Genomic DNA, 57,173 nt, shown 5'->3' with positions numbered 1-57,173 from the left:
CATCTGGGGTATTAAACACATAATGCAAGGCGACGGTTAACTCAGTTACACCTAAAGAGGCACCAAAGTGACCTCCATTCACAGATACGTTGTCAATAATAAATTGACGCAATTCGTCACAAACTTGAGGTAAGTCTGATTTCGGCAACTTGCGCAAATCTTCCGGAGAGGAGATTTTGCTAAGTAATGGACCGGCTTCAAATTGCATAGACTCGTGTGATGATAGTGAAAGATTAACCTTACAAAGGTAAAAATGTTTTTAAGCCTTAGTCATTTTTTTGACTCGCTTTGAATAATCTTTTTTGCTCGAAGTCGGTAAGACTGTCGTATCCGGATTGTGATATTTTGTCCAAAATCGCATTCAGCTCCTCCTCCGGCACAGTTTCGAGTTCTTTTCGGGGTTGTAATTTTTGATTAACAGCTGTGGCAAATTCTTTAATTTTTATTTCAAAAATGGCTTGAGGTCGGGATGCGGCTAAAAAGTTTTTGGCAAAAATGAAACCTAATATTGCCCCACCTAAATGCGCAATATTTCCACCTGCGTTTGACCCAGTTGTTTCAATAAAGGACCATAGAATATAAAATGCAGAGATGTATTTGATTCGAACCGGTCCTAATAAAAGTAAATGTACCTGGTAGTTAGGTCGGATCGTCGCAGCGGCGACCACCACAGCAAAAACACCTGCTGAGGCCCCATTTAAGAAATTTGGTCCTTTGGCAATGAAAAAACTCACGGTGTTCATCGCTAAAAGAAAAGCTACTGCACCCGCTAATCCGCCATAAAAAAAGAGCTGGACGAGCCGTTTATTCCCGATGAAATCCTGGATAATGATACCAAACCAATACAGGAACATCATATTGAAAATGAGGTGGAAGACCTCAATGTGCAAGAAAAAATAGGTAAGTAGACTCCAGGGTCTTTGGATAAGCAAATCGAGTGCAGACGGTAGCGAAACTTGCGTAAAAAACGCATCAAATAATTCCGATTTTCCTGCTATCAATAAGCCGACCCGAGCGATCATCAAAGCCACGAAAATGGCTCCATTGGCTATAATGATCTTCATCAAGCCCTGTCCAGGCTGTTGAATAATGTTTTTTATATCATTGAGAATGCTCCTCATCTTAATAGAAACTGTCGCGTTTTTGGCGCCAAATCAATAATAAAATGACGGCAAAAAGCATTCCGCCTAAATGGGCAAAGTGCGCTACATTATCCCCATCAGCCGCTGATTTCCCAGCATAAAGCTCGTAAAAGGCAAAGCCCATCACGAGGTATTTCGCTTTTACAGGAATGGGGATAGGGAAGACGAACATCTCGGAGTTAGGAAATAAATAGCCATAGGCCATCAAGATACCAAAAACACCTCCAGATGCCCCCACTACAGGGTTTTGGGTGGTATACTCACTATAAAATTCCATTGCAGCTGTGGCATTCATGCCCCCATTCATGGAATTGCTGCCCCCAAATCGATTGAAATAATCTAACATAAAATCGGTATTGGGATTCGCCAGGGCTAATTCCAAGGCCTTTCGGATGCTGGCATAATCATGGAAATACTGAATCGCTTCGTGTAATAATCCCGCTCCTACTCCACAGAATAGATAGAAAAATAGGAAACGCTGACCGCCCCAGATTTTTTCTAGGATAGATCCGAACATATAAAGCCCAAACATATTCATCAGCAAATGCATAAAATTCGCATGCACGAACATGTAGCTGATTATTTGGAAATAATGAAAATTACTAGATTGAAAAAAGTACAATGCGAATAGTTCATCCGGAATGAAAGACGATCCTAGGAACATCGCTACATTGATGAAAATTAAATTCCGTACGGTGGGTGTTAAATTTCTGAGCATATTATTCTTCGTATCCCCAATCAATGGAGTTTTTCATGTCTTTAATCAATAAGCCAGCAGATTTAAAGGCGCCACGGATTTCGTCTACTTTATCGTATTGTCTACTTTCTTTGAAACCCTTGTAGAGCTGAAGAAGTTCATCCGTCAGACCATTCATCTGTTCAGGAACCTCTTCTTTAATCCCTAGGACGTCCTCTAAAATGCTGACATATGAACGTTGTAAATTTGAAAATGTTTCAGAAGGAATGGATTCGAAGGCTAATCCCCCCGTGTAGAGCGAATTGATTTTCTTCAACAAGGTAAACAAGTGCGCAATCGCCACCGCCGTGTTCAAATCGTCGTTCATTCCATCATAGCAGCCTTGAATGGCGTCATTGATCTCCTTTTCTTGAGTGGCATCGGGATTAGGCTTGATGTCTGTTGGATAAGCTAATTTCTTGATGATGCGTAAACCATTTGCGATTTTTTTGTAGCCTTTTTGGGCCGCTTTAAGTGCGTCGTTGGAGAAGTCCAACGTACTGCGGTATTGGGATTGCAGCATAAAGAAACGCACGGTCATCGGGCTGTAAGCCTGCTCTAATAGTGCATGACTACCTGCAAATAATTCGGAGGGCAAGAAGGAGTTTCCGAGGGATTTACTCATTTTTTGGCCATTCACTGTTAACATATTCGTGTGCATCCAGTAGCGTACGGGAGCACGATCATAAGCTGCTTTTGCCTGCGCGATTTCACATTCATGGTGCGGGAATTTCAAATCCATTCCGCCGCCGTGTATATCAAAGGTATCGCCTAAGTACTTGTGGCTCATGCAGGTACACTCTAAGTGCCAGCCAGGAAAACCCTCTCCCCAGGGGGATGGCCAGCGCATGATGTGTTCCGGAGCTGCTTTTTTCCAAAGCGCAAAATCCAACGGACTGCGCTTCTCGCCCACGCCGTCTAAGTCACGTGTTTCAGTTAATAAGTCTTCAATCACGCGGCCAGACAGATGTCCGTAGTTGCCGCCATTTTTATTGTAAGTCTCGATGTCAAAATATACCGAACCATTGGATTCATAGGCTAATCCTTTCTCTATTAAGGATTTCGTGGTCTCGATTTGTTCCACGATATGTCCCGTCGCTGTAGGCTCGATGCTCGGAGGCAAGACATTGAATTTTTCTAATACTTGGTGAAAATCTTGGGTAAAGCGATGTACGATTTCCATCGGCTCTAACTTTTCCAATTTGGCCATCTTCCCAATCTTATCTTCTCCCTCATCGCCATCACCTACCAGGTGACCCACGTCCGTAATATTACGCACATAACGTACTTTGTACCCGATATGCAATAAATAGCGGTTTAGGATGTCAAAAGACGTAAAAGTGCGCAAATTGCCTAAGTGAACATAATTATATACCGTGGGCCCGCAGACATAAAGTCCGACGTGATTTTCGTGTATCGGGGTGAAAAGTTCTTTTTCACGACTCAGGGTATTGTATATTTTTAAGGGCTGCATGTAAAGCGGATCTTTTCTGATCGAAAGGGGATAATAAGGAATTAAAATTAATTGGATTCTTTTAATTCACCAAACCCAAACGCAATTCATTACCTTTGTATGTTTTTTAGCATACAAACGTTATTCGCATGTTTTTACGAGAAGTAGGAGACGACGCTCGCTTAAAGAAGATTTTTCTCACCTTTCCGGTTCAGCTCTATTCCAGCGACCCTAATTGGATTCGTCCTTTAGATAACGATATCTCTTCGGTGTTTGATCCGCGGAAGAATCCCCATTTTAAACAGGGCGAGGCTATTCGGTGGATTTTGTTCAACGATCAAGAGCAGCCCATCGGTCGTGTAGCCGCTTTTTATGAGCGGAACACAAAGGAGGGCGAAGTTCCCGTGGGCGGCATGGGCTTTTTCGAATGTATTGAAGAGGAGAAAGCAGCATTTATGTTGTTTGATGCCTGTAAAAATTGGCTAGCGGAGCGAGGAATGGAGGGGATGGATGGCCCGATTAATTTTGGGGAGCGCGACAGTTTCTGGGGTTTGATGGTCAAAGGTTGGGAGTTTGAGCCTACCTATAAAATGCCCTGGACGAAGCCTTATTACATTCCGTTCTTCGAAAACTATGGTTTTCAAGACTATTTCCAACAATACGTGTTCGTTTCGCCCATCGCCGGCGCTAATGTGACGCAGGGAATCGAAGAAAAAGCCCGGCGCATTTTTGATAATCCAGATTACGTTTTTCAGCACATTGAGAAGAGTAATCTGTCGAAATATGCAGAAGATTTTCGTTTCATTTTCAATGCGGCTTGGGCGAAATTCCCGGGGGTGAAGGAGATGAGTTCGGAATCGGCTCAAAAACTCGTGAAAACCATGAAGCCCATCATCGATGAGCAATTATTGTGGTTTGCCTACACGACGGACGGAACGCCGGTGGCCTTCTTCATTGTGATCCCCGATTTGAACCAAATCGTGAAACACCTGAACGGTAAACTGAACTGGTGGGGCATGATTAAATTCCTTCTATTGAAATTAAAAGGAACCTTGACTCGTACCTGCGGGGTGATTTTTGGGGTGACTCCAGATCACCAAGGCAAAGGAGTTGAATCTGCCATCGCCTTACGATTCCGCGAAGTCGCGCGTACGAATCCTTTCTATCCGTATTCCACCATGGACATGAATTGGGTGGGTGATTTTAATCCTAAAATGCTTCGCTTTGTCTCCCAACTAGGAGCCACAAATGATAAAACTTTTATTACATACCGTAAATTTTTCAATCCAAACCAACCCTTTAGTCGTTGTCCTAAAGTAGGTTAATATATTTATTATGAGCTTATTATCTATTGGAACCGTTGCGTTCGACGCCCTTGAAACTCCCTATGGAAAGACCGATAAAATCATCGGTGGATCTTGTACGTACATTGCCTTATCAGCTGCCTTCTTTTTACCTAAAGTAAATGTAGTAGCTGTGGTAGGTGATGATTTTCCACAAGAATACATGGACACGTTGACGTCTCGTGGCATCAATTTGGACGGATTACAAATCAAACAAGGGGAGAAGTCGTTTTTCTGGGCAGGTAAATACCATAACAACATGAATTCACGTGACACCTTAGTGACGGAATTGAACGTGTTAGCTGATTTCAAGCCGGAGATCCCAGCGTCTTACCAAGATTGTGAATATCTAATGTTAGGAAATCTAACGCCACAAGTACAAATCGAAGCGATTCAGGGCCTAAACAAACGCCCCAAATTAGTCGTAATGGACACCATGAACTTCTGGATGGATGTGGCGATGGACGATTTGAAGCGTGTGTTGACGATGGTGGATGTGCTTTGCATCAATGATGAGGAGGCGCGTCAATTATCCGAGCAATACTCACTTCGCACGGCTGCTAAGATGATTATGGCGATGGGACCTAAGACCTTGATTATTAAGAAAGGGGAGCATGGTGCTTTGTTATTCCAAGGAGATCGCATGTTCTATTGCCCATCACTTCCATTAGAGGACGTTTTCGATCCGACGGGCGCGGGCGATACCTTCGTAGGAGGATTCATTGGTTACCTAGCAAAGACGAACGATATTTCGTTTGAAAACATGCGTCGCGCGATCGTTCACGGATCTGCGATGGCTTCTTTCTGTGTGGAGAAATTCGGTACAGAGCGTTTATTCGAAATCACGGAAGCTGATTTAGCGAGCCGTGTAAATGAATTTAGAGAGTTAGCTTCGTTCTAATTCTTACCCCACGATCACCTCGTGCATCAGATCCAGGTTCAGGTATTTAGCAGCCATGTCTCTAATATCCTGGGCCTGGATATTTTGTATGCTGTCTTGAAACTGATCATAGAAATCAGGAGCTAATCCATCCAATTGAATCACACGCACTTTTTCGGCGATATCGAAAGCTTGAGTTAGTTCACCTGTGAAGCTGCCCATCAGGTAATTTTGGACGATATCTAGTTCCTCCTGAGGTATCAATTCATTTTGAAGGATGCTGATTTCCTTTTTGATTTCTGCCAAAGTTGCATCGACATTCTCCCCATTCACATCTGTCCCCACGACCCAATAACCACCACGCGGATAAGGCGCTAAACTGGACGAGATACCATAGGTAAACCCTTTATCTTCACGTATATTTTTCTGCAATCTAGAGCCAAAGTATCCTCCTAATACCGTATTCATTAAACTAAAGTGAAAGTAATCACGATGATTTCTGGATATAGCCGGCAGGCCATACCGAATCGAACTCTGTACGGATGCTTCTTTTTCTTCTCTTATTTTAATTGGATTCGAAGCTGATGTTAACGACGGGATAAGTAGTTCAGAGTTAGAATAACTGATTTGTCCTAGGGTCTGATCTAAAAAGGAAATCTGTTCATCGGAGATTTTTCCGGATAGAAAGATGACCGGTTTTTGTGAAGCCCAAGTCGTCGAATACTGTTCCACTAGCGCGGCGCGGTCTAGTTTGTCAAAATCTTCTGCCACCGTATAACGGCCATAGGGATCGTTCGGAAATACCTGAGCGCGAAATTTTTGGCTAGCAGAATAGGAGGTTTTTTCCCAATTCAGTTTCGTTTTTTGACGTTCGATTTCGATCTCTTTTTCTACCTCCTCCGCAGGGAAAGTTGCTTCTTGTAGTATTTCACGGACAAGGGGAATCAAAGAATGAAAGTGCTTCGTTAATCCGTAGACCGTGAAAGTGCCGTGGTCTAAACTGGCTTGTATATCCCAGAAGGCCCCGAAAAAATCAAAAGCTTGGTGAATTTTCTGTGCGGAATCAGACGAAGTTCCACGTTTCATGAGTGAAGCCGTCATGCCAGCCAATCCCGCCAAAGGGCTATGTACTGCGCCAGCCTTCGTACTCAATTCAAATTTAAAAACTTCCTGCTCTCCTGCTGAGATCACCCATACTTCGATACCATTGGCTAACGTATATTTGGCTGGTTTTGGGAATAAAACTTTGTCTACCGGATAGGCAGCAGGGGCAATGCGACGGTCTAACATATTATTTCACAGGCTGATTAATGCCCGCTATGAGCGTTAATCGTAAGGTATTTGCTAAAGGACTGCCTTGACCACTTGGAACCAGGTATGCAAAATCTAATCCGTATTTTTGATCCATTTTAAAGCCAAGGCCAAAAGTGAAATACTTCCGATTTCCCTTCATTTCGCTCTCGTGAAAATAGCCTGTTCTCAAGGCAAAAGAATTATTAAATAAATATTCTGCGCCTACAGAGGTGGTCACCTCTTTGATCTCTTCACTTATTCCATCTGGAGCATCAACTAAGGATCCGAATATTCCTCCAATGGCTGAAACGGTAGCAGGGTCTGTTCCCACGATTTTTCCATTTTCAAAGGCTGGTGGCGTAGGAACCATTAACTTGTTAAAGTCTACGGTGAAAGTAAGCTTGTTTAATTCGTCAATATCGTGTGTTGCAGCCATACCCATTCGTAAATTAGTGGGGATAAAGTTCTTCTCTGAACCACCATAAGTTACCTTACCTGAAATGTTTGAAAGCGTTAATGCATAACTGTAATTCCAAGGATTGGAGGTTTTGTTAGCATAAAACACAGAGATATCTGCAGCAACTGTTTCTGCGGGCTTTAACGCACTACTTACGCCGCCAGAACCTTGGTAATTTCCTAATAAATTTGAGTTGATATACTTTAAATTCATTCCTATTGATAGGGCTGCTGATAATTTTCTAGCATGCGAAATTCCCAAAGCAAACTCATTCGAATTGAAATTACCTGCACTCGTCCCGTTATCTAAAGTCGCTTGGAACATGCCTTGATCAAAGTAATCTATGAAAAAACCAAAAACTAAATTTTTCTTGCTTACCGTATATCCAGAGATATTATACAGTGCCATGTCATTTGTTATAGAGCGTAACCAAGGTGTGTATGAGAGCGAAAAACCCATCTTTTTTTCTGTTGTTGCAAGTTTAGCCGTGTTCCAATGTATTGCATTAGCATCTACCGATAAGGCTACCCCGGCATCTCCCATAGCAGCCGAACGAGCATCAGGAGCGACATTTAGGAACATTAAGGTAGGTGTGGGAATACGTCCTGCATTGATTTGGCCGGATACTAGGCTGGTTGATTGCGCATGTGCAAAAATTCCAATGGTAATCAGTAATAGGGTTAGTAGTTGTCTCATGTGCTATTTAATATTTCCTATTCGTCCTGAAAAAAGTGCGAATGGGGCTCCTGTATCGTATTTAATTTCTAATTGGTAGTAGTTAATATAATCTAATTGGTTTTTCTCCGAAGGACTCCAATCTATAGAGAAAGTTTGGTTAGCAGAATCACTTCCTGGAACTATCCCTGTTCTCTCTAAAATTTGTTTCCCTAAGATACTATAAATTTTCAGTTTGTAGACGTAGCTCGTCCATCGTTTATCTTGTAAAAAAGAAAATGTACTTCGCTCGGTCATCGGGTTCGGGTAGATGCTGAGTTCCCCATTCTCTTTCTTAGAGGCAGATACTGTGAATTCAAACGATAAATTTCCCGAGTTTGTATGTACGTCAAAACAATTTACTAAAATTTTATATTTCCCGGGGGCAAGTGACTCAAAAGGAAAGGTAATGGAGCCTTTATTACTTGAATTTAAGGCAGGTACAAAAAGCTGCGATAGGGGAAATAAAAGGGTATCATTGACTGAGAAATAGGCTTTTTCTCCTTTAGGTCCAATAAAACGAAGTGAACTAGCGTCCCGTATGTTTAATTGCAAAATCGGATTAGGAGAGGTCGCTGAAATGTCTGCCTCATTCAGTAAGGTAGCTTCTATAATAGGGGCATTTGATTCTTTGGTTTCCCCACTAGGTTTTAAACCACTTTTCATTCCTCCGCCATAGGTAGTTCCATCACTTGAATTAGCACGCCATTTCAATCGGTAGGCAGGAAGATTAGCGAGACTAAATTTGCCATTTTGCACAGTAGAAACGCTTTTTCCTTCTAGGTTGCCGGCAATGACATAGTTGAATTTGTCTGTTTTAGTTCCCAGCGTCTGCTTTTTTTGATCTTCTCCAAAATAATAGACTTGAATCTCCCCCGTTATATTGGGGGTTGTTTGTCCTTGAATTACCCCGTTTGATAAGGTATCAATACGGATACTAAGCGTTTGTTGGCTCCAAGGAAGGGTTGAGGAGGGATCTCCCAATAGGGTAATATTTCGGTTAATTACGCCAGATTGGCTCTCATTCTTCGCATCTCGATATAAATCTCCTAATCTGTAGTCTTTATTATTTAGATGTTTAGTTAAATTTCTATAAAATGCCTGGCCAAACAGATAATTACTACTCTGAAATACGGGTCTTGTCGTTGAAATAAGTCCGATAGCTCCCCCTTGGTTTGACAAAAGACTGACCTCCGCACCCGAAAGCTGATTGGGATCATCAAATCGCCCAAATTGACACGTAGCGGTCAACAATAAGGGAAGGTTTCGGCTGTTTTTCAACGTTTGTAACTCATTATTGGTGATCACTTTTTCATCCGTCCAGGCAGACTCTGAACCATGGCCTAAGAAATGGATAAAATCTGCTTCATAATTAAATAAGTCGAGACTAGCTTTTTTACCAGCTGCTGAAGTATAAATCCCATTTGCTGTTTCTTGTGGGAATTGATCGATATAAGTTTTTTGTACTTGAAATGCCTCAGGAATATAGGCTGCAAAATCTTCTGCATCTTGAACATGCAGATTTGAATCTCCATCATCTGCTAGCCAAGCGAAACGGTAGGGATGTGTTAAGTTTTGCCTTTCATAGCTGATCATTTTATTTACGAGCATCGTTGCTTCCTCAAAGGACCTCACTGGAATTCGGCCTATTGCTACGGATAAAAGCTCATTTTTTGCCTCATTTCCCTCTAACCATTCCCCCTGATCTACATCCAATAGGCCAAAATAGTCATCTGACACATAAGTCTGTAGCGGCTGCAAAGACTCTCTACTTTCATAACTAGGCACATAATTCAAGCGCTCAGTAGCCGTAGCCACCTTATTGATTCCCTTGTAATCAACGGAAGCATCACCCATTAGTAGTACATAGCGTGGTTTTTTAAGGCGTATAAAATCTCTTATGGCAGTTACGTCCACTTTACCTGCAGAGAATTCGTTATAAATCTCTTGGGTGGAGTAGGCTTTAGCTTTTATTCCTTTTGAACTCCGGTAACGTGCGAAAAGTGTAGCGACAGGTAAAATGGAAGGGCTAGATATAACAAGCAAATCGGCGGACTCATCTGCTCTGCTATTTTGATTTGGAATGAGATCAAGCGTAATCGGATCTACCGCCTTAGCTGGATCAAAAATCAGTAATTCTGCGCCTGGTGCTACTTTAGGGAGAGACAAAGAGATCAGTTTTTGCCAGCTATTGCCTTTCGTTTTTAGCCAGATCTGATGGTTTGTTTGTTTATTTAAAATGCTAATAGTAAAGGAGGAGTCCGTCTTATTAGGTAGATAATAGTGTGGGTTCTCATTCAGAGCATTTAACTTTCTAGGGTATTCTAAATCGATGAAATCGATATATCCAGAGCCCGTGGTGTTAGCATAGGCTAAATTCCAGCTCCAACTTTGGTCCTTAATCACAGGATTTACGGAAGCTGAAAATGTCTTCAAAAAGGCTTTTTGATCATACCGATCGCCGGTAATGGCTGGAAAAATAATAGGGGAAAGCGTATTGCCAGGAATACTAAAAGTGAAGGTTCCTGGTGCAACGGAGGAGGAAGCTAACCTTCCAGAGAGTAAGCTAGGTATTCCCGATTTATAGTCTGATAAAGGATATTGAATGCTTCGATTTACATTACCAAAAAATCCATCACCTAACCATTCTCTACCTGATTGCAATAGATTATAGGTTTCAGGTTCGTAGTGAAATCGACTTAAGGCATAATCTAATGTCGGACCTGATGTCGATGAATTGGTGCCATTGTTTGATTCTGAGATAATCTTTGGCGCTGGATCATCTAAACGAATAAAGTAGAAGGCCGTATCACTATAGTGATGAGTGAATTTTTCCGCCCAAAAAACAACGGCATCACCTTGTTTCAAGAAAGGTATGGGCTGTAAATCTATAGGTCGAGCAGATGCGTTTGCCTGAGGTAATTCACCTATTTCGTGACCATATACTCCTAATTGAGAGGCTTTTAGATTGAATTTAGCAAGCCATGCTGGGGTAATTTGATAGATGCCGGATTGAGTAATACCTACTTTGATCCAACGTCCGCTTGATAAGATGGAGTTTTGAGCATGTCCGATGAAGGCCGCAAGTAGAAGAGGCAGAAGTACTTTAAGAAATTTCAATCGGTAACACGTACGCATTCTTTGCCACTAAGTAGTTTCGACCTGAATTTAATTCTTTGCAAATGTAACGTGTTCGGCGAAGTTTCCCTTTGATGAAGCGAAGGTTTTTTAAGGCGAATGTTGCACCCTCTGCTAATTCGACTAATGGAGTGCCCTCAGGAGGTTGCTCATCAAAACTTTTAAGTATGTCAACAAGGGGTTGGTAGCCATTCGAGGAGGCTGCTGGATTTTTTAAATAGGCTCTGAGGACGTTGACAAGTTCTGATGGCAATAAATCCTCATCCAGAATGGGCTCGAAGAGGTTATAAAATTCCGTCTTCCATTCTTGACCATGTGGAAGCACTTTGTTCTTGTGGGCTAAATAAGTAGTTAAGTGGGCAACTTCGTGGATGTAGGTCACGAGGAATGCGTAGGAATTCAAATTATGGTTAACCGTAACTTGGTGTCCTTTCAATGGGCTGAATCGATAGTCGCCCAGTTTTGAATCACGGGATTTACTGACAATGAAGTCAAAGGAATAATCATGCCAAAGTTGAAAGCAGTATTCTGCTACTTTGGGAGGGAAGTGATCAAAAAAGGAATCAATCTTTTTATTCTTCATCCGGTTATTAGACATAAAAAAAGTCCTTCGCATGCGAAGGACTTTTTTCTGATCGTTGTGCTAAAATTACTTAGCAGCAGCAGTGTCAGCAGCAGCAGTGTCAGCAGCAGCAGAATCAGCTGGAGCAGCAGCAGCAGCAGAATCAACAGCAACAGTGTCAGCAGAAGCTTCTGCTTTCTTCTCACCACAAGATGCTAAAGTTACCATTGCAGCAACGAAAGCTAGAGCGAATACTTTTTTCATTTCTTATTTTGTTTAAGGTTTGAGTCACAAATCTACGGCATTATTTTATAAGTACAAATAAATGCAAATAAAATTTTAAGATTTTTTTAAGGAATGAGTAAAAAAATATAAAAATAGGGCTTAATGGAGCTTAATCGGCTTAGGATTTCTTAAGAATTTGGAACTTAGAAAAGGTCTAAATTAGATAAATCCTATTTTGTCAGCTCCTTAAATCGATCGTAAAACCCGCTTGATTTGAAAGTGAAGGTTTTGTGTAGAATGTAATTGGATAAAAAACTAAACCCCATTCCGTGCAAGGTGGTTAGTATTTGTGTAATGTTTAATTTTTTGATGGAGTAGGGGATAAGAAAATAGAAATCCGGGTAGCGTTCGTGAATAAACTCATAAGGAATGGTACTGAATAACCAGGTGATGATGCCTGAAAAACTAGCTACTAGGAGGTACTTAAGCATCTCGCGTCTTGTTTGATGGCTTTGGCGCGCATTAAAGGCAAACAATTTGGTTAAAAAAAAGCCGACTATTAGGGCAATAAAATACGCAGGAAGGATGGAATCTTCATACGAAACGCGGAACCAATCTTTGATTAATCCTCCAGCGAGTAATTGAACACATGCCCCTAATCCAGCTACTACGAAGTAGGCGAATAAATCTTTCTGATTGAAAAGGGCCTGTTTCTTGTCGCTCAAATGCTCAATTTAAAAGAGGTTTTTAACGATATTTGGATATACGCCTAATAGCAAAGTACCTAGGGTACAAGCCCACATAGCGAATTTGACTAATGCTGGCAATTCAATTCGCTCGATGTCGCCTTCTTTAAAGTAGATAGCAATAATTCCTTTGAAATAGTAATAAACTCCGATAGCTGACATGATGATCGCTAAGATTACTGGATAATATACGTGACGATTAAAGATGTCAGAGAAGACAAAGAATTTCCCCCAAAAACCTGCTGTCATTGGAATACCTGCCAAAGACAATAATGAGATGGTAAAGCAGAATGCTAAACCTGGGTTCTGCTTCGCCAAGCCTTCAAATGAACTGAAGTTTTCTGGTTTTTCTGTACGACCTGTTTGGTATTCTGCTACTAACATAACTACACCAAAAGCTACAATTGTGGCTAAAGTGTAGGATAAGGAATAATACAAGATGGTCGATGATGTACTTGCTTGGTTAGAGCTTAGAGTAATGAGTAGGTATCCGGCGTGCGAAATACTAGAGTAAGCTAGCATTCTTTTAACGGACTGCTGGTACACCGCTGTGATATTCCCCACTAAAAGTGTTAACATACTAATATAGTAGATCGGATATACCCATGTGCCATACAATGATCCAAAGGGACCTGTCAGCATTTGGTATAAGGCTGCAAAGCCAGCTGCCTTCACTACCGTTGACATGAACATCGTAAAGATAGTAGGTGCTCCTTCGTATACATCCGGCGTCCAGAAGTGGAAAGGTGCTGCCGAAATCTTGAATAGGAATCCGACTATAATTAATAAAACGCCAATCGATAAGAATACCGGCGTGGATGCTTGTGGGGTAGTTGCAATTACTTCTGCAATGTTTGTTAAATAGAAAGAACGCGTTGCTCCATACACGAGAGTAATTCCAAATAAAAGAATACCAGTTGCGAAAGAACCCATCAAGAAATATTTCAAGGCTGCCTCGTTCGAGCGTAAATTGCGTTTGTCAGAACCGGTTAACACATACATCGCTACCGATAGGATTTCAAGTCCCACAAAGAACATGATCAAATGATCGAATGAAACCATTAAAATGGCTCCTACTACCGAGAATAATAGAATCGCATAGTATTCTGCTGGATGTGTGTGCTCTTCGTCGATGCCAAAGCCTTTGGAAAAACTAACGACCATAAAGGCCGCTAATTGAATAATTAAGCTGAAGCTAATGGAAGTATTCGTGGTATGGAACATGCGTCCATACCATAACATTTCGTGATTCCAGTCCATAGCCGTTAAAGCCATGCTGCCCGCTAAAAACAAAAGCGTCGCAGCTTGGATGGTTTTTCTAGAAAGCCAAAAGCCCAAGAATAAATTTAAAATACCTAGAAGTGATAATGCAATGATAGCCGTCATAATGCTTTTACTAATATTTTATTTAAACCATTGGATTAATTGCTGAACCGCTGGTTCACTAAAACCTAAAACCGTTGATGGGAAAACACCACCCAAAATAACCAAGACACTTAAAGGAATTAACACTGCTTTCTCCGCAAAAGTCAAGTCCGCGAAATCAGAAGTGATTCGCGACACATTTCCGAACATCGATTTTTGGATCAATCGCAAGGTATATACTGCGCCCAAGATGATGGTGATTCCGGCGATAATACCTAAAGTTAAGTTTTGGTCAAATACACTCTTTAACAATAAGAACTCTCCGATGAAACCGTTCGTTAAAGGAAGTGCCACGGAACCTAAACTCAAGATCACGAAAGTGACAGTCAATGGATACGAGAATTGTGTGATGCCGCCTAATTGAGCGATCTCTCTCGATTTTGTTCTGCGTTCAATGATTTCAATGACGAAGAATAAACCGATGATGTTGATACCGTGAGATAACATTTGGTACAAGGCACCTTGAATACCTTCGATGCTTCCGGATAAAATACCGGCAGACATCAAGCCAACGTGAGCGAATGAGGAATAAGCTAATAAGCGTTTAGTGTCTTTTTGCTGAATGGCGATAATCGAACCATAGATTATACCGATCACAGAAAGGACAGATGCTGTCAATCCCCAAGTAGCAACGCCTAAAGGGAACATCGGAAGCACGAATCGAATCACACCGTAGGTACCCATCTTCAACATAATACCTGATAGCAACATCGTTCCTTGTGCAGGAGCCACGGTATACGTATCGGGCTGCCAGGTATGGAAAGGGAAAACCGGCATCTTGATGGCAAAAGCCAGGAAGAAGGCCGCAAATAAATAACCTTGTTGATCTGCGCTTAGGCCTTTCGCAGTTTGGTATAATACCTCAATATCTGCTGAATGAAATGGACCTGGTGTTAGCAAGTACACATAAACCAAGGCGATTAAGAAGAATAGCGAACCAAACAACGTATAAACAAAGAACTTAAACGTAATCGCATTTTTATTCTCGCCGCCATAAATTGCCGCAAGGAAATAAATAGGTAGCAAAGAAGCTTCAAAGAAGAAGTAAAACAAAAAGGCATCTTTTGCTAAGAACGCTCCCATTAAAGCCGTTTGCATCGCTAACATCAAACCCTGGAATTGGGAATTATTCGCACGATCCGTATTAGCAGTTGTGGCTACGATAAAGGGAACTAATAAAGTACAAAGTCCGATTAATACGCCGCTGATTCCATCTACATACAGCGAAAAGTATAATCCTTCTGATGCCAACCAAGGAGCAGAGAAGGAAACAGGATTTGAGCTAGCTTGTTGTAAAACAAAGGCGGTGGCCGCTAATTCAATGATGGATGCCGCTAGGGAAAGGACAAACGCGTTCTTTGGCTTGAAGATCAACAAAGCTGACCCAATCAAAAGCGGAAATAAAAGTATAAATAGTAGATACATAGCTGTTTGGCGATCGAATTATGGAAGGATCGTACTTTTTAAACTAACAAATAAAATGACAACGATGGCCGCGACCATACAGAATAAGTAGATGCCTACGTTTCCTGTTTGAGCTCGGCGGAACTCGCTCGAAGCATATTTCACAAAACGACCTAAACCTTCGACGAACAAGTCAATTACTAGGAAGTCGATCACTTGGAAGAAGAAGTTCGATAAGAAGGCAATAGGCTTCACAAATAGCATATCGTACAATTCATCGATATAGAATTTGTGGTAGATGATCTTTTGAATACCAGAAATCTCTGCGTCTTCAGATGGCACTGATTTCTGCATACCAAAAACGTAGATCGCTAAGAAAGCCGGCAAGAAGGCTGCTAATAATGGTGCACCACCCTCTAAACTCAAGAAGTTAACCTCACCCGCTGCACCTGCTTCTGGCAATAAGGGTGCTAACCAATGAGCTAAGAATTCATTTCCCCCTGCAAAGTGAGGCAAGTTGATTAAACCTCCACCTACAGAGAATACCGCTAATATAATCAACGGCAAAGTCATCGTGATAGGCGATTCGTGTAAATGATGTGCTTGTTTTTCCGTTCCTCTGAACTCTCCGTAGAAAGTTAAAATGAACACTCGGAACATATAGAAGGAGGTTAAAGCAGATCCTACAATTGCTAAACTCCACATTACTGGATCGTGGTGGTAAAGGCTGGCTAGGATCTCATCTTTCGAGAAGAAACCGGCGAATGGAGGAATACCCGCAATGGCGATAGTTCCTAGCATAAACGTGATGAACGTGATAGGCATCTTCGATTTCAATCCACCCATACGGCGAATATCTTGTTCGTCTGACATCGCGTGAATCACAGAACCCGCTCCTAAGAAAAGAAGGGCCTTGAAGAACGCGTGTGTCATCACGTGGAAGAACGACGCCGTATACGCTGAAGCGCCTAGACCCATAAACATATACCCTAACTGGGATACCGTAGAATAAGCAAGGACTTTCTTGATATCGTTTTGGAAAAGACCAATCGCTGCGCCTAATAAGGCCGTTGCTAAACCGATCCAACCTACAAAATGCAATACTTCAGGACTCAATTCAAACAAGGCATTCGCACGGATCACCATATAAATACCCGCCGTCACCATCGTGGCCGCGTGAATCAAAGCCGAAACAGGTGTAGGACCCGCCATGGCATCTGGAAGCCATGTAAACAACGGAATCTGCGCTGATTTACCCATCGCACCGATGAAAAGACAGAAAGCGATGATGCTTAAATCAGTCGTATAATCGCCACTTTGAATAGCAGTGAAAATCGTTTGGTAATCGGTTGTGCCAAAATCTTGAATCAACAAGAAGATACCCACTAGGAAACCTAGGTCACCGATACGGTTCATGATGAAGGCCTTGCGGGCTGCATCTCCGTAAGAATTCTTTTGATTCCAAAACCCGATCAACAAGTACGAACACAAACCTACGCCTTCCCATCCGATGAATAAGACGGTGAAATTTGCTCCTAAAACGAGGATTAACATAAAGAACACGAACAGGTTCAAGAAGGCAAAAAACTTGCCAAAACCCGCATCGTGGGACATATACCCAATCGAATACACGTGAATCAAGGTGCCCACTCCCGTGATGACGAGGAGCATCAAGATTGATAATTGATCGATTTGGAAGGCAAAAGGGATCTCTAAAGAACCTACCTTAATCCAATCCGCGATGGGAAGAATTTGTGCCTGACCGTCGAAATTCAAGAATAACTTAAGTGATAAGGCGAAGGCAACCAAGGGAGGAATCGTTCCAATGATGCCCGCGATTTGCTTCGGCAACTTCGGGTAGGCTAAACCATTAATAGCAAAGCCTAATAAGGGTAATAGTGGAATGAGGAATAGTAAAGACATATTAATTGGGCGGAATTTGCGCTTAATTAGTTTTTCAATTTGTTAAGAACACCGATATCGATGCTTTGGATATTTCGGTAAATCATCACGATAATCGCTAGACCGACAGCGACTTCTGCTGCGGCTACGGCCATAATGAAGAATACAAAAATTTGACCTGCTGGGTCAGAATAGTAGGAAGAAAAGGCAGCTAACAATAAGTTAACGGCATTTAACATTAATTCGATCGCCATAAAAACGATGATCGCGTTTCTACGTGTTAATACGCCCATAATACCAATGCAAAACAAAGCTGAGCTCAGCATAATGTAATGGGTTAATGGAATCGTACGGATAATTTCTGGTATTGATTGCATAGTCTTAAATAATAACAAAGGCTTCAGGCAAAAGCCCGTCCAAAAAATGCATTTATGCGAGGCAAAAATACGAAAATATCTGATAGCCTCGACATCAAAAATGCCTTAACGCTGAAAACCTTGCAATTTTATTTCGGTCAGTTTGCGCTTGGTGTCCATCGGGAAATCCCCCTTCATCATCCAGTCGTAATAGGATGGATCAGACTTCAACACATCAAGCACAGGTCTACCGATGTGTTTGCCAAAATTAAAGCAAGCCACGCGCTCTTTATTGTACGCCATTCGATTGGCGTAGTCAATTGAATTCGAGGCACTTAGTTCGTGCAGCTTATCCATGTCGTTTTGGATTGGGAAAACCTCCTTGCCATCCGCATCCTTGATGGCCTTGTTCGCGTAGTGTTTCACCTGCGCATTTAATACTTCTAAAGTGGCTAACACATCCGCCTCAGCTCCGTGTGCTCCGATTAATTCTTTGCCACAGTAAAATTGGTAAGCAGCAGTTAAATTACGCGGTTCCATTAAATGGAATATGCGTTGGGCATCCACTAATTTTCTGTTTTTCATATCGAAATCCACCTCAGCTCGAAGCATTTCCTCTACTAACATAGGTACATCGAAACGGTTGGAATTAAATCCGGCAAGATCGCAACCATCTAAAAAGGTGGATAAAGAGCGTGCCACCATTCGAAAGGTAGGTTCATCTTTCACATCTTCATCATAGATGCCATGCACTAAAGAAGCTTCTAAAGGAATCGGTATACCTGGATTCACGCGACGCGTTTTTACCTCCACGGTTCCGTCCAGATTTGCTTTAGCAATCGAAATTTCCACGATCCGATCGCGGTTAATTTGAATACCTGTCGTCTCTAAATCGAAAAATGCGAGGGGTCTCTTTAGTTGTAATTGATGTTCCATAGGATGTTTTAAAATGGGCTAGGGCAAAGGTAAGTTATTATTACCTTTGTTACATGAATTTTAGCCCGAAAGCACTTTTTTTTGACTGGGATCACACGCTGTGGGATCACGACCTGAATGCCAAAGAAGTTTTACTGGATTTAGCTGTCGAATACGAGCTAGCCATCGAGCCCTTAAGTTACTGGGCCAGCTTTGAAAAAATCAATAATGGGTTGTGGGACCAATATGCTGCAGGGGAAATTTCGCAGGCGGAACTACGGGAGACACGCTTCGTTCGCTTTTTTCAGGAGCTGCGCATCGAAGGGCCCTCTTCGGAGTTTGGGGATAAATACCTGGAACGTGCACCGCGCAAGACGAATTTGATGCCGGGGGCTTTTGAAGTCATTCAAGATTTAGCTGCTCATTTTCCTTTGTACATTTTGACGAATGGCTTCGACGATATTCAATACGTGAAGATTGAAGGGGCAGGGATGCGCTCCTTTTTCAAAGAAATTATTACGTCTCAGCAAGTAGGGACGAAGAAACCGAATCCTTTGTTTTTCGAATATGCCTTATCTCGTGCTGGGATTCAAGCACAGGACGCTTTGATGATCGGGGATCACGTAGAGGCTGATGTCCGAGGAGCGTTGAACGTGGGTATTCCCGCGATTCATTACAATCCCTTTTCGGTAGCAACGGATTTGCCGCACGAGATTCAGCATTTGGATGAATTGAGGGGATTACTCAAAAATCGATAATTGATTGTCGCTTGATTTGCGGTCAAAAATCTTCTTGTCCCGGATGAATTTCTTGTTCTCCTCTAAGAATAAAATGAACTTTTCGATCTGGTCGTATTGGAAACTGAAATCGATATTATTGACATCATAGGATTCTACGTAGACCTGTTTGAAATCAGTAATAACATAGTCCAGGCGTTGGATTCCGTATTTTTGCAAGCCTAACAAATACAGGTTCTGGTGGTTGGTTAAAAAGCGATTCGGCTCATAGTAAGCTGTGCTTTTTAGATCAAAAGCCACCGTGTCTCCCACACCATCAATATAGCCGTAAATCTGTGCGTTTTTATAGCGGGATTCTACGTAAAATTGGGTCTTATATTTTACCGGCAATAATTCGCGCGCTCGATCGATGATTCCCTCTGCAAACGCCTCTTCATTTTCGCCTAATGTTACCGCTCTCTCAAAATCTATCCCTTTTTGCTGCGCATTCGTTGTGGGTTTACGCACGCGATTGATCCGATCGATTAGCTCGATTTCATCCACGATGATTTTGCCATTTCCATCACGGGATTGGCTCACATAGAGGTTGAATGAATTTAAAAGCGTGGGATATAAGCGGTAAATCATGTCGCAATTTATTGAATTTGGAGGCGAGTCACAATTTCGTCTTCGATTAAATGCGATTTTGTGATCTCTGCTACATCTTCCACTTGTACATTACCGTAGAAAACGCCTTCTGGATAAACGACCATGGTGGGTCCTTTTCCACAGAAGTCAAGGCAGCCTGATTTTTGGACGCGGATTTTAGCCGTTCCACCTTGGGCTGCATAGCTCGCGCGGAAAGCGTCTACTAATTCCATTCCATGGCCTGAACCGCAACATTTTTTAGGGGCATCTTTGTCGTTAGCGCAGATAAATACGTGTTTTTCGAAGTGCATATAATTAGCTATTTAAAAGTAGTACGATAGGGCAATGATCGGAATGTTTCACATCCGGTAGGATAGAGGCGTGTTGGATTTTTTCTGCCAAAGCCTCAGATACCATTTGGTAATCTATTCGCCAGCCCAAATTCTTCCCTCGAGCTCCCGCGCGGTAGGACCACCAGCTGTAGTGGTGAGGTTCTGCATTGATTGCTCTAAATGAATCTACAAATCCGCGGCTCACGAACCCGTCCATCCATTCTCGTTCTTCCGGTAAGAAACCAGAACTGTTCGCGTTGCCTTTGGGGTTGTGGATGTCGATGGCTTTGTGGCAAATATTGTAATCGCCTGCGATAACTAAATTCGGAAATTCGATCTTCAGGGCATTGATGTAGTTTTGAAAATCGCCTAACCAGTCCATTTTGAAAGCTTGTCTTTCATCACCGCTAGAGCCGGATGGCATATAGACGCTCATCACAGAAAATCCGTCATAATCGGCTCGTATTACGCGACCTTCGGAGTCGTACTTATCGATACCGCAACCCACTGACACGTTATTTGGCCTAATTTTACTGAATATCGCTACGCCTGAATAACCTTTTTTCTGAGCGGAATGCCAATAGACCTCGTAGCCCAAAGCGAAAATTTCGGAAAGGTCCACTTGTTCTACTTCCGCCTTCAACTCTTGAATGCAGACGATATCCGGATTTTCTTCTTGAAGCCAAGAAACAAACCCTTTTGTAATAGCGGCACGAATGCCGTTCACGTTATAACTAATGATCTTCATTCGCGAATACCTCGGTTTTGAAATAATGAATGATATGTGCTTTTAACAGGATTTCTTGCTCTTTTAAAGGCAGCGAAGGAATTCCTTGCACGTTCTTCCAATGCGGCCAGCCTTCCTCGTCAAGGCCTTCCAATCGATAAAAATCGCTGTAGCTTAATACTTTGCAGGTGGCGATGTGTAGGAGATCTTGCTTTTGTTCTTTGGTAAAATGCGCATGTCCTTGTCCTAATTCCTGGACCCCGATCAGTAGCAATATGGGCTCCATTTCAGTAGGTCGCTTGCCAAACGAGTTTTCGAAAAAATCGAGAATCATCTCCCATTCTTCTTTGACTAAACTTGGCTCGAATTCCATAAAGGGTGTAAATTTAATGAGGTGCAAATTAGCCACAAAAAAATGATTAATTGCCGTAGATGTCGTAATTTTGAAAACCAATAACCCTAAAAGTAGTTTATAAAATGCATTCAATTGCACAAAAGCGTACATTCTCAACACATACTCCTCTTAAACGAACCTTTAAAAAAATGAAATCCTTTTCCATCCCCTCTTTGTTTAAGAGTAATTTGATCGGTCGGATTAAGGAGGCTCGTCGTGTACAAGATAAATTAAAGAAGGATTTTACGCCTACTTTTTTGGATTTCGGTCCGGTGGAAGTGTTGCTTTCGCGGCATTTCGGTTTCTGTTACGGAGTGGAAAATGCAGTAGAGACAGCTTACCAGATTATAGATCAAAATCCAGATAAACGCATTTTCTTATTATCAGAAATGATTCATAATCCTGCCGTTAACGCAGATTTATTGGATCGTGGGGTGCGATTTATACAAGACACACACGGAAATCAAATAGTTGAATGGTCGGAGTTGAGCTCGAACGATGTGGTGATTGTACCCGCATTTGGAACGACTTTGGAGACGCAAGCTATCTTGCAATCCCGCGGAATTGATCCCTACGCGTATGATACGACCTGTCCATTTGTGGAGAAGGTATGGAATAGGGCGGAGGCGATAGGTAAGAAGGATTACACGGTGATTGTACACGGAAAACCTAGTCACGAGGAAACCAAGGCTACTTTTTCGCATTCGCAATCCGTTACACCCACCTTAATTATTAAGGATATCAAGCAGGCCATTGCTTTATCTGCCTATATCAAGGAAGAGAAATCAGCGGAAGAGTTTTATGTTGAATTTGAAGGGCAATATTCAGTGGGTTTTGATCCTTTAAAAGATTTAAAACGCATCGGAGTGGTGAATCAGACGACGATGTTAGCTACAGATACACAAGAAATTGTGGATTATTTACGCCAAATCATCCGCTTACACTTTCAATTATCCCCAGAAAATATCAAGGAGTACTTTGCTGATACGCGCGATACGCTTTGTTATGCAACAAACGATAATCAAAGTGCGACTTACGGTCTATTAGCCGAGGAGGCCGATTTTGCGATTGTCGCTGGTGGTTATAATTCTTCGAACACAGCCCATCTAGTGGATTTGTGTGTCGAGAAATTGCCTACCTATTTCATCAAGAATGCGGAAAAATTGATTTCTGGGGACCAGGTCCTGCATTTTGATAACGGGGTCAAAGAGGAGCGTGTGTCCACTTCCTTCATTCCTTCTAACGAGAAAACGCGTGTTTTGTTAACCTGCGGTGCTTCTTGCCCAGACGCGGTGATGGAAGAAATCTTGCGCAAGCTCGTTTCGTTTTTCCCGGGAGCTAAGGACGTGGATGAAGTGGTTAATAGGAATCTACAATCTTCTTAACGGCAGGCAAGTAACCCTCACCGAACAGATTCACGTGCACTAAAAGCGGGTATAGATTGTACAAGGGAATACGTTCGTGAAATCCTTTTTCAATGGGAAAATTCGCGTGATAGGCTTCGTAGAAACCTTCTTCAAATCCTCCAAACATCGTCGTAAAAGCAAGTTCCGCTTCTCTAAATCCAAAATAACAAGCTGGATCCACCAGTGTAATTAATCCTTCTGGATTTGTCATTACATTACCGGACCAAAGATCCCCATGCAGTAAAGCGGACTTTTCATTTGGCAAAAGCGATGGTAGTTTTTCAAACAAAACTTCAAATTTTGCCTCTAGAGCAGCGTCGATTTTACGATCATAGATTGCTCTAGTCAATTGGTTGCTTAAGCGATGTTCGATGAAAAACGCGATGCCATCTTGATTCCAGCTGTTGATTTGTGGCGCGGCTCCGATGTAATTCGTGTAGTCGAGCCCGTGCCCGTTTTCTGACGAATTTTTGTGCAATCGAGCCAGCTTTTCCCCAAAATCCCCCCAATAATTAGCTGCCTTTTCTCCTGATGGAATGCATTCCATCATCAAATATTCCTTTTCCTCCATCGTCCCCGTCCCGATCACGCTCGGTACAGAAATGGAGGAAGTTTTTCCGATTAAATCTAGGTTTTTTGCTTCAGCATCAAATAAACCTTGGTGATCACCTTGATTCCATTTGATGAAGTATTCGTCCGCATTTTTCAATTGCACACGCACTGCCAAGTTAAAATTCCCCCCATAGAAAAATTCTAAGTCCTTCACCTCGGTGTTGTCACCTAAATGATGCTGGATAATTTTATCAATAAACTGGTATTGTGCTTGCGTTTCAGTGGACATAGGACAAAATTACCTTATTTTCTTTTAAAAAGCGGAACCGTACTGCAGGGTTCTCCAAAAAACAGGCTCTTCGCCACTGGTTGTAATAGCTGGGTGATTTTCAAATAGGCTTCGGTAGGAACCGATTCTTTGGAACACCCCTTGATGACTATTTTGGCATCCTGAAAATCTTCCGGCTTTATTTTCGCCAAAGCTAGTTCAAACAAGGCCTTTTCTAAATCAGCTAAATTTCCGAAAACGAGTGTCTGCGCAAAAGGAGTTAACTGAACTCCTAATAACATATAGGCCCAGGTGGGAATAATCGCATCTTCGCTGCAACCCACCGCCACATGCTTTCCTGCGTAACTAGACCAATCATTACTAGCGATGAACTCTCTAAAGTCCTTCTCGCGCAGGGCGATCCCTTGAAATAATTGCTCTTTGATGTCGATGTAAACGCGGTCTCCTGGAACGCGTAAATCTTCTAAATCGATTTGCGTTAGTCCACTTTGATTTACTCTATTGATGATTTCCTCCGCCATGTTACAAGGATTTTAGTTTCGGTTTTATGCCCATATATTCTTTTAAATAGTCGGGCTCTTTTGTAACGAGGTTCTCGAATTTTTGGTTCAGAAATGCGTCATGTGCTAATTTACCCATGTATTTTGCCTCTGGTAATAAAGGTCCATCCAAGAACGTGATAGCTGGATGCGTACAGCTTTCTTGCCATTTTGCAGATCCATTGCCGAACGCTACTAAAGAAGTATAAGCTTGATAAGATTCAGGGGTTAAAATGTGCGCTTCTTGTGGAGATAATTCCGCTAATGCTGACGAATAAATCGCTGCATAAACCTCCATTCTACGTGCATCTAGCATCGGCAAAAGGAGTGATCCCTCTGGTGCTTCGACTGCGGAGGCTAACACCTGCAAAGTAGGCAAACAGATTAATGGCTTGTCCAAAGCGAAGCAAATTCCTTTCGCCGTCGCTAAACCAATCCGTAAGCCAGTATAAGAACCGGGTCCGTTTGAAACGGCTACGGCGGATAGTTCAGCAAGCGCAAGACCCGCTGTCTTCATCACTTTTTCAATCAAAAGTGTCAGCGATTTGGAATGAGAACCCTCTTCGGTAACTAATTCCTGCTTGATCAATTGCCCGTTTTCGTGAAGGGCAACGGAGCAGTTTTGGGTCGACGTATCTACACTTAGGATCAGACTCATTTCAAAGAGGTAATTAATTCCACACCTTTTAAAAGGCTCGGATCATTTTCAAAAGACCATTCATTAATCCCTTTTTTCAGGTAATAATGGTGCACTATTTCTTGTTCTAATAACGCCGAAATCACTTTTTTGTTCGCATTCATTTCTTTAGCGACCGATGAATCCCACTCCGGCTTGATTTTCTCCAGCGTTGCCGTCAAATTAGCATACAAAGGATCTTTCTGCGTTTCCTTTAATACATCTCGCATCTGTTTTTCTAGCGGACTTTCATACTTGAATTTACTCGCTTTCACCCATTGAATAAACGCATCGAATGCGGGCTCAGTTAAATGGAAATTAGCTGCAGAAGAAATCGAGGCATGTTGTAATTTGAATAGACGGGCATATTGAAAAAAGATTTTCTCTTTCATTAATTGCTGAATCAAACTATTCGCTTGGGGTCTACCCACCAATACATCGGGTTCAATTCCTCCACCCGCATTGACTTTTCTACCGTTTCGCGTTTTGAATTCGCGCTTTGTGGTGTCTTTATTTTCGGAATAATCGATGGCCTGAATGCAGCGACCACTTGGGATATAATATTTGGCTGTTGTAATCTTGATTTTCGCACGGTATGGTAATTCGCGTGTCACCTGTACGAGGCCTTTACCAAAACTGCGTTGTCCTACAATGGTCGCTCGATCATAATCCTGTAAAACACCCGCCACAATTTCAGCTGCTGATGCCGAGTTTTGGTTGATTAAAACGACGATGGGTATAGAGGTATCCCAGCTGGAATTTAAGGCTTTGTAATTCGCATTCCACTCTTGTAATTTCCCCTTCGTGCTAACGATGGGCGTTTCTTTTTGTAGAAACAGATTACAAATATCTATGGCTTGAGTCAACAAACCACCTGGATTGTTACGTAAATCCAAGATCAATTTCTTCATCCCCTCCTTCTTTAATTGAACGAGGGCTGCCTTCATTTCTTTCGTTGCAGACTGATTAAATTCTTCTAATTCGATGTAACCGACCCCTGGTCGAATGATTCCTGCATAGCCCACATTTTTGATTTGAACGGTGGAGCGGTTGATGCTTAAACTCAATTGAGCATCTCCTCGTTTAATCTCTGCAATTAATTTACTGTCTTTAGGCCCTTTTATAAGAATACTCGGGTCAGACTCCTCGGTAATTTGGTTTCCATTAATGGAAATTAATTGATCGCCTATTTGCAATCCTGCTTGCAAGGCAGGGCTCGATTCATCGACATAGGTAATGTAATAGCCTTTTTCCACCCAAGAAGCGCGTATTCCTATTCCTTCGTATTTTCCAGTGGTTAGTGTCGTAAATTCGTCCAAATCTTCCTCTGGATAATAGACGGTGTAAGGATCTAATTGATCCAGCATTCCATCGATGGAATTGGTAACTACCTTATTTGCATCAATCGGGTCTACGTAGAATTGATTTAATTCTTTGATGACACTGGCATAGATATCCAGGTTTTTTGCGAGATCAAACAACTGATCGGCCCGGTTAAAGGCCCATAAGCCTAATCCTAACAATACGAGAAGGCTTATTTTAAGTAGTTGCTTCATTCGTTTGGGTGAATTTGTCTAAAATGGCGGCCATTTTTTTGTGGATTTTGTCCGAAGGTTCGATTGAGGAACCAATATAGACAAAAGCCAATACATCTGGAAGTTTTGCTTTTCCCTCTACTTGAAAATGGGGTTTGTTCAGGCGATAGGCCTCGCGGATGCGACGCTTGAGGGTATTTCGGTCCACAGCTTTCGAAAAACGACGCTTCGGTACTGAAATTAAAATCTGTGGATCGGCTAAATCCACCTCGTAGGGATTTTCGCGGATGTATAAAACACGAAAAGGATAGACAAACCGTTCTTCAACGACTCGACTATCCTTCTCGAATAAGGAATCTATAATCTTAATGTGCGTTAGACGCTCTGATTTAGAAAATGTAAATTTCAAAGCAGGAATACTAAGTGTACAACAATAGCAAACCAGAAATCTTCTTTTCTAAGATCTATGGCTTATTTGCCTCTTTTTTCGTCTGAAACAGTCAACTTGTGACGTCCTTTAGCACGACGGTTTGTCAATACGCGACGACCGTTTGCCGTAGACATACGCTCACGGAAACCGTGTTTGTTCTTTCTCTTACGTACAGAGGGTTGAAAAGTTCTTTTCATTTCTTTATTTATTAAAGCAGCCCATCATTTCGATTGGGGCTTGCAAAGGTAAAACAAAATATTTATTCATCAAGCTTACACTTGACAGGTCCTTAAACCTTGATTTCTACGTCTACTCCTGATGGCAATTCTAATTTCATCAAAGCATCTACTGTTTTAGCAGAAGAGGAGAAGATGTCGATTAGACGCTTGTAAGTACATAATTGGAATTGCTCACGTGCTTTCTTGTTAACGTGTGGTGAACGTAAAACAGTGAATTTCTCAATTTTTGTAGGAAGTGGGATAGGGCCAGAAACAACTGCTCCTGTAGCTTTTACCGCTTTAACGATTTTCTCTGCTGATTTGTCTACCAAAGAGTGGTCAAATGACTTCAGCTTAATGCGAATTTTTTGATTCATAAAAGATGGTTCTTTAAATGATTAAGCAGCGAAAGAACCATTTACTCCGCTACTTAAATTAATTAGGACTGCAAAAGTACAGAATGTCAATTAATTATACAAGCCCTAAAATTTAGTTTTTTCGAGAGCGCGTTGTTTTTCAGCTAAATAGCTCGCCTGCGTAGCTTGGAAAAGGACAGGATTCAGTGCTTGAAGTTTTCCCATCGCCTCGTCTGCATAGCTAATTTCCCCCATTTTGAGCGCCTGCATGGCGTAAATTGGATAAAAAGGAGGGTTTTGTTCGTTCCATTGCAAAGCGGCTAGCGCCGCCTCGTAGCCCTTTTTAGTGGGAACCAATGGAAGCGCTTGCTGTAAAACAGCTAGTTGAAAGGGGTATTTTTCTAAAAACGAATCAGCATTCGTTCGCGAAATAGGAGGTGTCTTGACTGGAAAGGCCGTGGCATATTTCCAAAAAGCTAAAACTCCCATCATTCCCGATCCCTGCGTCGTGTCCGCTGCGATCGATAGATTTAATTGATTCAAGGCAACTAAAGGCTTCGCATGGTAAAATACTTGCCAAGACTTTAACAGTTCTAATTCTGGAAAGATCGCTGATAGCGTTTTTTGCCACCCAGCCAGATCATACATGGGGGCCTTCTGCTTCCAAAAAAGTAGACCATTATATAAGTAGGCCAAATCACGCAAATCTGCTTTGGGAATAAAGTTAGCATTCATCGGTGCCGTAGGAATTCCGGAAGCCAGTAAATTAGCTTGGATGGCTAAGTCTTCCGAAGGGTTGAATTCCGGATTTTGCTTCAAGTAAATCTTATCAGCGTAAATTTTATTGGCTAGATAGAGCGGATTCTTTGGATCTAAGCTAAAGGCTTTATTGTAAAAATAGGCAGCGGAATCAGGCGAGGCTAATCTTTCGTATTGCAAGGCCATTTGAGTGGCGATGCGTGGATCTGACGCATCGCCTTTCTGTAAAGTAAATAGTGCATCGAAGGGATGGTTTTCTGCGGCAAAAACATTGGCTAATGCCACAGAGAGGGCAGGGTCTTTATTAATGCTTTGGCTAGTAGCTACATAATAGGCAAAAGTCTCCATGTCTCCAGCTTGCTGGGCGAGGGCGGCAAGGCTTAAGTTGCTTTTAGCATTCAAGCGGCTGTGCAAGGTGGCATTCTTATAGTGAATCTCTGCCATGGTCCGGTCTTCTAACAAGGAGGCGACATCCCCTGCATAATTTTCTTTCGCCGCCATTCCCAGATGGTATGCGCCGGAATTGAAGGCGAATACTGCCCCCAGGCTTAAAATAAGGACTCCTATTTGAATCAAGTGTAGCGGAAGTATCGCCGCTTTGTGAATGACTTTATGGATGGGTAAGTTTTTAGAAAGAAGTGGTCCAAAATTGCGGATAATGAATAAGGGGAAAAGTAGACCCATTAGCACCTGGTTGATCAAATTCCAGTTTTCGATCGCCTGAATACCTGGCGTGTTTGCGTGCCACAAGAGTGGAATCAGGGAGGAAAGTCCTAATAAGTTAATTCCTAGTAGGGTTTTGTTGTCCTTGTTTTGGTAAACATAAATTCCAAGAGCTAGGAGCACCCATATAAATGCCGGTATGGCGGTTCTAATACCGAGGTCGAATCGTTGATTGCCAAAAGTCAAAAGCAAATTGATTCCCCAAACGAAACCCAAGATCGTCCGATTCTTCTTCGAAATCACTCGGTCACGCCCTTGCGCCAAGCCCATCAAAAAGGAAGGAATGGCCGCCGCGCTCAAGACGGATAAGCCTGCCAAGGCCAATAAACTCAAGCTAAATAGTTGGCTAGAAATAATTTGTGACAAGGCAGGAAACGAAGCGTCAGACAAGGAGAAAGCCACAATTCCGAGCCACAAAGTAGCGCCTAATACGGCCTGCCAGGCTGGCAAAAACGAAAACAACACCATAAAAACTCCAATAATGGCTAAAATGAATCCGATGATTTCTGGCGTCGCGTCTAGCGATGTAGCTTGAATTTGGAAGTTTTGGCGGATAAAATAAACATTGGTGTGTAGGTTTTGGCCGGCTTGGTTGTCTACTACTTTTTCAAAAGGTATCATTTCAGAGACCTCGACCCAATTAAACAGCGCAGTTCCTCCCCATATCCAAAGGCCCAAAACTGTAATTAACAGCAAAGAGCAGGCATAAAAAATGCTTTTCGAAAAAGAGGGCAGAGTCAAGCGCATATTTTGGTCCAAAAATTGAATTCCTAAATTTCACACAAACTATGATTCATTCAAAGAAATTGGCGGATTTTGGCAAAAAATAGTTGAAAAATACTAATTTGAGTTTTGGTAAATTCGAATTAAGAGGCTAATTTTGCAGTCCGAATGTTATACATATTCGGAAACAACATAAAATCTTAGTTTTAGCTAACAAATTAAAATTCAAATGGCAAACGCAGTTAATAAAGGAAAAGTTGCGCAAGTAATTGGACCCGTTGTCGATGTGAGCTTCGAAGGTGAAGGATCACATTTACCAGCGATCTTGAATGCTCTTTCAGTAACGAAATCGAATGGTCAAACGCTTGTTCTTGAGGTGCAACAGCACTTAGGAGAAGATCGCGTGAGAACGATTGCGATGGAAGGAACGGAAGGTCTTCAACGTGGACAAGAGGTAATCGATAAAGGTACGCCGATGACGATGCCTACAGGTGAGGGTATTAAAGGTCGTTTGTTTAACGTAGTAGGGGATGCCATCGATGGTATCGTTCAACCTAAGTCTGACAAAGGATTGCCGATTCACCGTGCTGCGCCTAAATTTGATGAATTAGCGACAACAACTGAGGTTTTATTCACAGGAATTAAGGTTATTGACTTATTAGCACCTTACGTAAAGGGTGGTAAAATTGGTTTATTCGGTGGTGCCGGTGTAGGTAAAACCGTATTGATCATGGAGTTGATTAATAATATTGCCAAAGCATACGAAGGTCTTTCAGTATTCGCAGGTGTAGGTGAGCGTACTCGTGAGGGTAACGACTTATTACGTGAGATGATCGAGTCAGGCGTTATCAAGTATGGTGAGGAATTTAAGCACGCGATGGAAGCGGGTGAGTGGGATCTATCTAAAGTAGACCAAACAGAACTAGCGAAATCTCAAGCAACTTTAGTGTTCGGTCAAATGAACGAGCCTCCTGGAGCACGTGCACGTGTAGCTTTATCAGGATTAACTGTGGCGGAACACTTCCGTGATGGCGATGGCGAAGGTCAAGGTCGTGATATCCTATTCTTTATCGATAACATCTTCCGTTTTACACAAGCGGGTTCTGAGGTATCTGCCCTGTTAGGTCGTATGCCATCTGCGGTAGGTTACCAACCCACCTTAGCAACGGAAATGGGTGCGATGCAAGAGCGTATCACTTCGACGAAGCGTGGTTCAATTACATCGGTACAAGCGGTTTATGTACCTGCCGATGACTTAACGGATCCAGCTCCGGCAACAACGTTTGCCCACTTAGATGCAACTACGGTATTATCTCGTAAGATTGCAGAATTAGGTATCTATCCAGCGGTGGATCCTTTGGATTCATCTTCACGCATCTTATCTGCAGAAGTATTAGGAGATGCGCACTACAATACAGCTCAGCGTGTTAAGGAAATCTTACAGCGTTACAAAGAATTACAAGATATCATCGCGATCTTAGGTCTAGATGAATTATCTGAAGAAGATAAATTAGTCGTTTCTCGCGCTCGTCGTGTACAACGTTTCTTGTCACAACCTTTCTTCGTGGCAGAACAATTTACAGGCTTAAAAGGCGTTCTTGTAGATATCAACGATACGATCAAAGGTTTCAATGCGATCATCGATGGTGGATACGATCACCTTCCAGAAGCTGCTTTCAACTTAGTAGGTACGATTGAGGATGCAGTGGTAAAAGGAGAGAAATTATTAGCTGAGGCTGCTAAATAAAGAAAATTATGTTTGTAGAAATTATTACACCGGATCGTAAAGTTTTCTCTGCAGAAGCATCTGTAGTGACTTTACCTGGCGTTAATGGTTCCTTCCAAATTTTAAATGACCACGCAGCCATCGTTTCTACTTTAGCTAAAGGAGAATTAACGGCTGATAAAGAGGTCTTCCAAATCGAAGGAGGAGTTGTTGAAGTTTTGAATAATCGAGTACTTGTTTTAGCCGAAGGCGTTAACTAACATTCTCATGAAAAAACTTGCCATTTTATTATTTGCAACGGTCTTATTTAGCTCCTGCTCAGAAAAGGCCTTTTTAACCGGGTCTATTTTAGCAACCGTGAAGGAAAGTAACATTCCGTTGCAAAAGATTCAGTTCTATAATGATAATGGTTTGATTTTAGAAAGAGAGATGAGTTCGTCTGATGCGAATGTGAAGGCGGGTGCATTGGTATTCAAAAACGGCAAGTCCATTAACCGGGTTAGCTTAGAAAAGCAGACGCCAGGTGCTTTATTGAAACAGGATGGGGATAAACTATATGTTTCTTTCGATAATCCAGCTAAAGAATCAAACAGCTTGATTTTTGCACCTGTATTAGGGGAACGCGGAGAATATTTTTATCAGCTAGTAGACGAAACGGGTAATTCTTCTATTTCACGTTTGAACTTTGAAGGGAATAAATACCTGGTGTACAACCAGAAATATGAAGGCTTGACTAAGTCGGTAACCAAAACGCCACGCGTTCGCTTGATGATCATGAAGTCATCTTTAAGTGGATTAAAAGTAAATTCAAAAAGAATGAAAGGTAATCGAGTTCAATAATCGGTTGCTTATAATGGATTAAGGAAATAGGATGCTTGCATCCTATTTTTTTTTAGTTCATTTTTGTCCAAAGGTATGATTAGCATACCATGTTTGTATACGGTGTACATCTAAAAATAGTAGCTTACACTATTCGCATACACTATCGCAGGATTCCTATGAAAGCAGAAGAGACGATTGATTTTCACATAAAGACCGGTTGGTACGCTATTAGCCGAATGTATAACACCTATTCCGCTCAGTTTGATATGACGATGGCTATAGGGTATGTTCTTCTTCATATTCACAAAGATGGCACTCCCGCCACTAAGATTGCACCAGCATTAGGCTTAGAGGCTAGATCGTTAACTCGGATGTTGAAGACGTTGGAAGAAAAGAAGTGGATTGAAAGATCTGCAAATTATGAGGATAAGCGTGTGGTTAAGATTTTTTTAACGGAAATTGGAAAGAAAAAACGAGATCAAGCTAGAAAGGGAGTCATTGCTTTCAATAAATTGATTTATGATCGAGTTCCTCCAGAAAAACTACAGGTATTTTTTGAAGTGATGTCCTCTGTAAATCAGGTTTTAGAAGTGGATGCGGGGGAAATTTTAAAAACAATTTAGAAAAAAAATGTATTTCGGGATACATTTATTGAAGTAGATCCTTATTTTTGCCTGATAATTAAACTTAAAACTGCGTTATGAAAAAACTACTCTTGGTATTCGCAATGATGCCTTTCTTATTTACTTCTTGTGTAGGAAAGAAGAAACTAGCGGATATGGAATCACAATTAACTCAATTGCAAGCTTCAAGTAGCTCTGCTTTATCGAAAGCGAAGGCAGATTTATCAGATTGTCAATCTTTGACAGCTAGCCTACAAGGTGAATTGAAAAAAAGAGATACTGATTTAGAAGCAAAAAATGGTCAATTGAAAGCTTTGCAAGAGCAATTAGACTATTTCAAGAAGACAAATACAAATCTATTAGATCGTTTATCTGATCTTTCAGTAATCAATAAATCGGGTGCTGAAAGTATCCGTAAGTCTTTGGATGCCTTGAACGAGCAAGGGAAATACATCAAAGATTTGAACTCATCTATCCAGCGTAAGGATTCATTAAATTTATCTTTAGTGATGAACTTGAAGCGTTCATTAGCTGATGTAAATGATGAGGACGTAACGGTTGAGGTGAAGAAGGGGGTTGTCTATATCTCTATCTCTGATAACTTGATGTTTGCATCAGGAAGTGCAGTGGTTAACGCTAAAGCGGTTGCTGTATTAGCGAAAGTAGCGAAGGTGTTAAATGACCACAAGGAACTTGATGTATTAGTAGAAGGACATACTGACTCAGTGCCTATCTCAACTGATTGTATCCAAGATAACTGGGATTTATCAGCTAAGCGTGCTACTTCAGTAGTTCGTGTATTGCAAACGAAGTTTAATGTAGATCCAGAGCGTTTAACAGCAGGTGGACGTGGTGAATTTGAGCCAGCTACAGCTAATAAAACAGCTAAAGGACGCAAGGAAAATCGCCGTACGGAGATTATCGTTACTCCTAAGTTAGATCAATTCTTCAGCCTAATGGCGCCACAAGCTCAATAAGCTGATCTTAAAATAAAAAAAGGGCCTCGATGTAAATCGAGGCCCTTTTTTTTATGGTTTAAATTAAGCTAACTGTCCACGGACCAAATCTAGTTTTCTTCTAGAAACTGGTAAAGACTGATTCAAGATTGTCTTGACAGTCTTTGTTTCATGTAAGTCGTGACCTATTATATTTATCTTGTTCACTAGATAGGACTTGTGGATGCGAAGGAAGGTGCCTAGGCGTAATTGGGATTCAAACTTTTTAAGTGTCTTAGCCATTAAGATACTTTGGCCATTCTTCAAAAATATGGTAGTATAATTCCCTTTACCTTCGATGCTCACGATGTCTTCTACTGGGCATTGGTCAATTCCAGGGATTTTTAATGTTTTTCTCATGTCGGGTTTGATTCTCGAACAAACCTACTCTATTTGCAATAATGTTTGCCATAAGATTTATTTAGCGGTATCGGTATTTATTTAGCGGTAAGAATACCTGGAGCTATGGGGCATAAAAAAAGAGGTCTTTTGCAAGACCTCTTATCCATGTAGCGGGGGCCAGACTCGAACTGACGACCTTTGGGTTATGAGCCCAACGAGCTACCAACTGCTCCACCCCGCGATATAATTGGGAGTGCAAAGATGCACGTTTCTTTGGGAAAAAACAAGTATCTTTGTAGAAATTATTCTTGCCTATCCTTTTTGAGGCAGTATTTACTTACATTTTATGACCCCCGAACACAAAGCAGGCTTTATTAGTATTATTGGAAAACCCAATGTGGGCAAGAGTACGTTGATGAATGCATTAGTGGGGGAAAGGCTTTCGATTGTGAGCTCGAAAGCGCAGACGACGCGTCACCGGATTTTGGGGATGCTAAATGGAGAGCATAAGGGTACAGAATACCAGATTGTCTATTCAGACACACCTGGGGTTTTATTACCTAAATACGAATTACATAAATCCATGATGTCTTTCGTTAAAAGCTCCATAGAGGATGCGGATGTAGTGTTGTATGTGACGGATGTGTTTGATGAATTTGAAGATTTGGACTTTTTGACCAATTGGAAAGATTTCACAGAGACACCTATTCTTGTTTTATTAAACAAGATCGATTTAGTGACCATAGAGAAATTAGAGGAGAAAGTCGCGTATTGGCAGGGGATTTTCCCTGGCCGTCCGATTATCCCTATTTCGGCTTTAGAATCGGTTCATTTGGACCAAATCTTTAGTCACCTCATGGAGCATTTGCCAGTTCATCCGCCCTTTTTTGATAAGGACGAACTGACAGATAAACCAGAAAAATTCTTTGCCTCCGAAATCGTTCGGGAGAAGATTTTCATGAACTACAAAAAAGAGATTCCTTATTCGTGCGAGGTAGTAGTAACTTCTTTTAAAGAAGAGCCTACCATTTTACGTATTGCCACGGAAATTTATGTCGAAAGAGTTTCGCAACGTGCGATTATCATTGGACATAAAGGGGAAAATATCAAGAAAGTGGGTATGCAGGCGAGAGAGGATTTAGAGAAGTTTTTTGGTAAAAAAGTATTTTTAGAGCAGTTTGTCAAAGTGGAGCCAGATTGGCGTGCAAAGACCGACAAGCTGCGTTCATTCGGGTATTCACTCGATTAATTTAACATAGAATGTCAAATATTATTGCAATTGTGGGGCGTCCCAATGTAGGGAAATCTACTTTGTTCAATCGCTTGATCGAACAGAAGAAAGCTATCATGGACAATATGTCCGGGGTGACGCGCGACCGCCATTATGGTTACGGTCAATGGACAGGACGTTTCTTTACCGTGATTGACACGGGAGGTTACGTGCATGGTTCAGAAGATAAATTTGAAGGAGCAATACGGGAACAAGTAGAATTAGCGATTGAAGAATCGGCGGTTTTATTGTTCGTGGTAGATTGCTCTACGGGTTTAACAGATTTAGATAAGGATTTTGCGAACGTTTTACGTCGTTCAAAGAAGCCGGTGATTTTGATCGCAAATAAAGCTGATACACACGAAAAGGCTTATGCTGCTGCTGAATTTTATGAATTAGGTTTAGGCGATCCTTTTGCGATTGCTGCCGAAAGCGGAAGTGGTACGGGTGACATGCTCGATGCGATGGTTTCTCATTTCAAAGATGAAGGAATCGAAAATCCAGAATTAGGCATTCCACGCGTGGCGATCTTAGGTCGTCCAAACGTAGGGAAATCCTCTTTCTTGAATGCTATCTTAGGCAAAGATCGTTCGATTGTAACGGATGAAGCGGGAACCACGCGGGATGCGATTCAAAATCATTACACTCTTTACGGAAAAGATTTCATCATTACTGATACGGCCGGTATTCGCCGCAAAGCGCGTATCGACGATAACATTGAGTACTATTCGGTCTTGCGTTCGATGAAGGCTTTAGAAGAATGCGATGTAGCAATTATTATCATCGATGCGACCACTATCGATCCGTTAACGGGATTAGAGGCACAGGATATGAACATTGTCAGCATGGCGGACAAAGCGAAGAAAGGGATTGTTTTAATGATTAATAAGTGGGATTTAGTGGCGAAAGACACCAATACTGCGGTTCAATTAGAGAAGGCAATTAAGGAGCGTATGGCGCCATTGAATTATATGCCTGTGATCTTTACTTCGGTCATGGAGAAGAAGCGTATCTTCCAAGCTTTGGAGTTAATGCTAAAGGTCTATGAAAACCGTACACAGAAGATTTCTACATCGAAATTAAACGATGTGATGCTGGAGGTGATTGCGAGTTATCCGCCACCAGCCTGGAAAGGAAAATACATCAAGATTAAATACTGTACGCAGGTTTCGACCCCGTATCCGACCTTCATTTTCTTCTGCAACTTACCGCAGTACATTAAGGAAAGTTACGAGCGTTACCTAGAGAATCAGATGCGTAAAGCCTTTAATTTAGAAGGTACGCCTATTTCTTTATTCTTTAGAAAGAAATAGTTGCTGTATTTGGGAGAGGCTGATGAAACCGATTTGGCCTCTTCCACCTACACCATAAATCCGATCTCCCAACTGACATATGTTGTGGTAGGGACTATTGCCTAAGCTAATCCAACGCTTCGTTTTAGGGTCAAAAGCCGAGTTCTCCGCCGGCCCGGATAAAATCCAATACGGCGCTGCCCATAGAATTTTTTCGACATAATACCACGGTGCACCAGCGACTGGAGACCAAGTCGCACCCCCATCCATGCTTTCTAAAACAGGAACTGGCCCCTCTTTAATTCGTGCATAATTACCTCCGGCAATCCATAGATTCTTCGCATCACGAACGCCTAGACTGAAAAATCCAGTTCCTTCGCCGCCTGGAATTTCTGCGAAAATGTTTTCCCATTGTAGCGCATCCTTACTGCGCAATACCCGTGCTTTTTCACCTCCTCCGGTCACAATGTAATAACCCTTTTTTGTCTTCTGTAAACTTGATCCACTCGCTGCAAAAGCGGCTTCCCCTTTTTGTAAAGGGGGATGGTTCGTTGGGGTCAATACTTCGTAGTTGCGTCCTTTATCGCGGATGCGAATCAAGCCATAGAATGGGCCCGCAGGGTCGGATAAAACCAATCCATGTTTGCCCTCCCAAATAATAGCATCAAAGAAATAGCCTTTTTCCTTGATTTGGAAGGCTAATTCCCAGCTTTTTCCTCCATTCTCTGTGCGGAAAATTTTGGCTGCCCCATCCTCTGCCGGGCCAGCGCTCATCAATAAGACCGTATTTTCGTCGAGTATCGCTAAATCTCGGAAGTCCAAAGAATCTGCCCCTGCAACCTTCGAAACCGTAAAGTGTTCGCCTCTATCACTTGAGTGAATGACGGTACCGCGCGTTCCGCCTATCCAGATGTGGGAACCAAGGGATCGAATGGCTCGAAACGAGGCTTTGGTATCTAGTGAGAGGGAATTCCATTGGCTGAAGCTTTGGAAAGCGCCTAAAAATAGGAGGGCGAAGAGTAGGATGTGTTTTCTCATAGGTATATCGGGATGCAAATTACGGATTTTGGCAAATAATGATTATTTTTGAACCTTACAGCTCAAATTTATTCGTCGAGACGGAATTATACATGGAAGAATTAAAACCCAAATCTCTTAATTTCTTAGAAGAAATCGTTCAAGAAGGTATCGCGTCTGGGAAGTACCCACAAGGTATTTTGACACGTTTCCCACCTGAGCCGAATGGTTACTTGCACATCGGTCACGCGAAGAGTATTTGCTTGAATTTTGGGTTAGCGCAGCGTTTCGGTGGAGGGACGAATTTGCGTTTTGATGATACAAATCCGGTGACGGAGGAGACAGAATATGTGGAGTCGATTAAGAAGGATGTTTCGTGGTTAGGATTTACTTGGGCAAACGAATTATATACCTCAGACTATTTTGAAGATTTATACCAATTCGCGGAGAAATTAATCACGCTTTCCTTCGCTTACGTAGATGATTCATCAGCGGCAGAAATTGCGGCTCAAAAAGGTACTCCTACCACTCCTGGACAGAATAGTCCCTTCAGGAACCGAAGTGTGGAGGAGAATTTGGCTTTATTCCGTGATATGAAGGCTGGTAAATACGAAGACGGGGACAAAGTTTTGCGGGCAAAAATTGATATGGCTCATCCAAACATGCACATGCGTGACCCGCTGATGTACCGCATTCGCCACGTGAAACACCACCGATCAGGCGATAAATGGTGTATCTACCCGATGTACGATTTTGCCCACGGTCAAAGTGATTCCATCGAAGAAATCACCCACTCGATTTGTACACTTGAATTCGATGTTCACCGTCCACTATACGATTGGTTCTTAGATAAATTGGGGATTTTCCCTTCCCATCAATATGAATTCGCCCGTTTGAACTTGTCCCACACGGTGATGAGCAAGCGTAAATTATTACAATTAGTGAATGAAAAAGTAGTCAGTGGCTGGGACGATCCCCGCATGCCTACGATTTCAGGTTTACGCAGACGTGGATTTACTCCGGCTTCGATTCGCAACTTCTGCGAGCGTATCGGGGTAGCGAAGCGCGATAATTTGATCGACTTAAGTTTGTTAGAGTTCTGTATTCGCGAAGATTTGAACAAGTCCGCGGACCGCGTAATGGCAGTATTGGATCCGATTAAATTAGTAATCACAAACTATCCAGCGGATAAAACGGAGGATTTGCAAATTGAAAATAATCCTGAAGCAGAGGTAATTACGAAGCGTTCGGTTCCATTCTCTCACGAATTATACATCGAGCGCGATGACTTCATGATCGATCCACCGAAGAAATTCTTCCGCTTAGGTGTAGGATTGCAGGTGCGCTTGAAAGGTGCCTATATAGTCACTTGTACCGATTTCAAGACGGATTCAGCGGGTAATGTGACGGAGGTGCATGCGGAATACATTCCTGAAAGTAAGTCAGGTCAAGATACGAGTGGTATTTCTGTGAAAGGAACGATTCACTGGGTATCGGTGGCTCAAGCCGTTGAGGCAGAGGTTCGTAACTTTGATCGCTTATTGATCGTGGAAGATGCGTCTGAATTAGGTGATGATTTCTTGAAATTTATTAATCCAGAATCACTTCAAATTGTACCTAAAGTCTATGTGGAGCCAGGATTGAAATCAGCTGCCTTAGGCCAGTCTCTTCAGTTTATCCGCAAAGGATATTACAGCTTAGATCCAGATTCTGCCTCGGATAAACTTGTGTTTAACCGTACGGTTACGTTGAAAGATACCTGGGCGAAAGAAAAAGTTAAATAATTATTTCTTCGCGAAAAGCGAATCCACGAACGTGGTCTTGTTGAATACTTGGAGATCAGAGATTTTTTCTCCCACTCCAATGTATTTGACCGGAATCTTGAATTGATCTGAAATACCAATTACCACACCCCCTTTTGCGGTGCCGTCTAACTTGGTAATCGCTAGAGAGGTAATCTCTGTAACTTTCGTAAACTCTTGGGCTTGGATGAAGGCGTTTTGGCCTGTTGAGCCGTCCAATACTAACATCACCTCGTGTGGCGCTTCTGGGATGAATTTTTGAATCACGCGCTTGATTTTACCTAACTCGGTCATCAAGTTGACTTTCGTATGTAAACGTCCTGCTGTATCGATAATCACGATGTCTGCATTCATCTCCACGGCTTGTTTTACCGCATCAAAAGCCACCGCAGCTGGATCCGTGTTCATTCCGTGATCAATTACCGGAATACCTACGCGCTCTCCCCATAGCTTCAATTGATCTACGGCCGCCGCACGGAAAGTATCCGCCGCACCTAACACGACCTTTAAGCCATTTTGATGAAATTGAGAAGCTAATTTACCGATGGTTGTGGTTTTGCCTACGCCATTAACACCTACCACCATGATGACGTAGGGCTTTTGTTTCGGTTCTGCGAAGGCATTTTCTAAAGAAGAAGATTGGTTTTCCTCTAAAAGGGCCGCCACTTCTTCGCGTAATACCTTGTCTAATTCTTCTGTCGATACGTATTTGTCGCGTTCTACACGGTGCTCGATGCGCTCAATGATCTTCAAAGTGGTGGCGACTCCTACGTCAGAGGTTAATAAAATCTCCTCTAATTCATCTAGTATTTCTTCGTCTACTTTCGATTTTCCCACTACCGCACGACCGATTTTAGAGAATAATCCGGAGGATGTTTTCTCTAAACCTTGCTCTAACGCTTGAATCTCTTCTTGCTGTTGCGGTTCTGGTTTCTTTTTTAAAAAATCGAATAATCCCATGGGAGTGTTTAAATACGATACGAAGGTAGTGAAAATAAAAAAAGTCCCTTCAAGAAGGGACTTCAATTTTTTTTAGATAGGTAAACGGGTATTGAAAAATTAGTTTTTCAATGCAGCGTTAACTTCATCTTGAAGGATGATTTCTTCTTTGAAGGTGTAAGCTCCTGTGGTAGGATTCTTAACCGCCTTAATGATCTTAGCGTACTTAACGCCGCCTTCTTTCTTCAGAGTTGCAACTACTTTCTTAGCCATGGGTCAACCTATTTAATTTCTTTATGTAAAGTAACTTTTTTCAAAACAGGGTTGTATTTTCTTAACTCAATACGTGCTGTTGTGTTTTTACGATTTTTCGTAGTGATGTAGCGAGACATACCTGGTAAACCAGTTTCTTTGTGCTCAGTGCATTCTAAGATTACTTGAATGCGATTTCCTTTCTTTGCCATAATAGATAAATCTTTTATCCGCCTCTGCTCGAAACGGAATGCAAAGGTAGAAGAATTTCTTTTTTTCCCAAAGCCTTTGCTAAAAATAGATAGAAAAATTTATTTTTACCCGTTAGTTTTCCCATTTTTGTTTAATGAATCCCATCCAGTACCAATTTCTTCCAGAAAATTTTGAGAACTCGGACCCGAACAAATTTCGAGTAGAGGATTTGAAATCGGAGGAGATGATCATCTCACTGGGACCGCAACACCCTTCGACCCACGGGGTACTTCGTTTAGAGGTTATCTCGGATGGAGAATGGATCAAGGAAGTCGTTCCGCACCTGGGGTATTTACACCGTTGTTTCGAGAAGCACGCAGAAGCATTGCCTTTTAATCAAATCATCCCTTACGTGGATCGTTTGGACTATATGGCGGCGATGAACTCGGAGCACGCCTATGTGATGGCAGTAGAAAAGATGCTGGATTTGACGGGCAAATTGCCCAAACGCATCGAGTACATTCGCGTCCTCGTAGCCGAATTGAATCGTATTGCATCGCATTGCGTCGCAATCGGGACTTATGGTCTGGATATTGGTGCTTACACTCCGTTTTTATGGTTAATGCGCGATCGCGAAGATATTCAGCGAATGCTGGAGTGGCTTTCTGGAGCTCGAATGTTGTATAATTATGTGTGGGTGGGAGGATTGTTCTATGATTTGCCTTTGGGATTTGAAGAGAAGGTGCAGCAATTAATTCCGGTGATCAAAAACACGATTAAAGAAGTAAAACAATTAGTAGAAGATAATAGTATATTCATTAAGAGGACTGCGAATGTGGGGGTTTTACCCCTGAATGCGGCAATTAATTATGGATGTACCGGTCCGGTGTTGCGGGGTTCTGGCTTGCCTTTTGACCTGCGCCGCATCGATGCCTATTCGGTGTATCCGGAATTAGAATTTGACATTCCGGTAGGAGAGGGTGCGATGGGTGCGGTAGGGGATTGCTGGGATCGCAACCATGTACGTCTACGCGAATGTGAGGAGTCTTTGCGGATTATTGAACAATGTATCGTGGCTTTATTGGGGGATGAGAAAAGGACGAGGGAGTTTGATCCTCAGGCTTTGGTCCCTAAAAAAATCCGTCCGAAAGCCATGGATGCTTATGTGAGGGCCGAAAATCCGAAAGGGGAACTCGGTTTTTATGTACGCACGGATGGCCGCTCGGATATTCCAGAACGCTTGAAAGTGCGCGCTTGCTCTTTCCACCACCTTTCCGTGTTGCCTTATTTGGCCAAAGGAACGTATTTAGCAGATTTAGTAGCCATCATTGGATCCTTGGATTTAGTGATGGGCGAAGTAGATAGATAAGATGAACAAAGCATTTTTAGCATCCCTCGAGGAGGAAATTAGTCGTTTAGATATAGGCCAAAACCCTAGCGAGCTCTACGACCCCATCCATTATTTAATGAGCTTAGGGGGCAAACGTATTCGCCCTGTACTCTGTTTATTATCCTATTCCCTCTTTAAATCGGATTGGGAAAAACAAGTTCCTGCGGCATTATCGGTCGAAATTTTCCACAATTTCACCTTGATGCACGACGACATTATGGACAAAGCGCCTCTTCGTCGTGGCAAGCAAACGGTCCACGAAAAATGGAATGACAATATCGCCATTTTATCCGGCGACGTGATGCTGGTAAACGCCTACCAATACTTAAATAAGGTCAAAGGATTAAGTTTAGCAGAATTCCAACACTTACTAGGTCGCCTTTCCCGCATCGCTGCGGAGGTCTGCGAGGGCCAACAATTCGATATGAATTTTGAAAGACGTGATGATGTAACGGTGGAAGAATACATTGAAATGATTCGTTTGAAAACGTCAGTTTTGATCGGATTCTCGATGGAGATGGGTGGTTTGCTCGCTTCAGCGCCTGCTGAGGTTTCGGATTCCTTATACCGCATTGGAGAAACCATCGGTCTCGGATTTCAATTGAAGGATGATTTATTAGACGTGTATGGGGATCCGGAGAAATTTGGGAAGCAGCCGGGCGGAGATATTTTAGCGAATAAAAAAACCTATTTACTGATAAAAGCATTCGAAAAAGCAACGGGTTCCACGCTCGCTTCGCTGGAAAAATGGGTGGCTGCCATCGACTACGATGCAGCAGAAAAAGTACAAGCGGTTACAGCAATCTATGATTCCTTGGGTCTAAAAGCGGAAACGGAAGCGGTCATCGCCTCTTATTTCGATGCGGCCTTTATGGAAATTCAATCTCTGGCCATTTCCGAAGAGCAAAAATCAGCCTTGGTAAAGTTTATGAGCGGGTTGGTTGATCGGGAAGTTTAACGTAGTTTTGTTCTTATATGGTCTCGATTGTACTTATCGCTGTGACGATTATTATTTCCCTGGTGGCTTGGCAAAAGCCAGACTTGATGGGGAAAATGCTCATGAACCCGTACCGGATTCAACACAGAAACGAATATTGGCGTTTTGTTAGCTCGGGATTTATCCACGCGGATTTCACGCACCTGTTTTTTAATCTGTTTTCTTTCTTCTTTTTTGGGGTTCAATTAGAACAGATTTTCAATCAACTATTTCCGTCGATTGCGTCGGAATTGTACATCTTGTTTTATGTTTTGGCGATCGTGGTGGCAGATTTGCCCACTTTTTTCAAGCAGAAAAATAACCCAAATTATAACTCTTTAGGGGCATCAGGAGCAGTTTCAGCCGTGATTTTTGCAGGGATTTTATTCTTCCCTACGGAAAAAATTTACTTGTTTGGCTTCTTCGGAATCCCAGGATTTATCTATGCTGGTTTGTTTACTTGGTATTCGGTGGAAATGGATAAACGCAGTCGTGATTTCGTGAATCACAGCGCCCACTTATACGGTGCCTTGTTCGGAATCGTAGCGATGACTCTGTTGTATCCCCAAGTGTGGGTCAGTTTTGTGGAACAAATAACGGCCATGCTTCGATGAAAAGAATTGCGATTTTAGGTAGCACGGGTTCCATTGGGACGCAGGCCTTGGAGGTGATTGCGGAGCATTCGTCTGAGTTTGCAGTCGAAGTTTTAACCGCCCAAAATCAAGCTGATCTTCTCATTACACAAGCCTTAGCCTGGAATCCGGCTCATGTGGTGATCGGGAATGAGGCGAAATATGCGGAGGTTAAAGCGGCATTAGCTGGAACTGGAATTCAGGTTCATTCAGGTGCGAAAGCCCTGGAAGAAGTCGTTACCCTCGATTCTGTCGACATCGTGTTGACCGCTTTAGTAGGTTATGCTGGTTTATTACCTACGGTGAAAGCCATCAAAGCAGGAAAGCCAATTGCCCTAGCAAATAAAGAAACCTTAGTGGTGGCGGGAGCCTTAATTATGCCGCTGGCAAGGGAGATGGGTGTGCCTATTTTACCAGTTGATTCCGAGCATTCAGCGATTTTTCAATGCTTAATGGGCGAGTCCCATAACCCCATCGAGAAAGTGATTTTAACGGCTTCGGGTGGACCTTTTAGAGGATTTAGCCGGGAGCAATTAGCCCAAGTAACTAGGGCACAAGCATTAAAACACCCGAACTGGTCGATGGGCGCGAAGATTACGATCGACTCGGCTAGTTTGATGAATAAGGGATTAGAGGTGATTGAAGCGGCTTGGTTATTTGATGTAAAGCCTTCCGAAATCGAGGTGGTAGTTCATCCCCAATCCATTGTGCACTCCTTAGTGCAATTCGAGGATGGATCGATCAAGGCGCAGTTAGGTTTGCCAGATATGAAATTGCCGATTCAGTTTGCCTTAGGGTATCCGAATCGAATGAAGGCGAGTTTCCCTCGTTTTGATTTTAGACTGTATCCGTCCTTGACTTTTGAGCAAGCAGATACACAGACTTTCCGTAATTTAGGGCTTGCTTTTCAGGCCTTGGAAAAAGGAGGAAATCAGGCGTGTTTATTGAATGCGGCGAATGAGGTGGCGGTAGCGGCCTTTTTGGAAGATCAAATTGGATTTTTAGCGATGTCTGATTTGAACGAATATTGTATGAATCAGGGAACTTTTATCGTGAATCCGACATTAGAGGACTATATTGAAAGTGATAAATTAAGTAGAGAATTAGCTCAGGAATGGGTGAATAAAAATAGAAAATAGCGAATTATGGAAGGTTTAGTGATGGCAGGGCAATTGATTTTAGGATTGTCGATTTTAGTAACATTGCATGAGTTTGGGCATTTTATTACCGCCAAATGGTTCAAGATGCGCGTCGAAAAGTTTTACCTTTTCTTCGACTTTATGTTCCCTATTCCGACGCTTTTAAACTTCGCGTTGTTCAAAAAGAAAGTAGGAGACACCGAATACGGTTTAGGCTGGTTCCCCTTAGGTGGCTATGTTTCCATCGCGGGTATGATTGATGAAACACAAGATGCGGCGACCTTAGCAAAAGACCCAGAACCTTGGGAATTCCGTGCGAAACCCGCTTGGCAACGTCTTATCGTGATGCTAGGTGGTGTGATCGTGAACATCATTACCGGTGTAGTAATCTTCGTTTGCTTGACTTATTCGAACGGGAACAACTTCATTTCGAAAGAAGAATTAAACAAGAACGGGATTGTGGCCTTGGAATTAGGGCAACAGATCGGCTTGAAAACGGGTGATAAAATCATTCGTGTAAATGGGGCTGATTACAAGCAATTGTCTGATTTACGCGCCTCTGATGTTCTATTAGGTGAGAATTCGTCTTATACGGTGCAACGTGGAGATCAAACTTTGGAGATAAAAATCCCATCGAATTTCATCGAAAAATTAAGCGATAAGAAAGCGGGTTTTATTGAGCCAGTGGCAGCATTCAAAGTAGCCGAAGTGGCTGCTCCGGAAGAGCCAGGTTTCTTCGATAAATTTTCTGCGGCTAAACCGGCTGAATTATTGCCGGCTTATGCGGCAGGCTTGAAAAAAGGAGACGTGATCACCTCTGTGAACACGAGCCCAGTTCGTTTCTACCACGAGGTAAAGGAATTGTTGTCTAAGGAGGCTGGTAAGCCTATTCGCTTAGGTATTTTACGTGGAGGCGTGGCTGACACCTTGTCTATGCAGGTTGCCTCATCGGGTCAAATCGGATTTATTCCTGAGATGTTGATTCAGGTAACCCGCGAAGATTATACGCTGGCTGAAGCAGCGAGTATCGGAACGGGTCGTGCTTTCTCTGTGATTACGGATAATGTAAAAGGCTTTAAGAAAATAGCTTCAGGTGATGTTTCGGCATCGAAAGCGTTGAGCGGACCTATTGGTATTGCCCAAATGTTCGGTGGCGTATGGGATTGGAATCGATTCTGGATGTTAACTGGTTTGTTATCTATGGCTTTGGCCTTTATGAACATTTTGCCTATTCCAGCTTTGGATGGGGGACATGCGATTTTCTTACTCTATGAAATTGTTTCTGGGAAACCAGCCTCTGAAAAGGTGTTGGAAAAAGCGCAGCAGGTGGGTATGCTCATCTTACTTGCTTTAATGGCTTATACTTTTGGAAACGATATCTTTAAAGCTTTTTTCTAATTGAAAGGGCTGGTTTTATTTTTAGGCCTTCTGTTTCCGGATTTGCACCCGTTTCATAGTTCGGTGACAGAGATGAGCTATAATAGTAGGGACCAAATCTGGGAAATTAGCATTCGTCTTTTTCAGGATGATCTCGAGCAAACCATGAGCTCGAACTTAGGTAAAAAATACCGAATGATTCCGGGAGATGAAGTCTCAGAAAAAGCGTTAGAGGCCTATGTGCGCAAACACGTTGGATTTCGAACCGGGAAGCAAATAGCCACCCCTTACCGCTGGTTAGGTACAGAGCAACAACAAGACGTGATTTGGGTGTATATTGAAATTCCTACCTCGTCTGACTTAATTGGATCCTATCTCGAGAATTCGTTATTTTTAGATGAATTTGAGGACCAAACAAACCTTGTTTCCTGGTCTTTTCAGGGCCAAAAGAAGTCCTATCTTTTTCGTAAAACTCAGGAGGTTCAACAATTATCAAGATAATCATACTGCCATCTTGTCGTTTGGCATAAAAATTGATTAATATCGTCTGCTCATTGAGGAGCAGAATTTAAAAATGTGGCATGAATAATCCAAATGACCTTTTTAAGCATTTACAGCTTTCTGAGATGTCTGATTTTGAAAATATAGAATTGATCCCTATCGGGTCAGAAGGAATGGACAATGATGACAAAATGGGCGTTTTGTCAGACCAATTGCCCATTCTTCCCATTCGCAATATCGTCTTGTTTCCGGGGATGGTGATTCCGATTACGGTCTCTCGCCAAAAATCCGTCCGCCTCGTGAAGAAAGCCTACAAAGGCGATCGCACAATCGGCGTTTTAGTGCAAGCCAATAACTCGAAAGAGGAGCCTACGCCAGATGATCTGTACAAAATAGGAACGGTAGCACACATCGTGAAAATGTTCGTATTGCCTGGTGGTAACACAACAATTATCGTACAGGGCCGAAAGCGTTTTGAAGTTAGTGAATACATCAAAACCGAGCCTAATCTAGTAGCGCGTGTTTCCTACATAGAAGACACATTCCCTAAGAAATTAAATAAAGAAAATAAGGCACTCGTTTCTACCCTGAAAGAGTGTGCTTTGAAGATATTAAACCTGAATCCAGAGATTCCCCGCGAGGCGCAAATTGCCTTGGATAACATTGAATCCTCTGCGTTTTTAGTACACTTCCTTTCTTCGAACATCAATGCGGAATTGAAGGAAAAGCAAGCTTTGTTAGAGACCTTGGATGGCATCGAACAGGCTACTCATTTGCTGGAACATATGTTAAAAGACATCCAGCATCTGGAGTTGAAACGTGAGATTCAAAGTAAGGCTTCTAGTGATATCGATCAGCAACAACGCGACTATTACATTCGCCAGCAGATCAAAGTATTGCAGGAGGAATTAGGAGTAGAGAGTCCGGAACAAGAGTTGGACGGTTTACGTGCGAAAGGGGCGAAGAAGAAGTGGTCGAAAGAAGTGAATGATTTCTTCCAAAAAGAACTCTCCAAACTACAACGCACGAATTCGATGTCTGGGGAATACCCAATGTTGATGAATTACGTGGAATTGATCGCGGATCTTCCTTGGGGTGAATTCACGAAAGACAATTTTGATCTAGTGAAGGCAAAGAAGGTATTGGACGCGGATCATTTTGGTTTAGAAAAAGTAAAAGAACGCATCATCGAATACCTAGCGGTATTGAAGATGAAAGGAGACATGAAAGCGCCTATTTTATGCCTTTATGGCCCTCCGGGTGTGGGTAAGACGTCTTTAGGGCGTTCGATTGCGAAAGCTTTGGGACGTAAATACGTGCGCATGGCCCTAGGTGGTCTGCGGGACGAGGCCGAAATCAGAGGCCATAGAAAAACCTATGTGGGCGCTATGCCTGGCAAGGTGATTCAAAGCATTAAAAAAGCAGGCTCTTCTAATCCTGTTTTCATCTTAGATGAGATCGATAAAGTAGGTTCTGACCACCGCGGAGATCCATCTTCTGCCTTATTAGAGGTGTTGGACCCCGAGCAAAACAGCGGCTTCATGGATAATTACTTGGAGTGTGATTACGATCTATCTCGAGTAATGTTTATCGCGACAGCCAATAATTTAGATACCATTCATCCCGCTTTGCGCGATCGGATGGAGATCATCGAGGTGAGTGGCTATACGATGGAGGAGAAAGTCCAAATCGCTAAAAAGCACTTGCTGCCTAAGCAAAAGAAAGAGCACGGATTAGAGAAAGCGGAATTTTCGATCAATGATGGAGCCATCCAAAAAGTAATCGAAGGCTATACCCGCGAATCTGGCGTTCGTAAGTTAGAACAAGAGATCGGACGCGTGGTGCGCAAGATCACAAAGTCCATAGCCATGGACCAGGAATACCCGCACAAAATTTCGGCGACAGATGTAGTCAAATTACTAGGCCAAGAACACTTCGATAAGGATACCTACGAGAACAACGAATACGCGGGCGTAGTAACAGGCTTAGCCTGGACACCCGTAGGAGGAGATATTTTGTTTATCGAAACCTTACTGAATCGCGGAAAAGGAGTCTTGACACTTTCGGGCCAATTAGGCGATGTGATGAAGGAGTCAGCCATGGCGGCATTAAGTTTCTTAAAGGCACATTCGGATGAATACGGCATTGATTACCGTATTTTTGATCAATACAATTTACACATTCACGTTCCAGCTGGGGCGGTACCTAAAGATGGTCCATCCGCAGGTATCACGATGTTAACAGCGATCGCGTCTGCCTTAACGCAGCGCAAGGTGAAATGGAAACTAGCAATGACCGGCGAGATTACGCTTCGCGGTAAAGTTTTGCCTGTCGGAGGAATCAAGGAGAAAATCTTAGCGGCGAAAAGAGCAGGAATAAAAGAGATTATCATGTGCTCGAAGAACCGCAAAGATGTGGAGGAGATCGAAGCACATTACATTTCGGATTTGAGCTTCCACTACGTAGACGACGCGAAAGAAGTATTGGCTTTAGCGCTTTTAAAAGAGCAGGTGAAAAATCCGGTAAAGTTTGTATTTCAGGCAGAACCGATAGCAAGCTCCTCTGCGGCATTGTAGTGAATTTCGCCTAATTCAAGACTGAATTGAATGATGCGAAGCGCCTCAGCAGAAGCCAAAGGGCGGAGGCATTCCACTAGATCTTGAACGGATAAGGGTCCGTTTTTCAAATACGTCAGAATTAATTTGCGTTCTGCTTCGAGTCCTTCGGGGATATTTTTCCCGGAGGCTTCTTTTTTTCGTTGCAAACAATGGTCGCAAATGCCACAAGACGTCTTTAACGATTCCCCAAAATACGAGGTAATCAAAAGCGTTCTGCAAGCCTCCGGATGTTTCACATAGTGAATCATCGCATCAATCTTTTTCTTAGACCTTTCCTTCTTCTTTAGGTATTCAGCCCAGATGATGGGTAGGTTTTCGATGTTCGCCCGAGGCGTCAAAAAGACCAATTTCGGCAGGCCATTCTGTTTGTCATATTCGATTAATTCGAATTTCTCCAACAAGGCTAAATTACGCTCCACCTCTGCAGGCGGTATCTTTATCTGGTGAGCGAAGTCCGCTTCGGAGATACTGACGAACTGAGTATATAAGTTACCACCATAAATGCGAAGCAGTCCTTTTAGGAAAGATTCGAATTTCTCGTTTCTAATTTGAAAGTCGTATAGTTCGGTGGAGCTGACGATGAAGCGAATTTTGGAGGGGTTTTGAAAGGCCTCGTTTAGCAAAATTAATCCTTCTGCTTCTAATGTCTTTAAGGCAAAATAAGTCTGAGAGCTAGGCAAATTAAAGCGCTTGCACAAGTCCATCCAATCAAAATCGTAACTCTGTAATTCGCCACTTCCTTCGGCAACCTGTAAATAATTAGAAACGGCTTGGTAGGTGCGTTTGATAGTTTCCGCCGTCGGAAATGATTTTTCCCATTGAGCTGTTAAATCTAGAATGTCTTTTTCCTCATATAGGATTGCAGCATAGGCCTTTTTCTCGTCTCGACCTGCTCGGCCTGCTTCTTGGTAATAGGCCTCAATGGTATCGGGTAAATCCAGGTGAACCACCAGGCGAACGTCTGGTTTGTCGATACCCATCCCAAAAGCATTGGTCGCCACGATGCAATCGATTTTGCCTTCAATCCAGTCTTTTTGGCGAGCACTTCTGACCTCTGATGGCAAACCGGCGTGGTAAAAAGTGCTGGATAAACCGGCTTTAGAAAGCATATCGGAGATTTCCTGCGTCCGTCTTCTATTTCGTACATACACGATCGAAGAACCCGGAACACGTTGTAGCATCGAGCATAGCTTTTTTTCTTTGTCCGCCTCATAGAGGACGGAGTAGGAGAGGTTTGCGCGGCTGAAACTTTTCTGAAATACGGCTGCGTTTTTGAATTGCAGCTTTTCTTGAATTTCTTGCTTCACTTCCTCGTTTGCGGAGGCCGTCAAAGCAATGCACGGAACACTCGGAATCAAGGCGCGAAACTCAGCAATCTCTAAATATGGCGGTCTAAAATCGTGACCCCATTGCGAGATACAGTGTGCCTCGTCGATGACCAACAAGCTGATGTTCATCTGTTTCGCTCGCTCGATGAATAAATCTGTTTTTATTCGTTCGGGAGAAACATAGAGAAATTTTGTATTGCCGTAAATGCAATTGTCTAATAATATGTCGATTTGGCGTTTGCGGAGGCCGGAAAAAAGGGCTGTCGCTGGAATACCTCGGCGATTTAATTGCGCCACCTGATCTTGCATCAAAGCAATTAGGGGCGTGATGACGATGCAAATCCCCGGCAAAACGAGGGCCGGCACTTGAAAACAAATGGACTTTCCTCCACCGGTGGGCAGTAAGGCTAGCGTATCCTTGCCATCTAGCACCGAGTGAATAATCTCCTCTTGCAGGGGCCTGAAAGCTGAATGCCCCCAGTGTTTTTGCAATATGTCCTGAATGTCCGCCATCGTCTAAACAAATCTACCAAAAAAGAATGAACTCCTCCACCGGATTTTTAGGATTTCCTGAGAAGAAATTCTTATTTTTAGACACAAAAGAAAGCGCATATGTTATCAGACAAGGATTTAGCTCAATTATCGAAACTCGGAATTACGCCCGCGGAAATGAATCAACAAATTGATTTTTTTAAATCCGGCTTCCCTTGGATGAATTTGGAAAAATCCGCATCGATTGGGAATGGAATTTTTCAGTTTTCAGAAGAGCAACTACAGGAATTCATCGCGCGCTTTGATCAGCAAAAATCAGCGCTTTCCATTTTGAAGATGGTGCCAGCCTCTGGTGCAGCCACTCGGATGTTTAAATCACTGTTCGAATTCTTGTCGACCGGCGATGAAAATAAAGAATGCACGAAGTTTTTCGATGAGTTGGATCACTTTGCTTTTTATCCAGAGCTACAAGAGCTTATAGCAGAGAAAGACGACTCAGCAGATATTCTACAAAAACTACTAAGCTCTGCTGGAATGAATTATGGCCAAAAACCCAAAGGTCTCCTTGCTTTCCACTCCTACACAGATGGAGCACGAACTCCTTTAGAAGAGCACATCGTGGAGGCTGCGGCCTATGCATCCAATGGCCAAAAAGCCCGCTTGCATTTCACCGTCTCCCCAGAACACCGCAGCGGTTTCGAGTATTTAGTGAAGAATCTCGTTCCGAAATGGGAAACGAAAACCGGCATTCAATTCGAGATCACTTTCTCGGAACAAAAGCCCGCTACAGACACGATTGCCGTAAATCCAGACAACACCCTGTTCCGCGAAGCCGATGGATCACTCCTTTTTAGACCCGCTGGCCACGGAGCGCTATTGGAGAATTTGAATGACCTGAAAGCCGATGTGATTTTCATTAAAAATATTGATAATGTGGTGCCTGATGCCTTGAAACAGCCGACCATAGAATACAAAAAGGCCTTGGGAGGATTGTTGTTGTGGATTTTGGAAGGAATTGAACACTTGGACAAGCAATTGCAAGAAAATCCTTCAGAGGCCACGATCAATGAGGCCCTCCAGGAGATGGCCACTTATTTAGGTTTTGTGCCGGCGGCAGATTTCGCGCGCAAAAGCGAACAAGATAAAGTTGCGACTATTCGCACCATTTTAGCTCGTCCAACCCGCGTTTGTGGGGTGGTAAAAAATACCGGAGAACCGGGAGGAGGCCCATTCTGGTGTCAAGATGCGAAAGGAAATTTCACACTTCAGCTCGTGGAGTCTGCTCAGATTGATATGAGAGAGGACGCTCAAAAAGCGAAATTCCATCAAGCCTCTCACTTCAATCCAGTGGATTTAGTGTGTGCGACACGCGGTTTGAACTTATTGAACTATCGCGATATGAATACGGGTTTTATCACGGATAAGACCAAGGACGGGAAAGAATTAAAGGCGATGGAATTGCCTGGTCTTTGGAATGGAGCCATGTCAGATTGGAATACGCTTTTTGTGGAAGTTCCTTTGGAAACATTCAACCCGGTGAAAACGGTGACAGATTTAGTGAGGCCTGCCCACCAAAATGGGCAGTAATTTTTTTGTTTGTAAAAAAACTCCCTATTTTTGTCGCCCCTAGAAAGCAATTTTTAAGGAAGTATATAAATGCTTGATTACAAAAACCTTGCCCGGTTTCCAGGCAAGGTTTTTTATTAAGTCCTACAATAGGTAAAAACAGAGTGCAGATGCCTTTAATCAGGTAGTAAACAAATAAACTATGGCTTTAGAACAAACTTGGAGGTGGTTTGGACCAAACGACCCTGTTAAATTATCCGATGTACGTCAAGCTGGCGCAACAGGTATTGTGAGTGCATTGCACCAAATCCCGAATGGAAAAGTGTGGGAGCTTCAGGATATTTTGGAACGTAAAGCCATCATTGAGGCGGCCGGATTAAGCTGGTCCGTGATTGAAAGTATTCCAGTGCACGAGGATATCAAAACGCGTTCAGGTAACTACAAGCAGTACTACGAAAACTACAAGACGTCTTTACGTAATGTGGGCAAGGCGGGTTTAGACCTGGTTTGCTATAATTTCATGCCCATTTTAGATTGGACACGAACCGATTTAGATTTTCGTTTTCCGGATGGAAGTACGGGTTTACGCTTCGATGCGGCTGAATTCTGTGCCTTTGAATTGTTCTTATTGAAGCGCCCAGGAGCAGAGCAGCATTATACCAACGAGCAAATTGCAAGAGCTCAAAAATGGTTCGACGCATCGACTCAGGCACAACAAGAAAAATTAATTCGCAATATCATTGCCGGTCTTCCGGGTTCGGAAGAAAGCTTTACCTTGAAGTCTTTCCAAGAAGCTTTAGATACCTATTCCGAAGTAGGGGAGAAGGAGTTACGTGAGAATTTATATGAATTTATTCGGGAGATCACGCCTGCAGCCGAGGAGGCAGGGGTTAATTTATCAATTCACCCGGACGATCCTCCGTATCCGATTTTGGGCTTGCCACGCGTGGTCAGTACGGAAAGTGATGCGGTGCAATTATTGAATGCTTATGAAAGTAACGTGAATGGATTGTGTTTCTGTACGGGAAGCTATGGCGTTAGAGAGGATAATGATTTAGTGGGGATGGTGGAGCGATTAGGTCACCGCATTAATTTCATTCACTTGCGGGCGACGCGACGTGATGAATTTGGAAATTTCCATGAGGCAGACCATTTAGATGGGGATGTGGATATGTTCGGGGTGATGAAAGGTTTAGTGAAGGAGCAGGACAAACGCATCGCGTCTGGCCGCGAAGATTTCCGTCTGCCTTTCCGTCCAGATCACGGACACCGGATGCTAGATGATTTACAAGAAGGGAAGAAGACCAATCCAGGCTATACGGCCATAGGTCGTTTGCGCGGTTTAGCGGAGTTACGTGGTTTGGAAATAGGAATCCGCGGATTTTTGAAATAATTTTCATTTTCCCCTTTTGATTTCTATATCTTATTGCTAACTTTGCACCCCCATTAGTGTGGGATAACTCTATCTTATTGAGTTTAACGCGCTTGCAGGGATTAAAAGAATTTTAAATTTTAAACGGTAATTATTCCAAAATGCCAACTATTCAGCAATTAGTGCGCAAGGGACGTGAGCAAATGACTTGGAAATCTAAGTCACCAGCTTTGGATTCTTGTCCACAAAGAAGAGGGGTTTGTACTCGTGTATACACGACTACTCCTAAAAAACCAAACTCAGCGATGCGTAAAGTAGCGCGTGTACGTTTGACAAATCAAAAAGAAGTGAATGCCTACATTCCAGGTGAAGGTCACAACTTACAAGAGCACTCGATCGTTTTGATCCGTGGTGGTCGTGTAAAAGACTTACCAGGTGTACGTTATCACATCATTCGTGGAGCTTTAGATACAGCCGGTGTTTCTGGTCGTTTACAGTCTCGTTCGAAGTACGGTGCTAAGCGTCCTAAACCAGGTCAAGCTCCAGCAGGTAAAAAATAATTATTAACAGAAAGATCCAGTATGCTCGTTAAAGCAGAAGGTTGGGTCGAATTTAAAAAACTAACAACATGAGAAAAGCGAAACCAAAAAAACGCTACGTATTACCAGATCCTAAATTCAAGGATGTATTAGTAACTAAGTTTGTAAACAACTTAATGTACGATGGAAAGAAATCTACTGCATTTACCATCTTTTATGATGCGTTAGATAAAGTAGAGGAGCGTACAAAAGAAAACGGTTTAGAAACTTGGAAAAAAGCATTGAATAATGTGATGCCATCCGTGGAGGTTAAGAGCCGTCGCGTGGGTGGTGCAAACTTCCAAGTACCAACAGAAGTACGAGCTGAACGTAAAGTTTCATTGGGAATGAAGTGGTTAATCGGTTACGCGCGCAAGCGTGGTGACAAAACAATGATGGATCGCTTAGCGAACGAAATCATTGCAGCATCGAAAGGTGAGGGAGCAGCGGTGAAGAAGAAAGATGATACACACAGAATGGCAGAAGCGAACAAAGCGTTCTCTCACTTCCGTTTCTAATTCATTTGAATTACATGAAGAGGCTAATCGAAAGGTTAGCCTCTTTTTTTTGTCCATATAAGTACTTAATCGAGCGGACTAATGGAGTATTCCTGAATTTTGTTTAGCTTTGAATCACAATCAACAACACTATGATTTCGAAAAAAGCAAAATATGCTTTAAAGGCTTTAAAAGTATTAGCTCAGTCTTACGAGAAAGGGCCTTTGTTGATTTCGCATATTGCGGAATCGGAAAAGATACCGAAGAAATTCCTCGAAGCTATTTTATTAGAGTTACGTAACCACGGAATTTTACAGTCCCAAAAAGGGAAAGGCGGCGGTTACTACCTACGCATTCCTCCTGCAGAAGTTACGTTTGCGAAAATTATCAGAATTGTGGATGGCCCGATTGCACCAGCCCTTTGTGTTTCTCTTCACTTTTATGGCAAATGCGATGACTGCGCTGACGAGGAAACGTGCCAGCTGAGAACGGTCTTAACAAAATGGAGGGACGCGAACTTATCCGTTTTAGAAAATACAACCTTAGAGGAGCTTATGTAAGCTCCTTTTTTTATTCGTATAGGTGATCTAAGTTTTTCATCTTGAACTCGTCGTTATCTAATTCCAAAAACTCTTCCCAGAAAGGATTCTCCGGAACAGACGCTTTGCAGATAATAGGTGTCTTTTTAATCGGGTGGATGAAATACAAACGGCGTGCATGTAGATTAATGCTCGCATCTACGTTTGGTTTATCGTATCCGTATTTGATGTCGCCGCGAATGGGGCAATTCAAAGAAGCTAATTGTACGCGAATTTGGTGCGGTCTTCCCGTGATCGGTTCTACTTCTACTAAATAGTGTAAATTGATCTTTCCCAAAATCTTATAATTCAACTCCGCCTTCAAAGCCTTGTCTTCTGGGTAATCGTATGCCGTCGTCGTGTTCTTCGCCTCGTTCTTTAGTAGCCAATGCGTCAGCTTTCCTTTCTCTGGATACGGCTTCTTGCGCGTCACTGCCCAATACGTTTTCTGGATATCCCGTTTACGGAACATTTCCATCATTCGTTCTAAGGCTTTCGAAGTGCGGGCAAAAATCACCAAACCACTGACAGGACGATCTAGTCGATGCACGGGGTGCAAGAATACAGCACCGGGTTTTTGGTATTTTTCCTTGATATAGTCCTTTAAGACATCTGTCAGCGTCACATCTCCCGTACTATCGCCCTGTACAAGAATTCCTGCCCGTTTATTCACGATCAGGAGGTGATTGTCTTCGTATACAATGTGATAGTCTTTCATGTTCTGCTAATTATTTAGGCCAAAATCTCTCCGCCCATTTCTCGCACAAAGGTAGGATTATTTCGCGATATGCTAATGACGCCAAAATATTTTAAAAAATCCCCTCTTGATTTTCAGCCATTTACGAGAAATACTTGAAAAAGTTTTGTTCATGATTTGTTAATAATAAAATAATCCTACATCTTTGCACTCCCAATCGCTAGGAACATACGGTTTCTAGAGCAAGACTGAGAGTAGATCAGGTGATTAAATTCACGACAGAGCGGGTTGCTTTGGAAGATTTATATCGAGGTACAAAAGTTCTTTGACGTGTTGATAGAAATAAAGAAGAGATGCTGTGTTTAAATCACAGTGTCGAAATAGTAGCATTCAAGACAAGGATAATGACAATTTTCTTATTAAAATAAGAGCAGTCAAACATCCAA

Annotated in this window: 58 protein-coding genes and 1 tRNA gene (1 of these 59 running past the window's edge); 24 read left to right on the top strand and 35 right to left on the bottom strand. The window is 42.5% G+C overall.

Features of this window, described 5'->3' with window-relative positions:
- The 4 genes in view from dxs to cysS are tightly spaced (at most 58 nt apart) and all read right to left on the bottom strand, a layout consistent with a single transcriptional unit that may run on beyond the window.
- Positions 1–208, bottom strand: partial view of a 1-deoxy-D-xylulose-5-phosphate synthase gene (dxs, locus tag ACRZ9O_RS08195; protein WP_459458126.1) — the 5' end (the start) only. The gene continues 1,745 nt to the left of window position 1, outside the view; only the first 208 of its 1,953 coding nucleotides appear in the window; it begins with the start codon at positions 206–208; its stop codon lies off the left edge, out of view.
- A 58-nt stretch (positions 209–266) separates the two neighbouring features.
- On the bottom strand, positions 267–1,064 hold the full coding sequence (locus ACRZ9O_RS08190; protein WP_459458124.1) for a rhomboid family intramembrane serine protease: 798 nt from the start codon (positions 1,062–1,064) through the stop codon (positions 267–269).
- A 58-nt stretch (positions 1,065–1,122) separates the two neighbouring features.
- Positions 1,123–1,860, bottom strand: coding sequence for a rhomboid family intramembrane serine protease (locus ACRZ9O_RS08185; protein ID WP_459458122.1), 738 nt, complete (start codon positions 1,858–1,860; stop codon positions 1,123–1,125).
- 1 nt (position 1,861) lies between these two features.
- Positions 1,862–3,352 carry a cysteine--tRNA ligase gene (gene cysS, locus ACRZ9O_RS08180; RefSeq protein WP_459458120.1) on the bottom strand — a complete coding sequence of 497 codons (1,491 nt, stop codon included), beginning with the start codon at positions 3,350–3,352 and terminating at the stop codon, positions 1,862–1,864.
- Between the two features lie 128 nt (positions 3,353–3,480).
- Here cysS and ACRZ9O_RS08175 point away from each other — a divergent pair, with 128 nt between their 5' ends.
- Together ACRZ9O_RS08175 and ACRZ9O_RS08170 are read left to right on the top strand one after the other, a co-directional pair.
- On the top strand, positions 3,481–4,656 hold the full coding sequence (locus ACRZ9O_RS08175) for a hypothetical protein (RefSeq protein WP_459458118.1): 1,176 nt from the start codon (positions 3,481–3,483) through the stop codon (positions 4,654–4,656).
- A 10-nt stretch (positions 4,657–4,666) separates the two neighbouring features.
- Positions 4,667–5,575, top strand: a complete 909-nt coding sequence (locus tag ACRZ9O_RS08170; RefSeq protein ID WP_459458116.1) for a PfkB family carbohydrate kinase — start codon at positions 4,667–4,669, stop codon at positions 5,573–5,575.
- A 3-nt stretch (positions 5,576–5,578) separates the two neighbouring features.
- Here the strand turns inward: ACRZ9O_RS08170 and ACRZ9O_RS08165 are convergent, their stop codons facing one another.
- The 11 genes from ACRZ9O_RS08165 to ACRZ9O_RS08115 form a co-directional block, all read right to left on the bottom strand.
- A complete protein-coding gene (locus ACRZ9O_RS08165) occupies positions 5,579–6,844 on the bottom strand; it encodes a M16 family metallopeptidase (RefSeq protein WP_459458114.1) in 1,266 nt (421 codons plus the stop codon).
- 1 nt (position 6,845) lies between these two features.
- Complete coding sequence (porV, locus tag ACRZ9O_RS08160; protein WP_459458112.1) at positions 6,846–8,000, bottom strand: type IX secretion system outer membrane channel protein PorV; 1,155 nt, start codon at positions 7,998–8,000, stop codon at positions 6,846–6,848.
- A gap of 3 nt (positions 8,001–8,003) precedes the next feature.
- Positions 8,004–11,156 (bottom strand): type IX secretion system sortase PorU, encoded by a 3,153-nt coding sequence (gene porU / locus ACRZ9O_RS08155; protein WP_459458110.1) that lies wholly within the window; start codon positions 11,154–11,156, stop codon positions 8,004–8,006.
- The gene (locus tag ACRZ9O_RS08150) at positions 11,125–11,772 is read right to left on the bottom strand and encodes a SprT-like domain-containing protein (protein ID WP_459458108.1); all 648 of its coding nucleotides are present in this window, start codon (positions 11,770–11,772) and stop codon (positions 11,125–11,127) included. Before ACRZ9O_RS08150 ends, porU begins: the two co-directional genes overlap by 32 nt.
- A 33-nt stretch (positions 11,773–11,805) precedes the next feature.
- Positions 11,806–11,982 carry a hypothetical protein gene (locus ACRZ9O_RS08145; RefSeq protein ID WP_161566409.1) on the bottom strand — a complete coding sequence of 59 codons (177 nt, stop codon included), beginning with the start codon at positions 11,980–11,982 and terminating at the stop codon, positions 11,806–11,808.
- Between the two features lie 191 nt (positions 11,983–12,173).
- Positions 12,174–12,668: a GtrA family protein gene (locus tag ACRZ9O_RS08140; RefSeq protein WP_459458106.1), complete on the bottom strand. Its 495-nt coding sequence runs from the start codon at positions 12,666–12,668 to the stop codon at positions 12,174–12,176.
- 9 nt (positions 12,669–12,677) lie between these two features.
- On the bottom strand, positions 12,678–14,075 hold the full coding sequence (locus tag ACRZ9O_RS08135) for an NADH-quinone oxidoreductase subunit N (RefSeq protein ID WP_459458104.1): 1,398 nt from the start codon (positions 14,073–14,075) through the stop codon (positions 12,678–12,680).
- An 18-nt stretch (positions 14,076–14,093) separates the two neighbouring features.
- Positions 14,094–15,539, bottom strand: a complete 1,446-nt coding sequence (locus tag ACRZ9O_RS08130; protein WP_459458102.1) for a complex I subunit 4 family protein — start codon at positions 15,537–15,539, stop codon at positions 14,094–14,096.
- A gap of 18 nt (positions 15,540–15,557) precedes the next feature.
- Positions 15,558–17,441 (bottom strand): NADH-quinone oxidoreductase subunit L, encoded by a 1,884-nt coding sequence (gene nuoL / locus ACRZ9O_RS08125; RefSeq protein WP_459458100.1) that lies wholly within the window; start codon positions 17,439–17,441, stop codon positions 15,558–15,560.
- A 26-nt stretch (positions 17,442–17,467) separates the two neighbouring features.
- Entirely contained in the window at positions 17,468–17,797 is a 330-nt protein-coding gene (gene nuoK, locus ACRZ9O_RS08120; RefSeq protein WP_223131531.1) for an NADH-quinone oxidoreductase subunit NuoK, read from the bottom strand.
- Positions 17,798–17,902: 105 nt separating this feature from the next.
- Complete coding sequence (locus ACRZ9O_RS08115; protein WP_459458098.1) at positions 17,903–18,712, bottom strand: exonuclease domain-containing protein; 810 nt, start codon at positions 18,710–18,712, stop codon at positions 17,903–17,905.
- A gap of 53 nt (positions 18,713–18,765) precedes the next feature.
- On the opposite strand from ACRZ9O_RS08115, the gene ACRZ9O_RS08110 reads away from it, so the two are divergent.
- Positions 18,766–19,449, top strand: coding sequence for a YjjG family noncanonical pyrimidine nucleotidase (locus ACRZ9O_RS08110; RefSeq protein WP_459458096.1), 684 nt, complete (start codon positions 18,766–18,768; stop codon positions 19,447–19,449).
- Here ACRZ9O_RS08110 and ACRZ9O_RS08105 read toward each other — a convergent pair.
- From ACRZ9O_RS08105 to ACRZ9O_RS08090, 4 genes are read right to left on the bottom strand one after another with little or no spacing between them, the layout of a single operon-like run.
- The gene (locus ACRZ9O_RS08105; RefSeq protein ID WP_459458094.1) at positions 19,432–20,055 is read right to left on the bottom strand and encodes a hypothetical protein; all 624 of its coding nucleotides are present in this window, start codon (positions 20,053–20,055) and stop codon (positions 19,432–19,434) included. The two genes, ACRZ9O_RS08110 and ACRZ9O_RS08105, sit on opposite strands and share 18 nt — an antisense overlap.
- Before the next feature lie 8 nt (positions 20,056–20,063).
- On the bottom strand, positions 20,064–20,366 hold the full coding sequence (locus ACRZ9O_RS08100; protein WP_395617490.1) for a (2Fe-2S) ferredoxin domain-containing protein: 303 nt from the start codon (positions 20,364–20,366) through the stop codon (positions 20,064–20,066).
- Between the two features lie 4 nt (positions 20,367–20,370).
- Positions 20,371–21,135 (bottom strand): exodeoxyribonuclease III, encoded by a 765-nt coding sequence (locus ACRZ9O_RS08095; RefSeq protein WP_459458092.1) that lies wholly within the window; start codon positions 21,133–21,135, stop codon positions 20,371–20,373.
- A complete protein-coding gene (locus tag ACRZ9O_RS08090) occupies positions 21,122–21,487 on the bottom strand; it encodes a hypothetical protein (protein WP_459458090.1) in 366 nt (121 codons plus the stop codon). Before ACRZ9O_RS08090 ends, ACRZ9O_RS08095 begins: the two co-directional genes overlap by 14 nt.
- Positions 21,488–21,591: 104 nt before the next feature.
- Here ACRZ9O_RS08090 and ACRZ9O_RS08085 point away from each other — a divergent pair, with 104 nt between their 5' ends.
- A complete protein-coding gene (locus tag ACRZ9O_RS08085) occupies positions 21,592–22,893 on the top strand; it encodes a 4-hydroxy-3-methylbut-2-enyl diphosphate reductase (protein WP_459458088.1) in 1,302 nt (433 codons plus the stop codon).
- On the opposite strand, the gene ACRZ9O_RS08080 is transcribed toward ACRZ9O_RS08085, so the two are convergent.
- The 8 genes from ACRZ9O_RS08080 to ACRZ9O_RS08045 all read right to left on the bottom strand — a co-directional run bounded on the left by ACRZ9O_RS08080 (position 22,868) and on the right by ACRZ9O_RS08045 (position 29,612).
- Entirely contained in the window at positions 22,868–23,755 is an 888-nt protein-coding gene (locus ACRZ9O_RS08080; protein WP_459458086.1) for a fructosamine kinase family protein, read from the bottom strand. The genes ACRZ9O_RS08085 and ACRZ9O_RS08080 overlap by 26 nt on opposite strands.
- 14 nt (positions 23,756–23,769) lie before the next feature.
- Entirely contained in the window at positions 23,770–24,276 is a 507-nt protein-coding gene (locus ACRZ9O_RS08075; RefSeq protein WP_459458084.1) for a DUF2480 family protein, read from the bottom strand.
- A 1-nt stretch (position 24,277) separates the two neighbouring features.
- Complete coding sequence (gene tsaB / locus ACRZ9O_RS08070) at positions 24,278–24,952, bottom strand: tRNA (adenosine(37)-N6)-threonylcarbamoyltransferase complex dimerization subunit type 1 TsaB (RefSeq protein ID WP_459458082.1); 675 nt, start codon at positions 24,950–24,952, stop codon at positions 24,278–24,280.
- Positions 24,949–26,526 (bottom strand): S41 family peptidase, encoded by a 1,578-nt coding sequence (locus ACRZ9O_RS08065; RefSeq protein WP_459458080.1) that lies wholly within the window; start codon positions 26,524–26,526, stop codon positions 24,949–24,951. Before ACRZ9O_RS08065 ends, tsaB begins: the two co-directional genes overlap by 4 nt.
- Entirely contained in the window at positions 26,510–26,914 is a 405-nt protein-coding gene (locus tag ACRZ9O_RS08060; RefSeq protein ID WP_459458078.1) for a ribonuclease P protein component, read from the bottom strand. Before ACRZ9O_RS08060 ends, ACRZ9O_RS08065 begins: the two co-directional genes overlap by 17 nt.
- 62 nt (positions 26,915–26,976) lie before the next feature.
- On the bottom strand, positions 26,977–27,132 hold the full coding sequence (gene rpmH / locus ACRZ9O_RS08055) for a 50S ribosomal protein L34 (protein WP_130895343.1): 156 nt from the start codon (positions 27,130–27,132) through the stop codon (positions 26,977–26,979).
- 92 nt (positions 27,133–27,224) lie between these two features.
- Positions 27,225–27,530 (bottom strand): 30S ribosomal protein S10, encoded by a 306-nt coding sequence (gene rpsJ, locus ACRZ9O_RS08050; protein ID WP_130895342.1) that lies wholly within the window; start codon positions 27,528–27,530, stop codon positions 27,225–27,227.
- A gap of 105 nt (positions 27,531–27,635) precedes the next feature.
- Entirely contained in the window at positions 27,636–29,612 is a 1,977-nt protein-coding gene (locus tag ACRZ9O_RS08045; RefSeq protein ID WP_459458076.1) for a tetratricopeptide repeat protein, read from the bottom strand.
- A 331-nt stretch (positions 29,613–29,943) separates the two neighbouring features.
- Between ACRZ9O_RS08045 and atpD the strand changes: the two genes are divergently transcribed.
- From atpD to ACRZ9O_RS08020, 5 genes are all read left to right on the top strand, one after another.
- Complete coding sequence (gene atpD / locus ACRZ9O_RS08040) at positions 29,944–31,461, top strand: F0F1 ATP synthase subunit beta (protein WP_459458074.1); 1,518 nt, start codon at positions 29,944–29,946, stop codon at positions 31,459–31,461.
- Positions 31,462–31,469: 8 nt separating this feature from the next.
- Positions 31,470–31,700 (top strand): F0F1 ATP synthase subunit epsilon, encoded by a 231-nt coding sequence (locus tag ACRZ9O_RS08035; protein WP_130895339.1) that lies wholly within the window; start codon positions 31,470–31,472, stop codon positions 31,698–31,700.
- Between the two features lie 7 nt (positions 31,701–31,707).
- Positions 31,708–32,280 (top strand): hypothetical protein, encoded by a 573-nt coding sequence (locus tag ACRZ9O_RS08030; protein WP_459458072.1) that lies wholly within the window; start codon positions 31,708–31,710, stop codon positions 32,278–32,280.
- A gap of 158 nt (positions 32,281–32,438) precedes the next feature.
- Complete coding sequence (locus ACRZ9O_RS08025) at positions 32,439–32,885, top strand: MarR family winged helix-turn-helix transcriptional regulator (protein WP_395618407.1); 447 nt, start codon at positions 32,439–32,441, stop codon at positions 32,883–32,885.
- A gap of 77 nt (positions 32,886–32,962) precedes the next feature.
- Complete coding sequence (locus tag ACRZ9O_RS08020) at positions 32,963–33,862, top strand: OmpA family protein (RefSeq protein WP_459458070.1); 900 nt, start codon at positions 32,963–32,965, stop codon at positions 33,860–33,862.
- Positions 33,863–33,925: 63 nt separating this feature from the next.
- Here the strand turns inward: ACRZ9O_RS08020 and ACRZ9O_RS08015 are convergent, their stop codons facing one another.
- Together ACRZ9O_RS08015 and ACRZ9O_RS08010 are read right to left on the bottom strand one after the other, a co-directional pair.
- Entirely contained in the window at positions 33,926–34,240 is a 315-nt protein-coding gene (locus ACRZ9O_RS08015; RefSeq protein ID WP_459458068.1) for a LytR/AlgR family response regulator transcription factor, read from the bottom strand.
- A gap of 150 nt (positions 34,241–34,390) precedes the next feature.
- Positions 34,391–34,463 (bottom strand) — tRNA-Met (locus ACRZ9O_RS08010).
- Between the two features lie 105 nt (positions 34,464–34,568).
- Between ACRZ9O_RS08010 and era the strand changes: the two genes are divergently transcribed.
- Both era and der read left to right on the top strand, forming a co-directional pair.
- Positions 34,569–35,471 (top strand): GTPase Era, encoded by a 903-nt coding sequence (gene era, locus ACRZ9O_RS08005; RefSeq protein WP_459458066.1) that lies wholly within the window; start codon positions 34,569–34,571, stop codon positions 35,469–35,471.
- An 11-nt stretch (positions 35,472–35,482) separates the two neighbouring features.
- Complete coding sequence (der, locus tag ACRZ9O_RS08000; RefSeq protein ID WP_459458064.1) at positions 35,483–36,805, top strand: ribosome biogenesis GTPase Der; 1,323 nt, start codon at positions 35,483–35,485, stop codon at positions 36,803–36,805.
- Here the strand turns inward: der and ACRZ9O_RS07995 are convergent.
- Positions 36,785–37,822: a WD40/YVTN/BNR-like repeat-containing protein gene (locus tag ACRZ9O_RS07995; RefSeq protein ID WP_459458062.1), complete on the bottom strand. Its 1,038-nt coding sequence runs from the start codon at positions 37,820–37,822 to the stop codon at positions 36,785–36,787. The two genes, der and ACRZ9O_RS07995, sit on opposite strands and share 21 nt — an antisense overlap.
- A 92-nt stretch (positions 37,823–37,914) precedes the next feature.
- On the opposite strand from ACRZ9O_RS07995, the gene ACRZ9O_RS07990 reads away from it, so the two are divergent.
- A complete protein-coding gene (locus tag ACRZ9O_RS07990) occupies positions 37,915–39,585 on the top strand; it encodes a glutamine--tRNA ligase/YqeY domain fusion protein (RefSeq protein WP_459458861.1) in 1,671 nt (556 codons plus the stop codon).
- Here the strand turns inward: ACRZ9O_RS07990 and ftsY are convergent, their stop codons facing one another.
- The 3 genes from ftsY to rpmG all read right to left on the bottom strand — a co-directional run bounded on the left by ftsY (position 39,586) and on the right by rpmG (position 41,006).
- Entirely contained in the window at positions 39,586–40,563 is a 978-nt protein-coding gene (gene ftsY, locus ACRZ9O_RS07985) for a signal recognition particle-docking protein FtsY (RefSeq protein WP_459458060.1), read from the bottom strand.
- A gap of 99 nt (positions 40,564–40,662) precedes the next feature.
- Positions 40,663–40,815, bottom strand: a complete 153-nt coding sequence (locus ACRZ9O_RS07980; protein WP_109324168.1) for a DUF4295 domain-containing protein — start codon at positions 40,813–40,815, stop codon at positions 40,663–40,665.
- Between the two features lie 8 nt (positions 40,816–40,823).
- Entirely contained in the window at positions 40,824–41,006 is a 183-nt protein-coding gene (gene rpmG / locus ACRZ9O_RS07975; RefSeq protein WP_130895329.1) for a 50S ribosomal protein L33, read from the bottom strand.
- Between the two features lie 134 nt (positions 41,007–41,140).
- Between rpmG and ACRZ9O_RS07970 the strand changes: the two genes are divergently transcribed.
- The 7 genes from ACRZ9O_RS07970 to lon all read left to right on the top strand — a co-directional run bounded on the left by ACRZ9O_RS07970 (position 41,141) and on the right by lon (position 49,577).
- Positions 41,141–42,355: an NADH-quinone oxidoreductase subunit D gene (locus ACRZ9O_RS07970; RefSeq protein WP_459458057.1), complete on the top strand. Its 1,215-nt coding sequence runs from the start codon at positions 41,141–41,143 to the stop codon at positions 42,353–42,355.
- A 1-nt stretch (position 42,356) separates the two neighbouring features.
- Positions 42,357–43,334 carry a polyprenyl synthetase family protein gene (locus ACRZ9O_RS07965; protein ID WP_459458055.1) on the top strand — a complete coding sequence of 326 codons (978 nt, stop codon included), beginning with the start codon at positions 42,357–42,359 and terminating at the stop codon, positions 43,332–43,334.
- A gap of 17 nt (positions 43,335–43,351) precedes the next feature.
- The gene (locus ACRZ9O_RS07960; protein WP_459458053.1) at positions 43,352–43,966 is read left to right on the top strand and encodes a rhomboid family intramembrane serine protease; all 615 of its coding nucleotides are present in this window, start codon (positions 43,352–43,354) and stop codon (positions 43,964–43,966) included.
- Positions 43,963–45,123, top strand: coding sequence for a 1-deoxy-D-xylulose-5-phosphate reductoisomerase (locus ACRZ9O_RS07955; protein WP_459458051.1), 1,161 nt, complete (start codon positions 43,963–43,965; stop codon positions 45,121–45,123). The genes ACRZ9O_RS07960 and ACRZ9O_RS07955 overlap by 4 nt, the downstream gene beginning before the upstream one ends.
- A gap of 6 nt (positions 45,124–45,129) precedes the next feature.
- Positions 45,130–46,521, top strand: coding sequence for an RIP metalloprotease RseP (gene rseP / locus ACRZ9O_RS07950; protein ID WP_459458049.1), 1,392 nt, complete (start codon positions 45,130–45,132; stop codon positions 46,519–46,521).
- Positions 46,522–47,001, top strand: coding sequence for a DUF6702 family protein (locus ACRZ9O_RS07945; RefSeq protein WP_459458047.1), 480 nt, complete (start codon positions 46,522–46,524; stop codon positions 46,999–47,001).
- 80 nt (positions 47,002–47,081) lie between these two features.
- Positions 47,082–49,577, top strand: coding sequence for an endopeptidase La (gene lon / locus ACRZ9O_RS07940; protein WP_459458045.1), 2,496 nt, complete (start codon positions 47,082–47,084; stop codon positions 49,575–49,577).
- Here the strand turns inward: lon and ACRZ9O_RS07935 are convergent.
- A complete protein-coding gene (locus ACRZ9O_RS07935; RefSeq protein WP_459458043.1) occupies positions 49,538–51,460 on the bottom strand; it encodes a RecQ family ATP-dependent DNA helicase in 1,923 nt (640 codons plus the stop codon). The genes lon and ACRZ9O_RS07935 overlap by 40 nt on opposite strands.
- A 99-nt stretch (positions 51,461–51,559) precedes the next feature.
- Here ACRZ9O_RS07935 and ACRZ9O_RS07930 point away from each other — a divergent pair, with 99 nt between their 5' ends.
- The 5 genes from ACRZ9O_RS07930 (at position 51,560) to ACRZ9O_RS07910 (ending at position 56,012) form a co-directional block, all read left to right on the top strand.
- Entirely contained in the window at positions 51,560–53,026 is a 1,467-nt protein-coding gene (locus ACRZ9O_RS07930) for a DUF4301 family protein (RefSeq protein WP_459458041.1), read from the top strand.
- Positions 53,027–53,207: 181 nt separating this feature from the next.
- Positions 53,208–54,398 (top strand): mannonate dehydratase, encoded by a 1,191-nt coding sequence (gene uxuA, locus ACRZ9O_RS07925; protein ID WP_459458039.1) that lies wholly within the window; start codon positions 53,208–53,210, stop codon positions 54,396–54,398.
- Between the two features lie 140 nt (positions 54,399–54,538).
- Entirely contained in the window at positions 54,539–54,937 is a 399-nt protein-coding gene (gene rpsL, locus ACRZ9O_RS07920) for a 30S ribosomal protein S12 (protein WP_459458037.1), read from the top strand.
- A 68-nt stretch (positions 54,938–55,005) separates the two neighbouring features.
- Positions 55,006–55,473, top strand: coding sequence for a 30S ribosomal protein S7 (rpsG, locus tag ACRZ9O_RS07915; protein WP_130895318.1), 468 nt, complete (start codon positions 55,006–55,008; stop codon positions 55,471–55,473).
- A 131-nt stretch (positions 55,474–55,604) separates the two neighbouring features.
- Positions 55,605–56,012: an RrF2 family transcriptional regulator gene (locus ACRZ9O_RS07910; RefSeq protein WP_130895317.1), complete on the top strand. Its 408-nt coding sequence runs from the start codon at positions 55,605–55,607 to the stop codon at positions 56,010–56,012.
- Positions 56,013–56,022: 10 nt separating this feature from the next.
- Here the strand turns inward: ACRZ9O_RS07910 and ACRZ9O_RS07905 are convergent, their stop codons facing one another.
- Positions 56,023–56,748 carry an RluA family pseudouridine synthase gene (locus ACRZ9O_RS07905; protein WP_223131496.1) on the bottom strand — a complete coding sequence of 242 codons (726 nt, stop codon included), beginning with the start codon at positions 56,746–56,748 and terminating at the stop codon, positions 56,023–56,025.
- Between the last annotated feature and the right edge of the window lie 425 nt (positions 56,749–57,173).

The sequence above is a fragment of the Aquirufa sp. HETE-40SA genome (assembly GCF_054558635.1).
The sequence above is the reverse complement of the archived record's forward strand: the minus strand, read 5'-3'. Positions and strand labels throughout refer to the sequence as shown.

Coding starts and splice junctions, on each gene's coding strand:
- ACRZ9O_RS07935 (WP_459458043.1), bottom strand. CDS start 51,460: ATGGCGGACATTCAGGACATATTGCAAAAACACTGGGGGCATTCAGCT.
- ACRZ9O_RS07960 (WP_459458053.1), top strand. CDS start 43,352: ATGGTCTCGATTGTACTTATCGCTGTGACGATTATTATTTCCCTGGTG.
- atpD (WP_459458074.1), top strand. CDS start 29,944: ATGGCAAACGCAGTTAATAAAGGAAAAGTTGCGCAAGTAATTGGACCC.
- lon (WP_459458045.1), top strand. CDS start 47,082: ATGAATAATCCAAATGACCTTTTTAAGCATTTACAGCTTTCTGAGATG.
- ACRZ9O_RS08095 (WP_459458092.1), bottom strand. CDS start 21,135: ATGAAGATCATTAGTTATAACGTGAACGGCATTCGTGCCGCTATTACA.
- ACRZ9O_RS08100 (WP_395617490.1), bottom strand. CDS start 20,366: ATGCACTTCGAAAAACACGTATTTATCTGCGCTAACGACAAAGATGCC.
- ftsY (WP_459458060.1), bottom strand. CDS start 40,563: ATGGGATTATTCGATTTTTTAAAAAAGAAACCAGAACCGCAACAGCAA.
- rpsJ (WP_130895342.1), bottom strand. CDS start 27,530: ATGAATCAAAAAATTCGCATTAAGCTGAAGTCATTTGACCACTCTTTG.
- ACRZ9O_RS08145 (WP_161566409.1), bottom strand. CDS start 11,982: ATGAAAAAAGTATTCGCTCTAGCTTTCGTTGCTGCAATGGTAACTTTA.
- ACRZ9O_RS08135 (WP_459458104.1), bottom strand. CDS start 14,075: ATGACGGCTATCATTGCATTATCACTTCTAGGTATTTTAAATTTATTC.
- ACRZ9O_RS08015 (WP_459458068.1), bottom strand. CDS start 34,240: ATGAGAAAAACATTAAAAATCCCTGGAATTGACCAATGCCCAGTAGAA.
- ACRZ9O_RS08030 (WP_459458072.1), top strand. CDS start 31,708: ATGAAAAAACTTGCCATTTTATTATTTGCAACGGTCTTATTTAGCTCC.
- ACRZ9O_RS08175 (WP_459458118.1), top strand. CDS start 3,481: ATGTTTTTACGAGAAGTAGGAGACGACGCTCGCTTAAAGAAGATTTTT.
- der (WP_459458064.1), top strand. CDS start 35,483: ATGTCAAATATTATTGCAATTGTGGGGCGTCCCAATGTAGGGAAATCT.
- rpsL (WP_459458037.1), top strand. CDS start 54,539: ATGCCAACTATTCAGCAATTAGTGCGCAAGGGACGTGAGCAAATGACT.
- ACRZ9O_RS08170 (WP_459458116.1), top strand. CDS start 4,667: ATGAGCTTATTATCTATTGGAACCGTTGCGTTCGACGCCCTTGAAACT.
- ACRZ9O_RS07955 (WP_459458051.1), top strand. CDS start 43,963: ATGAAAAGAATTGCGATTTTAGGTAGCACGGGTTCCATTGGGACGCAG.
- ACRZ9O_RS08165 (WP_459458114.1), bottom strand. CDS start 6,844: ATGTTAGACCGTCGCATTGCCCCTGCTGCCTATCCGGTAGACAAAGTT.
- nuoK (WP_223131531.1), bottom strand. CDS start 17,797: ATGCAATCAATACCAGAAATTATCCGTACGATTCCATTAACCCATTAC.
- ACRZ9O_RS08045 (WP_459458076.1), bottom strand. CDS start 29,612: ATGATACCTTTTGAAAAAGTAGTAGACAACCAAGCCGGCCAAAACCTA.
- ACRZ9O_RS08035 (WP_130895339.1), top strand. CDS start 31,470: ATGTTTGTAGAAATTATTACACCGGATCGTAAAGTTTTCTCTGCAGAA.
- rpsG (WP_130895318.1), top strand. CDS start 55,006: ATGAGAAAAGCGAAACCAAAAAAACGCTACGTATTACCAGATCCTAAA.
- ACRZ9O_RS08185 (WP_459458122.1), bottom strand. CDS start 1,860: ATGCTCAGAAATTTAACACCCACCGTACGGAATTTAATTTTCATCAAT.
- ACRZ9O_RS08025 (WP_395618407.1), top strand. CDS start 32,439: ATGAAAGCAGAAGAGACGATTGATTTTCACATAAAGACCGGTTGGTAC.
- ACRZ9O_RS08065 (WP_459458080.1), bottom strand. CDS start 26,526: ATGAAGCAACTACTTAAAATAAGCCTTCTCGTATTGTTAGGATTAGGC.
- ACRZ9O_RS08115 (WP_459458098.1), bottom strand. CDS start 18,712: ATGGAACATCAATTACAACTAAAGAGACCCCTCGCATTTTTCGATTTA.
- ACRZ9O_RS08130 (WP_459458102.1), bottom strand. CDS start 15,539: ATGTATCTACTATTTATACTTTTATTTCCGCTTTTGATTGGGTCAGCT.
- ACRZ9O_RS08075 (WP_459458084.1), bottom strand. CDS start 24,276: ATGGCGGAGGAAATCATCAATAGAGTAAATCAAAGTGGACTAACGCAA.
- ACRZ9O_RS07930 (WP_459458041.1), top strand. CDS start 51,560: ATGTTATCAGACAAGGATTTAGCTCAATTATCGAAACTCGGAATTACG.
- ACRZ9O_RS07905 (WP_223131496.1), bottom strand. CDS start 56,748: ATGAAAGACTATCACATTGTATACGAAGACAATCACCTCCTGATCGTG.
- era (WP_459458066.1), top strand. CDS start 34,569: ATGACCCCCGAACACAAAGCAGGCTTTATTAGTATTATTGGAAAACCC.
- rseP (WP_459458049.1), top strand. CDS start 45,130: ATGGAAGGTTTAGTGATGGCAGGGCAATTGATTTTAGGATTGTCGATT.
- ACRZ9O_RS08150 (WP_459458108.1), bottom strand. CDS start 11,772: ATGCGAAGGACTTTTTTTATGTCTAATAACCGGATGAAGAATAAAAAG.
- ACRZ9O_RS08090 (WP_459458090.1), bottom strand. CDS start 21,487: ATGGAATTCGAGCCAAGTTTAGTCAAAGAAGAATGGGAGATGATTCTC.
- uxuA (WP_459458039.1), top strand. CDS start 53,208: ATGGCTTTAGAACAAACTTGGAGGTGGTTTGGACCAAACGACCCTGTT.
- ACRZ9O_RS07980 (WP_109324168.1), bottom strand. CDS start 40,815: ATGGCTAAGAAAGTAGTTGCAACTCTGAAGAAAGAAGGCGGCGTTAAG.
- porV (WP_459458112.1), bottom strand. CDS start 8,000: ATGAGACAACTACTAACCCTATTACTGATTACCATTGGAATTTTTGCA.
- tsaB (WP_459458082.1), bottom strand. CDS start 24,952: ATGAGTCTGATCCTAAGTGTAGATACGTCGACCCAAAACTGCTCCGTT.
- ACRZ9O_RS08190 (WP_459458124.1), bottom strand. CDS start 1,064: ATGAAGATCATTATAGCCAATGGAGCCATTTTCGTGGCTTTGATGATC.
- ACRZ9O_RS08110 (WP_459458096.1), top strand. CDS start 18,766: ATGAATTTTAGCCCGAAAGCACTTTTTTTTGACTGGGATCACACGCTG.
- ACRZ9O_RS08080 (WP_459458086.1), bottom strand. CDS start 23,755: ATGTCCACTGAAACGCAAGCACAATACCAGTTTATTGATAAAATTATC.
- nuoL (WP_459458100.1), bottom strand. CDS start 17,441: ATGTCTTTACTATTCCTCATTCCACTATTACCCTTATTAGGCTTTGCT.
- ACRZ9O_RS08020 (WP_459458070.1), top strand. CDS start 32,963: ATGAAAAAACTACTCTTGGTATTCGCAATGATGCCTTTCTTATTTACT.
- cysS (WP_459458120.1), bottom strand. CDS start 3,352: ATGCAGCCCTTAAAAATATACAATACCCTGAGTCGTGAAAAAGAACTT.
- ACRZ9O_RS08085 (WP_459458088.1), top strand. CDS start 21,592: ATGCATTCAATTGCACAAAAGCGTACATTCTCAACACATACTCCTCTT.
- porU (WP_459458110.1), bottom strand. CDS start 11,156: ATGCGTACGTGTTACCGATTGAAATTTCTTAAAGTACTTCTGCCTCTT.
- ACRZ9O_RS07910 (WP_130895317.1), top strand. CDS start 55,605: ATGATTTCGAAAAAAGCAAAATATGCTTTAAAGGCTTTAAAAGTATTA.
- ACRZ9O_RS08105 (WP_459458094.1), bottom strand. CDS start 20,055: ATGATTTACCGCTTATATCCCACGCTTTTAAATTCATTCAACCTCTAT.
- ACRZ9O_RS07970 (WP_459458057.1), top strand. CDS start 41,141: ATGAATCCCATCCAGTACCAATTTCTTCCAGAAAATTTTGAGAACTCG.
- rpmG (WP_130895329.1), bottom strand. CDS start 41,006: ATGGCAAAGAAAGGAAATCGCATTCAAGTAATCTTAGAATGCACTGAG.
- rpmH (WP_130895343.1), bottom strand. CDS start 27,132: ATGAAAAGAACTTTTCAACCCTCTGTACGTAAGAGAAAGAACAAACAC.
- ACRZ9O_RS07965 (WP_459458055.1), top strand. CDS start 42,357: ATGAACAAAGCATTTTTAGCATCCCTCGAGGAGGAAATTAGTCGTTTA.
- ACRZ9O_RS07995 (WP_459458062.1), bottom strand. CDS start 37,822: ATGAGAAAACACATCCTACTCTTCGCCCTCCTATTTTTAGGCGCTTTC.
- ACRZ9O_RS07990 (WP_459458861.1), top strand. CDS start 37,915: ATGGAAGAATTAAAACCCAAATCTCTTAATTTCTTAGAAGAAATCGTT.